At 72.5% G+C, this 57,671-nt stretch carries 46 protein-coding genes (2 of these 46 cut by a window edge); 28 read left to right on the top strand and 18 right to left on the bottom strand.

The genetic code is table 11. The features are described from left to right. Window positions 1-619, bottom strand: the start of a protein-coding gene (locus ACBI99_RS12300; RefSeq protein WP_375072322.1) for an acetyl/propionyl/methylcrotonyl-CoA carboxylase subunit alpha. Its footprint begins 1,127 nt before the window's first position; only the first 619 of its 1,746 coding nucleotides appear in the window; its start codon is at window positions 617-619; the stop codon falls past the left edge of the window. 183 nt (window positions 620-802) lie between these two features. On the opposite strand from ACBI99_RS12300, the gene ACBI99_RS12295 reads away from it, so the two are divergent. From ACBI99_RS12295 to ACBI99_RS12285, 3 genes are all read left to right on the top strand, one after another. Then, window positions 803-1,075, top strand: a complete 273-nt coding sequence (locus tag ACBI99_RS12295) for a WXG100 family type VII secretion target (RefSeq protein ID WP_219499876.1) — start codon at window positions 803-805, stop codon at window positions 1,073-1,075. A gap of 66 nt (window positions 1,076-1,141) precedes the next feature. Then, the gene (locus ACBI99_RS12290) at window positions 1,142-2,290 is read left to right on the top strand and encodes a S8 family serine peptidase (RefSeq protein ID WP_219499875.1); all 1,149 of its coding nucleotides are present in this window, start codon (window positions 1,142-1,144) and stop codon (window positions 2,288-2,290) included. A 144-nt stretch (window positions 2,291-2,434) separates the two neighbouring features. Next, entirely contained in the window at window positions 2,435-4,597 is a 2,163-nt protein-coding gene (locus ACBI99_RS12285) for a serine/threonine protein kinase (RefSeq protein ID WP_375072321.1), read from the top strand. A gap of 59 nt (window positions 4,598-4,656) precedes the next feature. On the opposite strand, the gene ACBI99_RS12280 is transcribed toward ACBI99_RS12285, so the two are convergent. The 3 genes from ACBI99_RS12280 to eccCa are packed head-to-tail and all read right to left on the bottom strand — an operon-like array spanning window position 4,657 to window position 10,084. Then, on the bottom strand, window positions 4,657-5,760 hold the full coding sequence (locus ACBI99_RS12280; RefSeq protein ID WP_219499871.1) for a transglycosylase SLT domain-containing protein: 1,104 nt from the start codon (window positions 5,758-5,760) through the stop codon (window positions 4,657-4,659). After that, window positions 5,757-6,089, bottom strand: coding sequence for a hypothetical protein (locus tag ACBI99_RS12275; RefSeq protein ID WP_219499869.1), 333 nt, complete (start codon window positions 6,087-6,089; stop codon window positions 5,757-5,759). Before ACBI99_RS12275 ends, ACBI99_RS12280 begins: the two co-directional genes overlap by 4 nt. Continuing rightward, window positions 6,086-10,084 (bottom strand): type VII secretion protein EccCa, encoded by a 3,999-nt coding sequence (eccCa, locus tag ACBI99_RS12270; RefSeq protein WP_357584134.1) that lies wholly within the window; start codon window positions 10,082-10,084, stop codon window positions 6,086-6,088. The genes ACBI99_RS12275 and eccCa overlap by 4 nt, the downstream gene beginning before the upstream one ends. A 173-nt stretch (window positions 10,085-10,257) precedes the next feature. Between eccCa and eccD the strand changes: the two genes are divergently transcribed. Both eccD and ACBI99_RS12260 read left to right on the top strand, forming a co-directional pair. Then, a complete protein-coding gene (gene eccD, locus ACBI99_RS12265) occupies window positions 10,258-11,646 on the top strand; it encodes a type VII secretion integral membrane protein EccD (RefSeq protein WP_219499977.1) in 1,389 nt (462 codons plus the stop codon). Between the two features lie 48 nt (window positions 11,647-11,694). Continuing rightward, window positions 11,695-12,132: a YbaB/EbfC family nucleoid-associated protein gene (locus ACBI99_RS12260; protein WP_219499866.1), complete on the top strand. Its 438-nt coding sequence runs from the start codon at window positions 11,695-11,697 to the stop codon at window positions 12,130-12,132. A gap of 16 nt (window positions 12,133-12,148) precedes the next feature. On the opposite strand, the gene ACBI99_RS12255 is transcribed toward ACBI99_RS12260, so the two are convergent. From ACBI99_RS12255 to ACBI99_RS12230, 6 genes are read right to left on the bottom strand one after another with little or no spacing between them, the layout of a single operon-like run. After that, window positions 12,149-13,603, bottom strand: coding sequence for a hypothetical protein (locus tag ACBI99_RS12255; RefSeq protein WP_357584132.1), 1,455 nt, complete (start codon window positions 13,601-13,603; stop codon window positions 12,149-12,151). Window positions 13,604-13,622: 19 nt separating this feature from the next. Then, window positions 13,623-14,030, bottom strand: coding sequence for a hypothetical protein (locus tag ACBI99_RS12250; protein WP_219499861.1), 408 nt, complete (start codon window positions 14,028-14,030; stop codon window positions 13,623-13,625). Next, window positions 14,027-15,415: a WXG100 family type VII secretion target gene (locus tag ACBI99_RS12245; RefSeq protein WP_219499859.1), complete on the bottom strand. Its 1,389-nt coding sequence runs from the start codon at window positions 15,413-15,415 to the stop codon at window positions 14,027-14,029. The genes ACBI99_RS12250 and ACBI99_RS12245 overlap by 4 nt, the downstream gene beginning before the upstream one ends. Further along, entirely contained in the window at window positions 15,415-15,777 is a 363-nt protein-coding gene (locus ACBI99_RS12240; RefSeq protein ID WP_219499856.1) for a hypothetical protein, read from the bottom strand. The genes ACBI99_RS12245 and ACBI99_RS12240 overlap by 1 nt, the downstream gene beginning before the upstream one ends. Before the next feature lie 36 nt (window positions 15,778-15,813). Next, on the bottom strand, window positions 15,814-16,125 hold the full coding sequence (locus ACBI99_RS12235; protein ID WP_219499854.1) for a WXG100 family type VII secretion target: 312 nt from the start codon (window positions 16,123-16,125) through the stop codon (window positions 15,814-15,816). Window positions 16,126-16,153: 28 nt separating this feature from the next. Continuing rightward, window positions 16,154-16,486: a WXG100 family type VII secretion target gene (locus tag ACBI99_RS12230; protein ID WP_219499852.1), complete on the bottom strand. Its 333-nt coding sequence runs from the start codon at window positions 16,484-16,486 to the stop codon at window positions 16,154-16,156. A gap of 256 nt (window positions 16,487-16,742) precedes the next feature. On the opposite strand from ACBI99_RS12230, the gene ACBI99_RS12225 reads away from it, so the two are divergent. Both ACBI99_RS12225 and ACBI99_RS12220 read left to right on the top strand, forming a co-directional pair. Further along, a complete protein-coding gene (locus ACBI99_RS12225; RefSeq protein ID WP_375072320.1) occupies window positions 16,743-17,852 on the top strand; it encodes a hypothetical protein in 1,110 nt (369 codons plus the stop codon). 35 nt (window positions 17,853-17,887) lie between these two features. Beyond that, window positions 17,888-18,700, top strand: coding sequence for a hypothetical protein (locus ACBI99_RS12220; protein ID WP_219499846.1), 813 nt, complete (start codon window positions 17,888-17,890; stop codon window positions 18,698-18,700). Here ACBI99_RS12220 and eccB read toward each other — a convergent pair whose 3' ends face one another. Beyond that, entirely contained in the window at window positions 18,701-20,116 is a 1,416-nt protein-coding gene (gene eccB / locus ACBI99_RS12215) for a type VII secretion protein EccB (RefSeq protein ID WP_375072319.1), read from the bottom strand. A gap of 98 nt (window positions 20,117-20,214) precedes the next feature. Between eccB and ACBI99_RS12210 the strand changes: the two genes are divergently transcribed. The 7 genes from ACBI99_RS12210 (at window position 20,215) to ACBI99_RS12180 (ending at window position 33,441) form a co-directional block, all read left to right on the top strand. Next, window positions 20,215-21,087: an SseB family protein gene (locus tag ACBI99_RS12210; RefSeq protein WP_246643774.1), complete on the top strand. Its 873-nt coding sequence runs from the start codon at window positions 20,215-20,217 to the stop codon at window positions 21,085-21,087. Then, the gene (locus tag ACBI99_RS12205; RefSeq protein ID WP_219499842.1) at window positions 21,084-21,479 is read left to right on the top strand and encodes a hypothetical protein; all 396 of its coding nucleotides are present in this window, start codon (window positions 21,084-21,086) and stop codon (window positions 21,477-21,479) included. Before ACBI99_RS12210 ends, ACBI99_RS12205 begins: the two co-directional genes overlap by 4 nt. A 153-nt stretch (window positions 21,480-21,632) precedes the next feature. After that, the gene (locus ACBI99_RS12200) at window positions 21,633-21,968 is read left to right on the top strand and encodes a YbaB/EbfC family nucleoid-associated protein (protein ID WP_246643772.1); all 336 of its coding nucleotides are present in this window, start codon (window positions 21,633-21,635) and stop codon (window positions 21,966-21,968) included. Beyond that, on the top strand, window positions 21,965-22,315 hold the full coding sequence (locus ACBI99_RS12195; RefSeq protein WP_219499838.1) for a hypothetical protein: 351 nt from the start codon (window positions 21,965-21,967) through the stop codon (window positions 22,313-22,315). Before ACBI99_RS12200 ends, ACBI99_RS12195 begins: the two co-directional genes overlap by 4 nt. 26 nt (window positions 22,316-22,341) lie before the next feature. Continuing rightward, window positions 22,342-32,157 (top strand): hypothetical protein, encoded by a 9,816-nt coding sequence (locus tag ACBI99_RS12190; protein WP_375072318.1) that lies wholly within the window; start codon window positions 22,342-22,344, stop codon window positions 32,155-32,157. A gap of 230 nt (window positions 32,158-32,387) precedes the next feature. After that, window positions 32,388-32,915 (top strand): hypothetical protein, encoded by a 528-nt coding sequence (locus ACBI99_RS12185; RefSeq protein ID WP_219499835.1) that lies wholly within the window; start codon window positions 32,388-32,390, stop codon window positions 32,913-32,915. Beyond that, window positions 32,908-33,441, top strand: coding sequence for a hypothetical protein (locus tag ACBI99_RS12180; RefSeq protein ID WP_364173228.1), 534 nt, complete (start codon window positions 32,908-32,910; stop codon window positions 33,439-33,441). Before ACBI99_RS12185 ends, ACBI99_RS12180 begins: the two co-directional genes overlap by 8 nt. Before the next feature lie 483 nt (window positions 33,442-33,924). On the opposite strand, the gene ACBI99_RS12175 is transcribed toward ACBI99_RS12180, so the two are convergent. Further along, window positions 33,925-39,876, bottom strand: coding sequence for an FtsK/SpoIIIE domain-containing protein (locus tag ACBI99_RS12175; RefSeq protein WP_375072317.1), 5,952 nt, complete (start codon window positions 39,874-39,876; stop codon window positions 33,925-33,927). A gap of 457 nt (window positions 39,877-40,333) precedes the next feature. On the opposite strand from ACBI99_RS12175, the gene ACBI99_RS12170 reads away from it, so the two are divergent. From ACBI99_RS12170 to ACBI99_RS12115, 12 genes are all read left to right on the top strand, one after another. After that, window positions 40,334-40,975 carry a hypothetical protein gene (locus ACBI99_RS12170; RefSeq protein WP_219499832.1) on the top strand — a complete coding sequence of 214 codons (642 nt, stop codon included), beginning with the start codon at window positions 40,334-40,336 and terminating at the stop codon, window positions 40,973-40,975. 1 nt (window position 40,976) lies between these two features. Then, window positions 40,977-41,690 carry a hypothetical protein gene (locus ACBI99_RS12165; RefSeq protein ID WP_219499830.1) on the top strand — a complete coding sequence of 238 codons (714 nt, stop codon included), beginning with the start codon at window positions 40,977-40,979 and terminating at the stop codon, window positions 41,688-41,690. Then, window positions 41,687-42,982 carry an ATPase, T2SS/T4P/T4SS family gene (locus ACBI99_RS12160; RefSeq protein ID WP_357584118.1) on the top strand — a complete coding sequence of 432 codons (1,296 nt, stop codon included), beginning with the start codon at window positions 41,687-41,689 and terminating at the stop codon, window positions 42,980-42,982. The genes ACBI99_RS12165 and ACBI99_RS12160 overlap by 4 nt, the downstream gene beginning before the upstream one ends. Before the next feature lie 3 nt (window positions 42,983-42,985). Continuing rightward, window positions 42,986-43,828: a type II secretion system F family protein gene (locus ACBI99_RS12155; protein ID WP_219499826.1), complete on the top strand. Its 843-nt coding sequence runs from the start codon at window positions 42,986-42,988 to the stop codon at window positions 43,826-43,828. A gap of 35 nt (window positions 43,829-43,863) precedes the next feature. Then, window positions 43,864-44,784 (top strand): type II secretion system protein, encoded by a 921-nt coding sequence (locus tag ACBI99_RS12150; protein ID WP_219499824.1) that lies wholly within the window; start codon window positions 43,864-43,866, stop codon window positions 44,782-44,784. Then, window positions 44,785-45,009 (top strand): hypothetical protein, encoded by a 225-nt coding sequence (locus tag ACBI99_RS12145; protein WP_219499822.1) that lies wholly within the window; start codon window positions 44,785-44,787, stop codon window positions 45,007-45,009. Then, window positions 45,006-45,494, top strand: coding sequence for a TadE/TadG family type IV pilus assembly protein (locus tag ACBI99_RS12140; protein ID WP_357584114.1), 489 nt, complete (start codon window positions 45,006-45,008; stop codon window positions 45,492-45,494). The genes ACBI99_RS12145 and ACBI99_RS12140 overlap by 4 nt, the downstream gene beginning before the upstream one ends. 113 nt (window positions 45,495-45,607) lie before the next feature. Then, window positions 45,608-46,027 carry a TadE/TadG family type IV pilus assembly protein gene (locus tag ACBI99_RS12135; protein ID WP_375072316.1) on the top strand — a complete coding sequence of 140 codons (420 nt, stop codon included), beginning with the start codon at window positions 45,608-45,610 and terminating at the stop codon, window positions 46,025-46,027. Then, window positions 46,024-46,440: a flp pilus-assembly TadE/G-like family protein gene (locus ACBI99_RS12130; RefSeq protein ID WP_308125591.1), complete on the top strand. Its 417-nt coding sequence runs from the start codon at window positions 46,024-46,026 to the stop codon at window positions 46,438-46,440. Before ACBI99_RS12135 ends, ACBI99_RS12130 begins: the two co-directional genes overlap by 4 nt. A gap of 209 nt (window positions 46,441-46,649) precedes the next feature. Continuing rightward, on the top strand, window positions 46,650-49,379 hold the full coding sequence (locus ACBI99_RS12125; RefSeq protein WP_375072315.1) for a BTAD domain-containing putative transcriptional regulator: 2,730 nt from the start codon (window positions 46,650-46,652) through the stop codon (window positions 49,377-49,379). Then, window positions 49,376-49,969, top strand: a complete 594-nt coding sequence (locus tag ACBI99_RS12120) for a hypothetical protein (RefSeq protein WP_219499817.1) — start codon at window positions 49,376-49,378, stop codon at window positions 49,967-49,969. The genes ACBI99_RS12125 and ACBI99_RS12120 overlap by 4 nt, the downstream gene beginning before the upstream one ends. Then, complete coding sequence (locus ACBI99_RS12115) at window positions 49,966-50,892, top strand: hypothetical protein (RefSeq protein WP_219499809.1); 927 nt, start codon at window positions 49,966-49,968, stop codon at window positions 50,890-50,892. The genes ACBI99_RS12120 and ACBI99_RS12115 overlap by 4 nt, the downstream gene beginning before the upstream one ends. Here the strand turns inward: ACBI99_RS12115 and ACBI99_RS12110 are convergent. Further along, complete coding sequence (locus ACBI99_RS12110; protein ID WP_219499807.1) at window positions 50,889-51,320, bottom strand: MarR family winged helix-turn-helix transcriptional regulator; 432 nt, start codon at window positions 51,318-51,320, stop codon at window positions 50,889-50,891. The genes ACBI99_RS12115 and ACBI99_RS12110 overlap by 4 nt on opposite strands. Before the next feature lie 90 nt (window positions 51,321-51,410). Here ACBI99_RS12110 and ACBI99_RS12105 point away from each other — a divergent pair, with 90 nt between their 5' ends. Then, complete coding sequence (locus ACBI99_RS12105) at window positions 51,411-52,598, top strand: MFS transporter (RefSeq protein ID WP_357584110.1); 1,188 nt, start codon at window positions 51,411-51,413, stop codon at window positions 52,596-52,598. Here the strand turns inward: ACBI99_RS12105 and ACBI99_RS12100 are convergent. The 5 genes from ACBI99_RS12100 to ACBI99_RS12080 form a co-directional block, all read right to left on the bottom strand. Beyond that, window positions 52,544-53,044 carry a methylated-DNA--[protein]-cysteine S-methyltransferase gene (locus ACBI99_RS12100; RefSeq protein ID WP_219499803.1) on the bottom strand — a complete coding sequence of 167 codons (501 nt, stop codon included), beginning with the start codon at window positions 53,042-53,044 and terminating at the stop codon, window positions 52,544-52,546. The genes ACBI99_RS12105 and ACBI99_RS12100 overlap by 55 nt on opposite strands. Next, window positions 53,041-54,429, bottom strand: a complete 1,389-nt coding sequence (locus ACBI99_RS12095; protein WP_357584109.1) for an AlkA N-terminal domain-containing protein — start codon at window positions 54,427-54,429, stop codon at window positions 53,041-53,043. Before ACBI99_RS12095 ends, ACBI99_RS12100 begins: the two co-directional genes overlap by 4 nt. 140 nt (window positions 54,430-54,569) lie before the next feature. Further along, window positions 54,570-55,511: an NYN domain-containing protein gene (locus ACBI99_RS12090; RefSeq protein ID WP_049568418.1), complete on the bottom strand. Its 942-nt coding sequence runs from the start codon at window positions 55,509-55,511 to the stop codon at window positions 54,570-54,572. Window positions 55,512-55,618: 107 nt separating this feature from the next. Next, window positions 55,619-55,798: an acyl-CoA carboxylase subunit epsilon gene (locus ACBI99_RS12085; RefSeq protein WP_308125595.1), complete on the bottom strand. Its 180-nt coding sequence runs from the start codon at window positions 55,796-55,798 to the stop codon at window positions 55,619-55,621. A 17-nt stretch (window positions 55,799-55,815) separates the two neighbouring features. After that, window positions 55,816-57,402, bottom strand: a complete 1,587-nt coding sequence (locus tag ACBI99_RS12080; RefSeq protein WP_357584107.1) for an acyl-CoA carboxylase subunit beta — start codon at window positions 57,400-57,402, stop codon at window positions 55,816-55,818. A 36-nt stretch (window positions 57,403-57,438) separates the two neighbouring features. Here ACBI99_RS12080 and ACBI99_RS12075 point away from each other — a divergent pair, with 36 nt between their 5' ends. Continuing rightward, window positions 57,439-57,671 carry the 5' portion of an ABC transporter ATP-binding protein gene (locus ACBI99_RS12075; RefSeq protein ID WP_375072314.1) on the top strand. The gene runs 538 nt beyond the window's last position, so 233 of the gene's 771 nt are visible here — the first part of the coding sequence; it begins with the start codon at window positions 57,439-57,441; its stop codon lies off the right edge, out of view.

Here is a 57,671-nt window from a genome sequence, read left to right as displayed (position 1 = left end):
GGCGCGGCCGGTCGAGGTAGCGCTCGACGAAGCACTCGCCCCGGCCGAAGGACGCCACGGCCTCGCGGACGGCCGACTCGTACAGCTCGGCCACCTCCTCCAGGCGGCGGGCGACCTTGATGCCGCGTCCGCCGCCGCCGTAGGCGGCCTTGATGGCGATCGGCAGCCCGTGCTCCTCGGCGAACGCGACGACCTCGGCGGCCCCCGAGACCGGGTCCTTGGTGCCGGCGACGAGCGGCGCGCCGACCTTCTGGGCGATGTGCCTGGCCTGCACCTTGTCGCCGAGCGCGGCGATGGCGGCGGGCGGCGGCCCGATCCAGGTGAGCCCGGCGTCGATGACCGCCTGGGCGAAGTCGGCGTTCTCGGCCAGGAAGCCGTAGCCGGGGTGCACGGCGTCGGCGCCGGAGCGCTCGGCGACCGCCAGCAGCTTGCCGATGTCGAGGTAGGTCTCGGCGGGGGACGCGCTGCCCAGGGAGTAGGCCTCGTCGGCGACCCTGACGTGCAGGGAGTCGAGGTCCTGGTCGGCGTAGACGGCCACGCTCCCGATGCCGGAGTCCTTGCATGCCCGTGCCACTCGTACGGCGATCTCGCCGCGGTTGGCGATCAGAACCTTGTGCACCGACGTCCGTCCTTCCTGGCTCGTACTCATCGGAGTTTAAAGCGCCCATCCCGGACGGACCCCCGCTGCCCCGGACGGGCCGAACAATCCTCCGGACGACCATAGCCGCTCGGCATAACCGGGGCGATCAGCGATTCACGCGTCTATGGTGAGGGCGCTTTCATGTCGATCCAGGAGGTACGCATGAGCCAGAGCATGCTCGGTGGCGATCCTGCGGAAATGCAGGCCATGGCCACCCAGTTCACGCAGCAGGCGGAGGCCGTCCGCGCCACAATGACGGCGCTGGACCGCGAGGCGTCCAAGGTCGGCACCGCCTGGACCGGCCCCGGCGCCCAGCGGTTCCAGGGCGCCTGGCAGAACTACCGTGCCGCCTTCCAGCGCATGTCCGAAGAGCTCAACGAGGCGTCCCGGGTCATCAACACCTACCGGGGCAACATCGAGTCGGCGACCCGCTGACGGGGGGAGCCCCGGTCCGGGCCGGGGCTTCTGCCTGATCGACAGGGCAGGCTACTCTTTTCGGACATGATTGCCCGCGCCTTTCTGGCCTGCCTGCTGGCCCTTCAGCTCGGCGTGGCGCCCGCGGCGGCGGCGACCGCCGACGAGTGCCGGCCGAAGCGGGGCACCCAGCAGCTTCCCGGCGCCGAGCCCTGGGCGCAGAAGCGGCTCGACCCCAAGCGCGTGTGGCCGCTGTCGACCGGCGCGGGCGTCCGGGTGGCGATCATCGACAGCGGCGTCGAGCTGAACCATCCGCAGCTCCGCCTGGCGGGCCGGGCCGACCTCACCAACACCGGCATCCGCGACTGCATCGGGCACGGCACCGCGGTCGCGGGCATCATCGGCGCCGTCTACGTCGAGGGCGTGCCCTTCCACGGCATGGCGCCGGCCGCGCAACTGCTGTCGTACAAGCAGACCAACACCGAGCGCGACGGCGACCCCGACCTGATGGTCAAGGCGATCAGGTCGGCCGCCGACGAGGGCGCCGACGTCATCAACATCTCCTCGGCCACCACCGACTTCCCCGCGCTGCGGGACGCGGTGGCGTACGCGCTGGCCAAGGACGTGGTGATCGTGGCGGCGGCCGGCAACAAGCGGGCCGAGGACGGCACCCCGATCCCGGCCTATCCGGCGTCGTACGAGGGCGTGCTGGCCGTCGGGGCGGCCGGGCAGTCGGGGGCGCTGTCGGAGTTCTCCAACGACAAGACGCCGGTCTCCGTGCTGGGTCCGGGCGAGAGCATCACCTCCACCTGGCCGGGCAAGGCCTACAACCTGGAGCTGGAGGGCACCAGCTACGCGGTGCCGTACGTGGCGGGGGTGGTGGCGCTGGTGCGGGCCAGGTTCCCGACGCTCGACCAGGACCAGGTGCGGCGGCGCGTCATCGCCACGGCCGACCTGGGCACGGGCACCACGACGGCGGGGATGGTCAACCCCATGCAGGCGGTCAGCGCCGTGCTGCCGTTCGAGCCGGCCAACGCGCCCGTGGTGGCGCCGCCGCCGCCCGCGCCGCTCCCGCCGGGCGCGGTGGCCGCGGTGCCGCCCGTCGACCACGCGGCGCGGAGCCTCGGGCTGATCGTCGCGGCGTCGGCGCTGGGTCTCGTGCTGCTCGTCGCGGTCGCGCGGGCGCTGGTCCCGATGGGCCGCCGCCGGGGCTGGCGCCCCGGCCGCACCGACTGAGGCAGCCCCCGCCGCGGCTCCTGCTGCGTCAGCAAGGAAACAAGACCATGAATTGTTGGGTACGGCCCGAAACCTATGTGGCGTATGTGACCAATCTGGTTGAATATAACTAGATCTTGCTTTTTGCCGTGGAAAGGTTTGGGCATGCACCCATTGCGCCCTGGTGATCCCGAGCGGATCGGTGATTACAGCATCCTCGGGCTGCTGGGAGAGGGGCCGCGCGGGGAGACCTTCCTCGGGCGGGAATCCGATGACGCCCCCATCCGGGCCATCAAGCTGCTCCCCGGCGTGCCCGAACCGGCACCCGACGCCCTCGCGCCCTACCTGGCCGCCCAGCGGGTCTCCAGCTCGTACGTGGCGCGGGTGCTCGACGCCGGTTACCTGGCGGACCGCCCGTACGTCGTCCGGGAGCACGTCGAGGGCAAGAGCCTGGCCGAAACCGTCGAGGCCGACGGGCCGCTGACCGGCGACGCGCTGGAGCGGGTGGCCGTCGGCGTGCTGACCGCGCTGTCGGCCGTGCACCTGGCGGGCCTGACCCACCGCTCGCTCACGCCGCACAACGTGATCCTGGCCGCCGAAGGGCCGAGGGTGACCGACGTGACCGTCGGCGACCCTGTGGGCGAGCCCGGCTACCAGGCCCCCGAGCAGCTCACCGGCCTGCAGTACGGGCCGTACGCCGACGTGTTCGCCTGGGCCGCGACGATGACGTTCGCGGCCACCGGCAAGCCGCCGTTCGCCGACCGCGACGCCGTGCTGACCGGCGAGCCCGAGGTGGGCGTCGGGGACGAGGCGCTGCGCCGCGTCCTGCTGTCGGCGCTGGCCAAGGACGTCAGCCAGCGGCCGACCACGTACAGCGCGCTCATGCAGGTGCTCGGCGACCCCGGCGCGGGCCGCCAGCAGGCGCCGGACCAGACCGCCATCGAGGGCGTGCCCGTCCCCGGGGTGGCGCTCCAGGGCGTCCCGATCCCGGCCGTGCCGCTCCCGGGCATGCAGCCGATGGTGCCCCCGCAGGGCGGCCCCGGCCAGCCGATGCAGGGCCCGCCCATGCAGCACCCGACCATGCAGGGGCCCCCGATGCAGGGCTCGCCCGTGCCGGGCGTCCCGCAGCAGGCGGAGCCGATGTGGGGCCCGCCCGAGCCGGGCGGTCAGCCGCAGCAGCCGCCTCAGCCGCAGCAGATCCGGCTGGAGGCCGTGCAGCCCAGGGGCTCGCAGGGGCCGCGCAGGAAGTTCCCGATGGGCCTGGTCGCCGGGGTGGGCGCGGTCGCGCTCGTCTCCGCGATCGGCCTGTGGGGCGCCAACCGGTACGTCGAGTACCAGCAGGTCGGCACCACCGTGGCCGCCCAGGCGAGCGCCGACGGCATCCCGGTGCCCAACAGCGCGTCCGTGGCCCCGGTTCCGCAGGGCACCGCGCCTGACGGCGGCCCGGTCCCGCAGCAGCCGCAGCCGACGGTCACCGTGCCGTGGGGCGCCACGCCCGACGTGGACGAGGCCGGGGTGGCCCCGCTGGTGCTGCCGACCGAGTGGCCGACGACCACCGCGGGCGTGCCCGAGCTGACCTCGGTGCCGACGACGCCGACGGCGATGCCGACGCAGCCGGTCGTGGTGCCCACGGTCACGCAGCAGCCGACGGCGGCCCCGACCGCCGAGGCCGAGCCGACGCCGACCAAGAGGAAGAAGAAGCCGCAGCCGACGGCGACCGTCACCAAGACGGAGAAGCCGACGGAGCAGCCCTCCGAGCAGCCGACGGAGAAGCCGACCGAGAAGCCGACCGAGCAGCCCTCGGAGCAGCCGACCGAGAAGCCTTCCGAGAAGCCGACGGAGAAGCCCTCCGAGAAGCCCACGGAGAAGCCGACGCAGGCCCCGGAGCCGAAGCCCACGCCGACCAAGCCGAAGCCGACGCCCACCCAGCCGAAGCCCACCCCGACGCAGCCCAAGCCCACGCCGACGCAGCCCAAGGCGACGGCCAAGCAGGCGGCCCCGGTGAAGAACCCGTACACGCCCACCCAGGTGTGCGGCTCGGGCTTCGTCGTCCAGCGCTCCAGCTCCTTCTCCGGCGGCGCCACGTACCAGCTCTGGAACAACAGCACCGGCCAGAACTGCGTGGTCACCATGAAGACGGTGGACGTGGGCAAGGCCACCCCGGTGAGAGCCACCCTGGAGGTCCAGAACGGCCCCAGCAAGACCGACTCGGGCAACTTCGAGTACTACGCGGGACCGGTGAAGCTGCCGGCCGCCGGGAAGTGCGTGCGCTACTCCGGCAGCGTGGGCTCCGGCTCGACGAGCGCGGGCTGGGCCAACTGCGGCTGACGACGCCTTGACGAAAGGGCCCGGACGATCACGTCCGGGCCCTTTTCGCTGTCCGTTCCCTAGTAGCCGACGTACCCGCTGCCGTTCTTGGTGCCGACGACGCCGGGCACGTTCGACACCGACCCGTAGCGCGAGATCGCGTAGCGGACGCCCGCGATGATGTTGTCCACCGGGTCGTAGATGTTGCCGTGCCCCGGCAGCTTGTAGGCGTTGAACGTCGGGTCGATGGTCTGCATCAGGCCCTTGGACGGGGTGCCCTTGTCCGCGTTCGAGTCCCAGTTGTTGATCGCGTGCGGGTTGCCGCCGGACTCGTGCCGGATGATCATCCAGATGTCGCTGGCGTTCATCTTCGACACCGGCACGCCGTGCTGCTTGAGGATGGCGATGGCCTCCTCGATCCACTGCTTGACCTGGCCCGTCGGGGCCGGGCCGCCGCCGGGGGGAGGCGGGCCGCTCGGTCCGTAGCCGCCGAAGCCGCCGCCCCCGCCACCGCCACCGCCACCGTTGCCGCTGCCGTTGCCGCCGCCTTGCAGGGCCGTGCGGTCCTGCCGCGGGTTGTAGCCGGGCTCGGGCTGCCAGTCGATCTTCCTGCCGTCCTGCGGCGTGAACTCCTGGGTGACGATCTCGGGGATGCCGCGGAAGGTCTGGGCGCGGTCGCCCAGGAAGGCGTCGATGTCGGTCTTCGCCTTGGTCAGCGCCGTGTTGGCCGAGGTCACGTGCGGCCGCGCGTCGGTGATCGCCTGGTTCACCAGCCCGCGCAGCGCCGTGTCCTTGGCCTGCTGGGTGGCGTCCGGGTTCTCCTTCGTGTACGTGGACGCGCTGGCCGACAGGTCGCGGATGATGGCGGCGATCTCCGTACGCGCCTCGCGCAGTGCCGTGGCGGCCGCGTCCAGCGACCCGGCGGCGTTGGCCAGGGCCGTCTGCAGCTCGTGGGCCGCCCGGCCGTACTTGCGCATGTAGGTGTCGAACTGGTCGGCCGAGCGGCCCCGCCAGGCGTTGTCGACGACCTGGACGGCGCCGCCGAGCGCCCCGCCGAACTCGTTGATGTCGCCGGCCAGGGCCCGCCACTTCTCGGCCACCTTGTTGATCGCCGCGGGGTCGCCGGTGACCTTGGTGAGCATGGCGTCGAGCTGCTCGCCGCCCGGCAGGTGGGAGACGCTCATGAGGTGGCCCGGTGTGCCTTGGTGATGTTGGTCTCCACGTTGCTCAGCCCGGCCTCGGTGTCGCGCAGCTTCCTGCGGGCCTGGTCCATCTCGTCGAGCAGCGTGGACCAGACGCCGTTGGCGCAGCCGGCCAGCGCGGCGGAGCCCTCCAGGTCGCCGAAGGCGCTCGCGCTGATCGGCGTGCGGTTGTTGCGGACCCGGCCGTCCTCCTCGTAGGTGACCTCGCCGGGATTGTTCTCGGTCAAGGTCTCCCGGTAGTGGCTGGTGGCCTTGCTGATGGCTGTGCGGCAGCGGTCGAGCGCGGAGAAGTGCATCTCCAGGTCGGTCATGATCCCCCTTCTCGGATGGCCTGCTCGTCGCCCAGGAACGCGGTCTGCATCAGGCGCGCGCCCAGGCGGCGGTCCACGAAATGGCCGCGGCCGGGCGGGAGCGTCTGCGGCCGGACGTTGCCGAACAGGTAGCCCTCGTCCTTGTTGCCCGACAGCAGCAGCGCCGGCGTGGCCATGTCCTTCATGCGCTGGATGACCGGGTCGAACATGGCCCGGCCGGCGCCGCCCATCTGGCGCGACAGCACCAGGTGCAGGCCGATGTCGCGGGCCTGGGGCAGCAGGTCGACCAGGGGCGCCAGCGGGTTGGCCGAGGTGGCGACCAGGTCGTAGTCGTCGACGAACACGTACAGGTCGGAGCCCTGCCACCAGCTGCGGTCGCGCAGTTGCTGCGGCGTCAGGTCGGCCGGGGGCAGGCGGCTCATCAGCGCTTCCCTGGCGTCCTTGATGAGGTCGGCGGCGGCGGCGCTGGATGCGGCGTAGCCGATGCGGTGCGGGGTCGCCGCCGAGTCCAGCAGGGCCCTGCGGTAGTCGATGACGATCATCATGGCCTGGCTGGGCTGCTTCCTGCTCACCAGTCCTTCGGCGATGAGGCGCAGCAGGTTCGACTTGCCGCTCTCGTTCTCGCCGAACACGACGAAGTGCGGGTCGGCGTCGAAGTCGAGCGTGACCGGCATGAGCGTGGCCTCGTCGATGCCGATGGGGATGCGCTCCTCGTCGGCGGGCAGCGCGGCCAGCGGCAGCACGGCGGGCAGCAGCCGCACCCGGGGCGCCACCGGGCCCTTCCACGAGTCGCGCACGGCCTGGACGAGCCCGCGCGCGCCGTCGGCGAGCGACCCGGGGTCCTGCACGGCGTCGATCCTGGGCAGCGCCGACAGGAAGTGGAAGCCGTCCTTGGTCAGGCCGCGTCCCGGCGCGCCCTCGGGCACGGCGAGCGCCTTCTTCCTGCTGACCTCCGACTCGTACGCGTCGCCGAGGCGGAGCTCGACCTTGGTGCCGAACAGGTCGCGGATGCCGGGCCGGAACTCCGACCACTTGTTGGAGGCGGCGATCACGTGGATGCCGTAGCCGAGCCCGCGCGCCGCGATGTCGGTGATGACCGGTTCGAGCGAGTCGAACTCCTGGCGGAGCGTCAGCCAGCCGTCGACGACGAGGAAGACGTCGCCCCAGCCGTCGCCCTCGATCGTGCCTTCGGCGCACAGCTGGCGGTAGGCGGCGATGGACTCGATGCCGTGCTCGCCGAAGTCGCGCTCGCGCTGTTCCAGGATGGAGCCGATCTCCGCCACCGTGCGGCGCACCCGGTCGCCGTCGAGACGGGCGGCGACGCCGCCGACGTGCGGCAGGCCCTCCAGCGACGACAGCGAGCCGCCGCCGAAGTCCAGGCAGTAGAACTGCACCTCGCGCGGCGTGTGCATGAGCGCCATGCTCGACACCAGGGTGCGCAGCACGGTGCTCTTGCCGCTGCGGGTGCCGCCGGCGACGCCGACGTGCCCGGCGCCGCCGGACAGGTCCAGCCAGAACGGGTCGCGGCGCTGCTCGAACGGCTTGTCCACGATGCCGACGACGGCGTGCAGCTTGCCTCGGCCCTGCCAGCCGGCCGTGGTCAGGCCGTGGTCGGCGGTGACGGACAGCGGCGGCAGCAGGTGGGCCAGCGTGGGCGGCTCCGACAGCGGCGGCAGCCAGATGCGGTGGGCGGCAGGCCCGTGGCCGGTGAGCCGGCCGACCACGACGTCGAGCAGGCTGCGCTGGTTCCCGGCGGCCGGTTCGTCGTCCGGCTCCGGCTCGCCCGTCTGGACGGGCGTGGTGACCTCGGGCAGCGGGATGTGGGCGGGGCCGTACTCGACGACCTCGCGCACCGGCACCTGGCCGTCGGCGGTGGCCGCCTGGACGGGGTCGGCGTGGTGCGCGCCCGACACGTACGCGGCCTTGAACCTGGTCATGCCGGTGGTGTCGTACTTGAGGTAGCCGTTGCCCGGCGCGGACGGCAGCTCGTAGGCGTCGGCGACGCCCAGCACGACGCGGCTCTCCATGGCCGAGAACGTGCGCAGGCCGATCCGGTACGACAGGTGGGTGTCGAGGCCGCGCAGCCGTCCCTCCTCCAGCCGCTGGGAGGCCAGGAGCAGGTGCACGCCGAGCGAGCGGCCGAGCCGGCCGATCATCACGAACAGGTCGATGAACTCTGGCTTGGCGGCCAGCAGCTCGCTGAACTCGTCGAGCACGATGAACAGCGTCGGCATCGGCCGCAGGTCGGCGCCCTGTTCGCGGGCGCGCTCGTAGTCGCGCAGGGAGGCGTAGTTGCCGGCCGCGCGCAGCAGCTCCTGGCGGCGCACCATCTCGCCGTGGAGCGCGTCGTACATGCGGTCGACCAGCGGGAGCTCGTCCTCCAGGTTGGTGATGACGGCCGAGACGTGCGAGAGCGTGTCGAGGCCGAGGAACGTGGCGCCGCCCTTGAAGTCGACGAGCACGAAGTTGAGGATCTCCGACGAGTGCGTGATCGCCAGGCCGAGCACCATGGTGCGGAGCAGCTCCGACTTGCCGGAGCCGGTCGCGCCGATGACCAGGCCGTGCGGGCCCATGCCGCCCTGCGCCGACTCCTTGATGTCGAGCTCGACCACGCGGCCGTCGACGCCGAGGCCGATCGGCACCCGCAGCCGGTTGCGGCCCGCCCTGGGCTGCCAGGTGACGGCCGGCTGCAGATGGGCGGGGTCGCCGACGCCGAGCAGGTCGGTCAGCGTGGTGTTGGTGCTCAGCAGGTCCTGCGTCTCGCCGCCGGAGGCCGTCGAGGCGCGCAGCGGCGCGAGCTGCCTGGCCAGGCCCTCGGCGCGGGCGTAGTCGAGGCTGTCGGGGTCGCCGAGCCGGTTCGTGGACCGCTTGCCCGCGTGGTCGATCTTGACCATGTGGAAGCCGTCGGGCTGGACGTCCAGGCGCAGCGTGTTGCTCTCGCCCGCCGGGCCCGCCGACTCGGACAGGTCGATGACCGTGACGCCCTGGATGGCGTCGACGCCGAGCTGGGAGTCGTGCGGCACGTGCCCGCCGTCGACGATCACCACGTGGTACGGCAGCGCGTCCGAGGCGGCGCCGGGCCGGAACCGGGCGCGCTCCTTCAGCTCGTCGCCGACGAGCTGGTCCAGCCGTTCCATGCTCTCGGCCATCAGCCGGACGTGCCCGGCGGCGTCCACCTCCTCCGGGTGCAGCGCGTGCGGCAGCCACTTCACCCAGTCCCAGTGCGGCATCCACTCCCGGCTGGCGCACACCATCACCCGCATGTCGTCGGGGGAGTGGAAGGTGGCGAGCTGGGCGATCACCGCCCGGACCATGGCGCGCACGGCCCTGGGGTCGCCGGTGAGGTTGATCCTGGCGAACGAGTGGAGGGCGACGGCGACCGGGAGTCCCGACACCGTGGAGTGGGCGCGGACGAAGCGGCGCAGCGCGCCCGCCGTCAGCGCGTCGAGGTCCTCGACCGGCTTGGAGTCGGGCGGCACGAGCTGGACGGCGAGCTTCTGCACGCCGGTGCCGAGCCGGACCGTGCCGAAGTCGTCGTCGCGCGGCCTGCGCTCCCACAGGCGCGGCCCCATCGCCACCCACCACAGCGTGTCGGGGGCCGGGCCGCTCCACTCCAGCGCCTCGCGCTGTTGCAGCGCGGCCTTGCGGACCTTCTTGCGGACCTGGGCGAGGTAGCGGAAGTAGTCGCGGCGCAGGCCGTTGAGCCGGTTCTTGCGCTCTCCGGCGTTGCGGCCGAACTGGCCGAGCGTCATGCCCAGCATCGAGACGGCGAACAGGCCGCTGGCCACGTACATGAGGGGGCTGGAGTTGCCTCCTGCGGTGAACATCAGGGCCATGGCCGCGCCGCCGGCGAGCATGGGGACGTACATGAGCACGCCCATCAGCCCCGCAGGCTGCACCTCGGGGATCTCCGGCGGCGACTCCAGCAGGATCTCCCCGCGGGGTGGCTGGGGAGTGGGGCGGCGCTCAGGACGCCTGACAACGACGATGCTCATTGACGGCTCACTCGCGAGACAACCCTCCTGTCACCTGAAACACTTTCTTACCAGAAGCATTGTCCCTATATGTTCGGCATGTCAGGACTTGCCGGTTAAACCCTGGAGTACGGCCTGTGACATCGCTCGCCCCTCAGCCGGCCTCGCACGCGCCGCGGCAGCAGCACCAGCCCATGCCGCACGCGCCACTGCCGCCGCTGTGCCATGTGACGATCATCGCGCCGCGCCGCCGGGTCGACCTGGCGCTGCCCGCCGACATCCCGCTGCCGCACGTGCTGCCTGGGCTGCTCCGCGCGGTCGGCGAGGGCGGCGGCGAGGTGGTCGGCGGCCCCGGCTGGGTGCTCCAGCGGCTCGGCGGCACCCCGTTCGACCTCGGGCAGACGCTCGCCGCGCTCGGCGTGCTCAACGGCGAGGTGCTCTACCTGCGGCCCCGCGAGTCGACGCTGCCGCCCGCGCTGTACGACGACGTGGCCGACGTGGTCGCCACCGGCGTCAAGGGCAGCAGCGGCCGGTGGGAGGCGAGCCACACCCGGGCCATGGGCGCGGGCGCGGCGGCCGTCCTGCTCGCGCTCGGCGCGCCCGCGCTCGTCCTGGCCGGCGGGCCGCCGCTCGGCCTGACCGTGGTCGCGGGCATGCTCGCGGTGCTCCTGATCGGCGTCAGCGCGGCCCTGTCGCGCGCTGTCGGCGACTCCGGCGCCGGCGCGTGGATCGGCTACGCCGCCCTGCCGTACGCCTTCCTCGCGGGCCTGTACGGCCTCGCGAGCGGCTCCACGCTGGCCGGGCTCGGCGCACCGCACCTGCTGGCCGCGTTCGCCTGCACCGCGCTCGTGGCCACGATCGGCGGCGCCGTCGTGTCGGACGGCGTGGCGGGCTTCCTCGGCACGGCCGTGGCGGCGGTCGCGGGCACGGCCGCCGCGGCGGTGGTCATGGTGTTCGAGCTGCCCGCGGCGGGCGTCGCGGCGATGACCGTGACGATCCTGATGTCGCTCAGCCCGCTCATCCCCACCCTGTCGTTCCGCATCGCCCGGGTGCCGCTGCCCGCCCTGCCGACGAACTCCGAGGAACTGCGCGCCGACAACCAGCGGCTCGACAGCGACGGCGTGCTCGCCCGCACCGCCCAGGCGGGCCGGTACGCCACCGGCATGGTCATCGGCATCACCATGACCGCCATCGGCGCGCTGATCCCGCTGGCGGCCACGCCGGGCTGGCTGGCCACCTCGATGGCCGCCGTGCTCTGCCTGGTGCTGCTGCTGCGCGCCCGCGTCTTCCACGGCCTCGGCCAGCGGCTCTGGCTGCTGGGCGCCGGGCTCGGCGGGCTGGTGCTGGGCGCCGTCTCGCTGAGCGCCGGGGCCGGCACGGTGGCCGCCGCCGCGGTGGTGATGGGGCTGCTCTGGCTCGCCCTGCTCGTCGTCGGGCTCGGCGTGTGGCTGCCGTCCGGGCAGCTCTCGCCGTTCTGGGCCCGGGCCGGGGACGTGGTGGACGTCATCCTGCTGATCGCGATGTTCCCGCTGTCGCTCGGCGTGCTGGACGTCTACACATGGATTCGCGGCCTGGCCGGTTAGTAGTCTTTCGCCGTTAAGTGGGGCTCTTGTGACGTATGGGGTGCACGGATGAGCGAGCTGAACTTCGACAGCCTGGACGTCGACCAGGTCATCAGGAACGCGGACCTGCAGATGGGCCGCGTGGCCGAGCTCCAGCAGGAGATGGCCAAGGTGGTCGGCCGCGCCGAGGACGAGGACGGCCTGGTCAAGGTGGAGATCGGCGGCCCCGGCCTGCAGGAGCTGCACCTGCACCCGAAGGCCATGCGCCTCACGTCGGGCGAGCTCGCCGAGCGCATCAAGGAGACCATCGCCGCGGCCACCGCCGACCACCGGCGCCAGATGACCGAGGCGATGGAGGCGCTCTTCGGCGCGGAGAACCCCCTGCGCTTCGCCGACGACCCCGAAGGCGCCCTGGAGCAGGCTCGGCAGGCCGAAGCCGTCTACAACAAGACCTTCGAGGACGTCATGGGCGAGCTCGCCAGGATCCACCAGCGCGTCGAGGAATGACCCCCGGGCGAGAGGGTCAGCCCAGTCTCTCCGGCCCCGCCTCCTGGGCGGGGGCGAAGACGTGGCCCTCGGGCTCGTAGAACTCCCGGTTGCGCTCCTGGCCCTCGTTGCCGCCCGCTCCGGCCATCCCGCCGGGCGGGAAGCCCATGAAGCCGTGACCCGTGGCCGCCGGGCCGCCGCGCAGCACGGCAGGGCTCGCCGTCGCCGCCGAACCGCCCGTGCCGTACCACATGCCGGGGCCCTGCTGGCTGCCGATGGGGTTGACGGTGGCGGTCGGCGTCGGCGTGGTGGGCGTGTGCGTGAGCAGGTTCGGCGTGGTGGTGCCGTGCGGGGACGGCGTGGTGGGGGTCTCGGCCAGCTCGGTCCGGGGCTCGCCGCCGATCACCGGGGGAGCGGGCTCCTGCTCGCCCTCCTGGCCCTGGGGAGCGGTGGGCTGCTGCTGTTCCGGCTGCTGCTGCCCAGGGGTGTCGCCGGGGCCCGGCTGCTGGCCGTCGGGGCCGCCCGAGCCCTGGTCGCCGTCCGGGCCCGGGCCCTTGCCCGGGTCGGTGGGCCCGGCGCCGTCGCCGGGGCCGGTCGTGTCCCGCGGGGACGTGGGGGAGCCGCCCGGCTGGTCGCCGCCCTGCGGGCCGCCGCCGGACGAGGACCCCTGGCCGCTCCCGGAGCCCGAACCGAAACCGCCGCCGCCACCGTCGTTGCCGCCGCCGCCGTTCCAGTGCACGGTCGTGCCGGACGGGGTACGGGTCCCGCTGCCGGGGTCCAGAGGCGCCTGCTTGGTGAGGTTCACCTCCAGCGGGGTGATCTCCGGAAGCTCGAAGGCCAGGCCCTCGGCGATGCGGGAGTTGACCTCGGTGATCTTCCGGTTGAGCTCGGCGAGCTGCCTTCTGGCTTCCTCGTCCGGGTCGAAGTTGTTGCGGTTCTGCGACGGGTCGCCGGTCATCCCGCCGCCGGCGCCCTCGTTGAACGACGAGCCGCCGGTTCCGCCGCTGCTGCCACCGCCGTCGCCGGTTCCGCCGCTCGATCCGCCGCTGCTGCCGCCGCTCGACCCGCCGGTGCTGGAGCCGCCCGTCCCGGCGTTCTGCTCGGCGGTGGCCGGCAGCGCGGTGACGCTGGCCTGATACTCCCTGATGTGCTGGGCGTACGTGCGCATCGGGCCGCCGGTGTCGTTCATGGCCTTGCCCAGCGCGCCCGCGCTCGCGTGCAGCAGGCGCAGCGCGCCCAGGACGGTCTGGCTGGCGTTGTCGCCGTGCCACACCTCGTTCAGCTCCTCGGCGGCCTTCAGGATGGCGCTCTGCACGCCGGCCTCGCCCAGCAGGAGCTTGCCCGCCTCGATGTAGCTCTCCCCGGCCCGGTCGACAGCCTCGGGGTCGGCCTTGCTCAGCCAGCCCGCGACCGTGTCCCTGCTGACCTCGGAGCCGGGCTCGACCGGACCGAGGTCAGCCTTGACCCGGATCGGCTTCCACGCATCGCCCATCGATCATCCCTGCCGATTCTCACGCACTGCTGTCGAGGTGACCGCGTTCGTAGTTGTCAATGGCCTTCTCGACGGCCAACGCCCACTCCTCGATGCAGTCGAGGAAATCGGAATAGCTGCCGCTGAAGACCTCGTACGCCTTGGCGGTGTTGACGCCGAAGCCGGAGGCCACCTCCCACGGGCCGGTTTCGGCGGACCCGACGTTGCTCAGCCCGGCCACGTTGCCGACCGTGCCCGGCCCGCTCCAGGTGGCGCTCATCGAGGCCGGCGCGTTGCCGCGCAGCGTCTCCAGCTCCCTGCGCAGCCGCGAGAGCACGGACCTGACCTCGTCGTGCTTGATGTCCGGACCCCGCCCGTCGGGCTCCATGCCGGGGAAGTTGGGGGCGAGCTCCAGCGACGGCGACTGCCCGCCATCCGGATCGCTCATGCCTTCGCCTTGCCTTTCCCGTCGATGAGGTGGTTCGTCGTCGGCACGTCACTGCGGAAGTCGTCCTCGTCCCCGAGCAGGTACGTGGTCCGTTCGCGCTCCTGGCGGTCCTGGCCAGCGGCGGCGCCGCCGGGCGGGATCATCGGGAACATCGGGGAGCCGTTGCCGAGGCCGCGCATCCCCGCCGTGCTCGCGGCGCCGGCCGGGCCGGCGCCGCCTCCGTAGGCGGAGCCGATGCCGCCGTTCTGGCCGGACGGGTAGCCGGTGCCGGGCAGACCGTTGGCGTTGTTCGGGTAGCCGGGCAGGTTCCGGTCGCCGATGCCGGCCAGCGAGGTGTTCGCGTCGTTCGCGCCCAGGCCGTTGCCGTCGCCGACGCCGACGTCCGCGCCGGGGATCTGGGGGCCGTTCGGGAGCCCGGCGTTCACGGTCGAGGACCCGGAGTTCACGCCGCTGCCGGGCAGGCCGGGGCCGCCGGGCAGGCCGGAGCCGTCGCCGGGGAAGCCGGGAGCGCCGGGCACGGATCCGCCGGGGAAGGATTCACCCGGCAGGTTGTCGCCGATCCCGGGGATCTGGTGCTGCCCGGGGTCGAACAGGCCGTCCTGGCCGGGGCCCCCCAGCCCGTCCGGGCCCAGCCCCGACGGGTCGAAGGGCTGGTTCATCCCGTTGGGCAGGCCGCCGCCCGGCAGCCTGGCCTGGTTGAACGGGACGACCGGCGCGTCAGTGGTCAGATTGTCGAACTGCGGGATCTCGGTCCGCAGGTGTGCCGGGAAGACGTTGTTGTTGATCGCGGTGGCCTCGGTCAGCTCGCGCAGATGCTTCTTGGCCCGCTTCATGTTCTTCTCCGCCTCGGACTCGCCGAACAGCTTCTCGCCGAGGCCGTAGACCAGTCCGCCGCCGGTGCCGATGATGCCGCCCTGGGGGCCGCCGAACTTCAGGCCGATCTGGCCGCCCTGGACACCCCGTTCGAGGACCGACGGGTTGTCGGCGTTGTCCGGGATGGCCTCGCCCCTGAACCGCTCCAGCGTGGCCGCGTGCATGTTCAGCGCGGGCGCGATGCCGGACGGGTTGACGGGGCAGAGCTGCTGCGGGTGCTCGCTGATCGTGCGCGACACGTCGGCGGCCGACTCGCGCAGCCGGCGCAGCGCCGTGCGCACCACCTTGGAGTCCTCGCTGTCGGTCCAGCTCGTCTCCAGCGTGCGCATGTGCTTGTCGAGCACGCCGACCAGGTTGTCCAGCCGTTCCTTGGCCGTGTAGAACTCGGTGGCCGCCTCGCGCAGCAGCTCCGGCTTGTTGCCGTTGAGCGCCTCGCGCAGCGCCTCCAGCGTGGTGATCTCCTCCTCGGAGGGCACGAACTGGTACTGGATCTCGCTCTGGTAGTCGACCATCAGGCCTCGGCCGTCCGCTTCGCGCCCTCACCGGCCTGTTCGGCGTTGTCGTAGCCGCGCAACGCCTGGGTGAGCAGCTCGATCATGCTCTCCACCTGCGTCGTGATGTTGTCGTACGACAGCTTGACGGCGCCGATGCCCCGGGTCGTGCTGTTCTGGAATGCCATGGCCGCCGTCCACGGTCCGGTGAGGGCCTTGTCGTCGGAACTGAGCCTGACGACCGCCCCGCCCTCGGCCAGCACGGGCTGGACCTCGCCTTTTCCGCGTTCGGGACGCAACAGTGCGAGGGCTTCGATCAGGTCGGTCCTGGCGGCCTTGATCGCACTTCTACTCAGGTTCACGCCACCGCGGTCGGTGCCCATGCTTTCCCTCCGGTGTCAGCCAGCGGCCGTCGGCTCCTACCTGCCGTCGAAGATCTTGGAGTTGATCATGTCGACCTCGTGCATGTTCATCTTCGTGATGTCGATGTTGCTCTTCAGCAGGTCCACGAACTGCGACATGTCGTTCGCCTCGCGGTTCCACACCTGCCGGACCTCGTCGAACACGGTCTTGGCCGCACCCTGCCAGATCGCGCTCTTCTGCAGCAGCGCGGTCTCCAGCTCGTCGAGCACGGTGACCATCTCGTTGTGCGCCTTGGCGAAGGCCTCCTCGCCGCGGCCGAGGCCCGCGTAGTTGACAAGGGTCCTGTCGAAAGCGTCTTCTGCGGCCATCGCGGCCTCCAGTTCTGTGAGTAGGGGGTCAGCGGGGCGGCTGAGCGCTGATGAGGTTCGCGATGTGGTTCATCGCCTGCTGGCGCTCTTCGTTGAAGGCGGCGACGTTCTTGTTGGTCGTCCCGATGTTCGCGGCCAGCCGCTGCAGGCTCTGGAGGACGACGTCCATCCGCTCGTGCCACTTGATGAGGACGGCGGAAAAGGCGGCCTCCGACTGTCCGGCCCAGGAGACCTTGAGCTCGGCGCCCGCCGTGTCGAGGTTCCGCTGGACGGTGCGCAGCCGGGTGGCGGCCTCCTCGATGAGGTTGACGGCCGCGATGAGGTCGGACGCGCTTACTTGGGTCTGCGGCTCGGCGCCCACAGTGTCCCTCCCTTACCAGTTCGGCTGACTTGGGGCGTCAATCTGGTGTCGGCCCCTTGGTCACATTAGAGAACTATCGTCCCTAGAGTCGCACATGATCAAGTGAAAATCCCATATCCGTCAGGTGGATTCGTGGTGTATTCGCAGGACGTGCACGTTTGGGGCCATGACTGGGGAGATGGGGCTCTTGCCCGAAAAGCTGTACGGACCTGCGGGGCTGGCGTAGCGTATGGGGGCGATGTGACAAGGGGGGCTTGTGGCTGAACCGGATTCCTTCTCGGAGACTCTGCAAGGGCTGGGTGGCGCGGGGCTCCACCCCAGGACCAACGACCCCAAGTTCGTCATGCAGTACACCCGTGTCCGGGACATGGGCACCAACGTGGCGAGCTTCGGTCAGGACCTGACCGAGATGAGCAGCAAGACGCGGGCCATCGACATCACGGAGTTCTCCTTCGGGGTCATCGGCGGCGGGCTCAACGTCGCCCACCGCGCGGTTCGCGACCACGCCGCGGACGCCCTCAAGCAGGGCAAAGAGGTCCTGGAGTCGTGGCGGACCGCGATCAACACCGCCGCCGACAACGGCGAGACGGCCGACAAGGCCAGCAAGCCGCCCAAGCCGAAGGACGACGAGTTCAAGCTGCCCGGCGGGGGCATGAAGCCCATGGGCGGGGCCGGCGACCTGCCGTCGGGCCTCGGCCCCGGCGGCATGGATCCCCTGGACGGCCTGAAGAAGCCGGACGACCTGAACAAGGACGCCCTCGACGGCCTGGACAAGGACGCTCTCGACGACCTGAACAAGGATGCTCTCGACGGCCTGGACAAGGACGGCCTCGATGACATCAAGAAGCCGGACGACGGCCTGAAGCCCGACGACCTGGACGACCTCGACCGGCCGGGCCCCGACATGCCGGACCGGCCCGACATGAACCTCCCGCAGCAGCCCGACCCCGGCGGCGGGAACCCGCCCGACCTGAACGGGCTGAACCAGCCCACGGGCACCGACCTGGCCGGCGCCGACCCGCGCGTGCCCGGCCTGCCCAACTCCGGCCTGCCCAACTCCGGCCTGCCGAACCTGTCCGGCGGCCCCGACCCGCGCGCCGCGATGCCCCGCACGGGCTCCGGCTTTCCGGAGGGCTTCAGCTCGGGCATGTCCTCGGGCGGCTCGGGCGGGCTCCCTGGCGGGCCGGGCAGCATCGCCCGCGCGCTCAACACCGGGATGCCCCTCTACCCGCCGCCCATGGGAGGCGGCGCCGCGCCGTCCCGCGACGAGCAGGACCGCGAGAAGGGCCCGCTGCTTCCCGAGGACGAGGGCGTCTGGGGAGACGACGAGGACATCGCGCCGGCAGTGATCGGTGGAGAAGGGTAGCTGAGCTGATGGCCTACGAAAACGATCACAGGCTCATGATCTCGGCCGTGGCCGCCGTGGGCGCCGCCTCGGTGATCCTGCCGTACGCCCGCCCGATCGGGATGTTGATGTCCCTGCTCATCTCCGATCCCGCCGAGCAGGATCGGGGGGGCGACCAGTGGCTCGACAAGACCCCTGTGGACGTGGGGCCGGCGGTGGTGGGGCCCGTGGCAGCCGGCAGCAAGCAGGTCCCCGACGGGCGGAGCGCGCACGCGAACGGGGTCACCGACCTGGCCTACGTGCGGGCCGAGCTGAAGCGGCTGGGCAAGGAGATCGGCGAGAACGAGGGCTGGGAGGGCCGGGCGTACACGTCGTTCACCGAGAAGATCAACGTGCTCGACGGGCACCTGGCCAAGCTGGACCAGAACCGGGTGTCCGCCGGCAACGCGCTCAAGTGCTCAGCCGCGTGCTACCACGTCCTGACGCTGGTCTGTGACGCCATCGGGGTGATCCTGCTGGCGCTGGCGGGCTATGTGGCGATCATGCGGCCGACGCCGCCCCCGGCCAACGCGACGGCGGAGGCGACCGCGATCAGCATCGTCGCGCGGTTGCACTTCATGCTGCAGGGGATCATGACCAAGCACCGGAAGCTCATCTACAAGGCCACGCTCATCTTCGGCGCCCTGGCCGTCGGCTACAACCAGTTCTCCCAGGACCTGCCCGGCCTGCAGGCCCTTCCCTCGGAGAAGCCGAACCTGATGGAGGCCAGCGTCCTCTGGGACGCCGCCAAGTCCGACCTGACCGACAACCCGCAGGCGGAGCTCGACCCGGGCAAGATCGAGTCGCCCATGCCGGACTTCGGCTTCTGATCAGCCCGCGGCCGCGCCCACGGGCGTGAGCGCGGCCGCCGGATCCAGCGGCGGTCCCTGGGGGATGCCGTGCATGAGGCTCGCCGGCACCGGCGCCACGTCGGCCGCGTCGTAGCCGAGCCTGCCGAGCACCTCGGCCGACGGCACCGGGTAGCGGATGCCCTGGTCGGTGATCAGCGACAGCGAGGCGTTCACCGCGCCGAGCTGCCCCTCGCCGGGCAGCAGCCCGGCGACCACCGCGCTCCCCGGCGGGAGCAGAACCTGGTCGAAGCGGTCCTGGTTGCCGGGGGTCGGCGGCGCCGGGATCGTCATCGTGCTGCCGACCGTCACCTTCGCCTTCACCGAGCCGGCCTGCGTGTCGGCGTGGACGAGGCAGAGCGGCACGGTGGCGGGCACGTTGATCGCGCGCGGCATGGTCGCGGGCAGGGTCGGGTCGAGCACGGTCTTCTTCGACGGTGACGCGTTGGCCGACGCGGCGTCGATGGGGATCTCCCTGGCGGCCCTGTTCCCGTACGCCTTCTTGCTGGCCGGGTCCTCCAGCAGGAGCCTGGCCTGCACGGCGGAGATCTGCGCCAGCCCGTCGGGGTACAGCACGTACCAGCGGGCGGCCGTGCCCTGCGCGGCCGGGACCGTGAACACCTGGCCGACCGCGGCGGTGACCTTGCCGCCCGAGCGCACCTTCCGGCCGCGGTAGGGCACGTCGGGGCCGTCGAAGTCGCGGCCGACGGGCAGCGCGTTGAGCCAGGCCGGGGGCACCTTCCTGGGCTGGGCGTCGAGCGCGCGCACGCCGTGCGCGGCCACCCGCATGCGGCGGTTGTTCCAGATCACCCAGTTCTGCCGGCCGTCGGTGACGACCATGGCGTCGCCGCCGACCGGCCGCCCGCCGACGTCCTTGCCGCCCACGAGCGTCGTGTACGACTTCTGCCCGCCCGAGCCGGCGGGGCCGTCGACCACGCACACCGACCAGGGCGCCTTGACGAGCTTCTCCCGCACCGGCAGCGAGTCGGGGGCGCCCGAGATGCCGACCATCGGCCCGCGCGCGAAGTCGGCCAGCGAGACCGAGGTCACGCTGCGGGTGGTGACCTCGCCGGAGCCGAGGATGAGCCGGGCCGAGGCGTAGTTCGCCACCGGCAGCAGCCGCCGCTGCTGCTGGCTGTAGACGTACGCGGCGCCGCTCTCCTCCTCGATGAGGAGCTGCCCCGGGTCGGTGAGCTTGGTGGCGTTGCCCGGGCTCACCAGCCCCCAGATGCCGAACACGGCCAGCACCAGCACGCCCACGAGGATGCCGCTGAACGTGGCCACGTTCTGGCGGCGCATGGGGGACTCCGGAACGTCAGGCTCGCCCTGCAGCAGCGCCATGCCGAGCCGCTGCTGCATCAGCCGGTGAGCTTGGTGGAGATCCTTGTTGGTCTGCATGCTGGGCCCGCGTATCCCCTCATCGGTACCTTTGGTCTCCAATATCCCAGCTTGCACACAGGCGTCGCACCTCACTCCCGCCGATTACTGTGACCTCCGTGGAACCAGCCAGCCCTTTCGAGGAACAGCTCTGGGCGGCGCACGAGGCCGGCCGGATCGACCTGTGCCTGAGCCTCCTGCGCGACGCCGACTTCGCGCTGCCGATCTCCGCCGCCGCGGCGGCCGGCGCCGAACCGCCCCGGTGGGCCACCTACACCGGCCCCGACCGCGTGTGGATGCTCGCCTACACCTCCGTCGAGGCCATGCGGGCGGCCGGCGTCGCCACCGAGCACTGGCGGGTCAGCTCGCTCCCCGAGATGGCCGCCGCCTGGCCCGACCCGCGCTGGGGGCTGGCGGTCAACGCGGGCCTGCCGGTGTGGTTCCCGCTGGAGTCGGGCACCGTGGCCCGGCTGGCCGTGCCCACGCTCGCCCAGGACCTCCTGATCGCGCCGGGGTCGGGCGTGCCCGTCATGCAGAAGGTGCTCGGCCCGGGCGACCTGGACGACCTGCTGACCGGCAACAGCTCGCGGGTGTCGGGCTACTGCCACCACGCCCTGGACGTCTCGCACATCGCCACGCCCACCGTGCTCGCCGAAGCGCTCGGCGCGACGGACAAGCTGACGCCCGAGGGCTCGCTCAACCTGCTGCGCTGGCGTCCGGCCGGCCTCAACCTCTACCGCACCCCGTACGGCGGCCTCGACGAGGAGGGACGTGACGCGGTGGCGGGCTGGGTCGTCGAGGAGCCGCCGTTCGCCGGGATGGGCCTGGTGCCCAACCCCGAGCTGCTCGTGCGCGAGTACAAGATCTACGGCGTCGGGCTGCCGCACGGCGCGGAGATCTGGGAGCTGACCGACGCCGGCACCGAGCACCGGCGCGCGCTCTACCACGGCGACCTGCGGCGCTGGCTGCTGACGGTGGCGGTGACGCCGTGAGCTGGCACCACTACCGCGCGCGCTGGCAGGGCGAGGACTTCGAGGCCAGCCCGGAGCCGCACTCGCTCGAACTGTGGATCAGGCTGCGCAGCGCCGAGCCGCGAGAGGGGTTCGAGGAGGTGGAGCCCGGCTGCCACGTGCTGCCGGTGCCGGCGGAGGAGTGCGAGGCGCTGCACTTCGTCATCACCGTGTGCGAGTGGCGCGGCGAGCCGTTCCACGTGCACGCCGAACGCGACGGCGAGCTGCTGCTGGAGTACGCGGGCGCGTCCGCGCCCCGGGCCGTCGAGCTGGGGCTGGACCGGATCGAACGGGGCGTCTACCGCCGCTGGGTGCCGCGCGCCGAGGCGGCCGATCTTCGTGAGGAGGCCGTGCCCCTCGACGAGATTGTCTAGCCGGGCTCTTGTTACTTGGTATTCATGTGACAGAAACTATCCATACAGTGCGATGTGTCGCATGTGGCGCTATTGGGTGGGAGTGTCATGGAGGCAGCGAGCCGCTCGGCTGCGGGGATGCAGGCATACGCCGACGAACTCAGGACGATGTTCATGCGCTTGCAGGACGAGGGCATGGAGCTGCACACGCGGGCCAAGGAGCTGCGCGTGACCGAGAAGTCGCCCGACGGCCTCGTCAGCGTGACCGTCGGCTCCCGGGGTGAGCTCGTCGGCCTCGACCTCGACCCCCGCGTCTACCGCCGCCCCGACGCCCGCCACCTGGCCGACACCATCGTGGAGACCACCCGCCGGGCCGAGGCGCGGCTGCGCGAGAGCATCGTGGAGATCTTCGCGCCCGTCGTGCCGCCCGAGCAGATGCGGGCCCACATCGACGGCGACGTCGAGGCGATCTTCCAGGTGTTCGCGGGTGAGGAGGGAGAGGCCCGATGAACATGTGGGACGAGTCCTCCGTCGTCAAGTCCGTCGTCGACCGCGGCATCACCGAGTGGAAGACGATGGCCGGCGACCAGGAGCGCGAGTGCGCCGACCTGATCGCCGAGGTGCAGAAGTGCCTGGACGCCCAGCCGTGGGGCACCGGCACCGAAGGCAAGGCCTTCCTCACCTCTCACGTGGGCGTCAACGGCGGACCCGAGACGATCACCAAGTGCAAGAAGCTCCTCAAGGAGATCGCCGACGCCGGTGACGCCGTCCGCATCGTCGTCGACAACACCCTCCAGGCGCACGCCGACATGGCGGCCGACCTGCGCCGCCAAAAAGCGATGATCGCGGAGGTGTGAGGGCGACGGACTGAACGGGAACATCCGTGACGACTGGTGGCAACGTCCACGTCCAGGGGCCCAGCGGCCTGCCCGCCCAGCACATCGCGGTGCGGATCGACCGGGACACCGAGCCCGTGTGGGAGACCGAGGTCTTCCCCGATTGGCTGAACTACTTCCTGCTGCCCATGCTGTCGGCCGGCCAGATGTGGCCGAGGGCCAGCGAGAAGGGCATGTCGGCGCTGGCCGTCGCGTACGAGAAGCTGGCCGAGGGCACCGACAAGCACGCCGTCGCCGCCGGCACCGCCGCGCGCACCATCGTCGACGGCATGTACGCGCCGCCGACCGCCGAGTTCGTCAACCGGGCCAAGTTCCTGTACGGCGAGAGCGCCGGGCTGGCCGGCGTGCACAAGAACTGCTGCGGCCACGCCTCCCACGCGAGCGACTTCGCTGTCGAGACCCAGTACTCCAAGATCTCAATCAACGTCGCCTTCTGGATCACGGTCGTCGCCATCGCCATCGCGGTCTACGTCTCGTTCTTCACCGCCGGGTCCGGCGCCCGGCTGATCGGGCCGTACTCGGCGGCCTGCCGCGCGGCCGTCAGCCGCATCCTGGCCCGCCTGGCCGCCGTCGGCGGGCGCAAGGCCGCCGCCGGACAGCTCGGCCGGGTCACGACGCTCAGCGGGGCCACCGGCAAGATCGTGCTCGCCCGGCTGCTGGCCAGCCCCCTCGGCCGCGAGCTCACCGAGGAGATGGGCGAAGAGGGCTTCATCGACTGGTTCACCCAGCGGATCCAGATCGACAAGGGCACCCGCAAGTTCTTCGACTGGGCGCGGTTCAAGGCCTCGCTGATCGGCGCCGGAGCCGGCGCGTGGATCGGCACGAAGGTCGCCGGGCCCCTCTCCCGCGTCACCCGGCGCGTGGGCGGCTTCGCCGGGAGGGCGCTCAACACCGGCCTCAACAACATGATCGCCTCGCCGCTCGGCAGCTTCGTCGCCAACGCCGCCGTCTACGGGCGGATGGAGAACCCGTTCACCGCCGAGGCGATGATGGGCGGGTTCCTCGGCGGCGTCGGCCGCACCGGCACCATCAGCCCGTTCAACCCGGACGTCCTGTCCGCCCTGACCCACCCGACCAGCGCCCTGGCGTCCGCGCAGGACGCCGCCGCCCGCTCCGACGCGGCCCGCTCCGGCGGCACCCCGCCCGGGGGCGACCCCGGCAGCAACACCACGTCGTCCAACGGGCCCGCCAACGGCCCCGCCGGCCCCGCCCCGGCCGGGCCCGCGCCCTCAGCGCCGAACTCCACCACCACGCGGGGCGGCGCCCCGGCCGGGTCGTCCGCCTCGGACGGCGCCCGCTCCTCCGGCTCCGACACCGACACGCGGACCAACCGCTCGCAGGACGACAACGCGGCGGGCCGCCGCGGGCCCGCCACGCCCGACGCCGACTCCCGTACCCGCTCCTCGCAGCCCGCCCCCGACGAGGACCGGGAGGAGGAGCGGCAGCAGGAGCCCGCCGCGAACGCGGCCCCGGCGCCCACCACCTCGACCAACTCCGCTGCGGCTCCGGCGTCCACCGACGACACGACCCCCGCCCCTGACGCGGCCCCCGCCCCAGACGAAGCCCCCGCTCCCGACGCGGCGCCCACTCCCGACGAGGCCCCCGCCCCGGACCTCGCCTCCACCCCGGAGGCGGCGCCCGCCGCCGAGGAGCGGGTGCCGGTCAAGGACGCGATTCCGGCCCCCGCCAACGCGCCCGCGCACGTCACCGGCGCGCACACCGCCCTGCTGGACGCGGCCGAGACGAGCTTCCCCAGCATGCTCGCCACCCGAGGCGGCGACCTGGTCCTCAGCAGGGACGACAGCGAGCTGGTGATCCCCGCCTCCACGGTGAACGCCGTGCGGACCGCCCTGGAGGAGCGCGCCGCGCAGGGCGTCGACCAGGCCCGCCTGCGCATGGACGCGACCCTGCTCCTGGTCCAGGCCGCGAGCAGGCCCAGCATCGACACCGCCCCGCAAGCCCGTACGAACGAGGACGGGCCCCAGGCGGCACGCCCCACCCGGAGCAAGCCCGGCACCGTCACCTCGCGCGCCCTGCCCGGCACCCGCTTCGTCCCGGACGGCCGCACGGACGGCACCACGCTGACCGACGCCGAGGTGAAGGCGGGCGTGGACGCGCTGCGCCCCCACCACTTCCGCACCGAGGGCGTCACGGGCTGGAGCTGGTCCGCCGACGGCTCCACGCTGCTCGTGCGCACCCGCCAGGGCATCCACCACTTCCGCACGGTGATCGGCCGCCTCGACGCGTCCCTCATGGGCCGCACCGAGGTCAACGCCGGAACCAGCAGCGCCGAGGCGCACGTCGTCCACCTCGCCCGAGGCATGGCCGCCGACCAGGTGGCGCGCACCATGCTGCACGAGATCACCGACACCCTGCACCACCTGCATGCTCCGGAGAAGCAGGGGGTGGTGCGCCGGATGCTGTCACGCGGCAGGATGCGCGAGACGCAGGACCTGTGCGTGGCCGCCCGGATGAACGAGCTCGGCTACCTCGTCGAGCAGTGGCAGCAGGCCACCAACTCCCGAGAGCAGCGGAGGCTCGTCGCCGACATCGACGGGGTGATGGCCGACCTGGCCACGCGCGGCCACGCCGCGCCCCCGCTGCCCTTCACGCCCACCCCGGCCGAGCAGCCGCCGCGCGTGCCCGGCGTCCCCGACGGCACCCCCGACCTCCTGGAGATCCGCCGCCTGGTCGACTTCTTCCACCAGGCGGAGGACAACCTGACGCAGCAGGTCGCGTCCAAGAAGAAGACCGCCCAGGAGGCGCGGAACAAGGCCAAGGAGTCCGCCGAGGCGGCGAAGAAGGCCCGTAAGCAGCGCGACCAGGGCAAGCAGGTGCGCGTGCGCAAGGCCCTGGCCGAGGCGCAGGGCCACCGGGCCAAGGAGGCCAGGCACCTGCGGATGGCCGAGCGTTACGAGAGGACGCGGACCGCCGCCCAGGCGGCCGAGCGCGCGTACCGGACGCTGCGGGTGGATCCCAGCCAGGAGAACCTGGCGAAGGCCAGGCAGGCCCACCGGGCCTACCTGGTCGCCCGCGCCGCCGCCCAGCCGGCCGCCGTCAGCCGGACCACCGCGATGCCCACGTCCCGGATCGCCCACCTGACCAAGCTCACCGAGGCGGTCAACGAGCTGCTGGAGGGCAAGGGCGTCAGCCACCGCTACACCATCAACGAGCTCGAGACCGCGATCCGGCAGAACTTCCACAAGGTGCTGAGCGAGGACGGCCTCGTGCTGCGGCCCGGTGTCGGCAAGGACGCGGCCGAGGTGCGGCTCAAGCTCACGCTCGGCGACCTCGTCGAGGTGTTCGAGCCGTCCGTGATCGCCTCGGAGATCATGGTCGGCATGTTCGTCCTGGGCGGCCGGACGGTCAACGGCACCGCGGCCAACAGCGGCGGCCTGGCGCCGAACTTCGACACCGGCATCCTGACGCCGATGCTGCCCGAGGACTCGTTCCTGCAGATGGCCAACCAGTTCCTCGGTGCGGGATTCGGCGTCAACGCCGGCCGCAGCACGAGCGTCACCGGCGGCGCCGGCCCCGCCTTCCAGTCGGGCTCCGTCGTCGACAACCGCAGCGAGTCGATGCTGTACGAGGGCACGGCCACCTGGACGGCGGAGATCCGCGTGCCCGGCTCGCGCACCTGGGAGGGCCGTGTCACCGTGAGCTCCGGCGCTCCCGCCGACGCCGCCGGCCAGCGGGTGTGGTTCACGCACCCGCACGTCGAGCCGCCGCCCCGGAACGTCACCAGGATCGATCCAGACAAGCGCGACCCCCAGCTCCCGAACGTCACCGTCACCGGCATGACCGGTCTCGAAGGCGCCCTCGACATGGTCGCCGACCACCTCGGCGGCGACTACGCCACGGTCGGCTCCATCGCGCACCACAACCTGCGCACGACCCTCGTCGACGAGCTGCCGATGGCGCTGCGCGAGGCGGTCAACGGCGGGTTCAGGCGGCCCCTCACCGTCGGCGGACGCACCGACGTGCGCATCAGGGTCGACACCAGGATCGTCCAGGTCCCTGACAGCCCGCTGGTGGGCCAGCCCAGCTCGGACGAGTGGGAGGAGGAGGTGCTCATCGACTTCGCCAACGTCCCCGGCGGGGCGTCGGCGGGCGGCTCCACCGGCCTCAGTGCCTCAGCCAAGCTCAAGATCCACCGGCTTGAGGACCTCGACGTCCTGGGGCCCCTGGGCGAGTTCGAGCCTTCCATCAACCCCAAGGCCGAAACCGGAAGATCGGCCTCGCACTCCCACTCGTCGACCGCCAACCAGCAGGCCATCCACCCGAGCGTGCACCGCAAGAAGGGCCCGCGGCAGTCGTACAAGCTCATGCTGGTCCACTCGATCACCGTCGAGCGCCCCGGCCAGGCCCCCGTCACCCTCCCGGACGTCGACAGCACCGCGCTGGTCGCCATGCAGGAGTCGGCCGCCTACCGGTTCGGCCTGCCCGTCGACGAGGGCGCGCTCCTCCGCAAGGACGGCAAGGTGGTGATCGGGGCCGACGGCATCCCGGTGCTGCGCGGCGACCCCATCCCCGAGGTGCCCGAAGGCCGCACGGCCGGGCTGCCCCCCACGATGGGCGACCAGCCCGGCCAGCTCCGCGGCGCCGGCCCGGCCCTCGTTCAGGAGGTCCTCGGGATGGACGAGGTCGCCCAGGACGTCCTGAGCGACCTCGGCGAGCGCGGCGTGGTGCCGAAGATCGTGAACGGCGAGTTCGTGTTCTCGGACAACGAGCTGGAGCTCGCGAGCCAGATCCACAACCTGCGCGAGGTCCTCACCCAGCTGTCGGCCCGGCGCATGCAGGCCGGCTACGACCAGGCGGCGCAGGACGGCCTGCACTTCGACCTGGTACGGCACCGCCCCAACCGCACCTCCGAGCACTACACCGTGCACATCCAGCTCAAGCAGGACTTCAAGGACTTCACCTACATCGGCTACACCGACGCGGAGGCGGTGGTCTACCTCGACATCGGCTCCGACACCTCCGGGCGCGGCTTCACCCGGTCCAGGACGTACCCCGGCAAGGTCGGGCTCGCCGAGAGCGACGCGCCCGGGGAGGGCCAGAACGGCTTCGGCCACGAGGTCAACGGCAGCTACAGCCGTGGATACAACCGGAACGTCGGCTCCAGCCACGGCGGCACGCAGAACATCGTGACGCTGGGCGAGAGCGGCGACATCGTCGGCGTGTACACCATGCGGCACCGCGTGATCGTCGAGCTGGAGCACAACGGCAAGCGCGAGCGGATCTCCTCCCGCAAGGGCGAGGCCAAGCTCGTCATCGCCGCCGACCTCATGCCCGCGAAGAACCCGAAGCAGGCGCCGGTGGGCAAGCTGTCCGCCAAGGTGCTGGCGCGGACCAAGATGCTGCACCTCGATCCCGGAAACGCGCTGGCCGCCGCCCGGGAGGTGCTGCCGAGGGCCATGCGCAGCGACTCGCCCGCCTTCCACCACTTCGCGGGCCTGGTCAACATGCGCAACCTCGCCGGGCACCGCGAGTGGGAGGACGACGCGTACGGCAGCGAAACCGGCATCCGCACCCGCGGCACCACCACCCGCTCCTCCCTGTCCGTGAAGGGCGAGTACGGCGCCGCCGAGGTGGTCGGCGTCGTCGACCACGTCAGCGGCGACATCAAGTTCGGCATGGGCAGCGCGGGCGTCAGCTACGGCGGGTCCGTGAGCCGGAACACGAGCCTGTCCGCGAGCGGGACCGACCACGACGACGGCGGCACCACCAACGACGGCGGCAAGCTGTCGCTCCCCTCCGTCTCCAAGTCGACGTCCACCTCGATCTCGCAGCTCGACATCTGGGGCACCGAGGAACTCACGATCGAGACCGGCCGGCACTACGTCATCCGCGCCGACGTCGGCTTCACGTACACCGGCAACGAGACCGTCCCCGACGGGGTCACGCCCAGGGCCGCCCGCCCGGCCCACAGCCGCGGCGCCGCCCTGCTGACGATCCCCGAGTACGACGCCCTGCTCCTGTACTCCGACGACGACCTCGACCTGCCGCTGCACCTCGTGGCCGACGCGGTCGAGCGGTTCATCAACGGCAGCCTCACCCTGGACCGGACCCTCGCCACCGCGCTCCTCACGCGCTACACCAAGGCCCTGGCCGACGCCCGCGCCGCCGGGGAGGACCTCGGCCTGGCCGAACAGCACACCCCGCACGCCCTCCTCACGGCGCTCAGGAAGGTCGTCGAACCGCAGCAGCCGGCCAAGCAGCGGCGCAAGGGCAAGGGGCAGACGGCGCAGAGCGGGCCCAGCGGGCGCCAGTCCGCGCAGAACCAGAGCACGCCGCAGCGTGAGCGGCGCATGCCCATGCACAAGCAGCTCGCCCGCCTGCTGTCGCGAGCCAGGGACCTCATCCAGCAGAGCCGCGAAGTCGTGCTGGCCCGGCCGTACCAGAACGGGATGGGACTCAGCCTCATGGAGTCCCTCACCGCCAAGGACAAGAGCGGCAAACGCGTACAGCTCCGCGACGAAGTCCTCAACATGCTCGAAGAGGTCGCGCCCGAGGTGCTGAAGGCCGCCCCCACCCTGCGCAGGGAAGTGGCGGTCGACTTCGCCCGCACCCGCACCGAGATCCGCGTCAACGACATGTGGAGCCGGAACGGTTACAGCAAGACCTACAACGCGCTCGGCGACCTGGCCAGCGGGGTCGCCGAGGAGGTCACGGTCAGGGTGCGGATGGTGCCCAAGCACGGCGCCGACCGCGCCGAGCTGATCGGCCACACCGACGCCGCCGGCGCCATCAAGCAGTTCTACCGCTACACCGACGTCACCGAGTCCGAAGGGTTCAACGGCTCCCACGCCTTCGGCGCCGACTTCAGCGGCAAAGAGGAGACCGACACCGGCGGCGTCAGCGCCTCGACCGACCTCACGCAATCCTTCGGCGGGACGCGCACCCGGCAGATCGTGCGGCTCCAGCGCATCTCCCTGTTCCGCGGCCTCGACCGGGTGCGGCAGGAGATGGACCTCGTCGTCGAGATCGAACGGAGACCGCTGCCCGGCGGCAAGGTCCGCTCGGTCGCCCAGAAGGCGAGCGGCGCCGTCAGCCGCAAGACCCGCGAGGTGCGGCGCACGTACAAGGCGGTCGTGGTGCGCCGCATCCCCACCGGCATGATCCGGCCCGCCGACGCGAACGTGACGGAGGCCCCGCCGGTCATCGACCCCCGCCGCGCCGAACTGCCCCGCGGGTACTTCCCGGAGTCGCTGTTCACCGACGCCGGCAAGCCGACGCTGCTGGAGGTCGTCAGCGGCCAACTGGAGAAGATGGTCGGCCGCGCCACCGTGGCCGCGCGCATGGGCGAACTGACCAGCCGCCTGTCCGTGGACGCGCTGATCAGCGTGTTCGAGCGCATGTCCAGGCCCGGCGGCGAGGTCGTCGTGCCCCTGGGGCGGCAGGGCGCCCGCAACCAGGGCGTCGACGTGACCATCGAGGCGCACACCTCCGACATGCAGGTCTACAGCGGCCCGTTCACGGGCGAGAAGGGCGAGGTCGACCGCGAGGCGACCAGCATGAGCGTGACCGTGGGCCGCGGCCGCTTCGCCCCCATGAGCGGAGGCGCCAACGGCGGCATGATCCCCGAGGCGGGGATCGGCCTCGGCGCGTCCCTGGGCGAGCAGTCCGCGGAAAGCGTCACCGAAACCAGCGGCGGCCGCGTCGAACGCAGCGAGTTCCGCAACGGGGAGCTCTACACCGTCCGCCTCCGCGTCGACTACGACCTCACCTTCCAGCACGTACGCCGCCTGCCCGGCGGCCCGCCCACCCCCATCGGCGACGCCGTCACCATGCGGCACGCCACCGGCGGCGAGATCTTCGTGACCCTCTTCGGCGAGGAGATCAACGAGATGCGGGCGCGCATGGAGGCGGGCATCCGCGTCGCCCCGCCGTCCTCCGTCCGCGAGACGTTCCGCGCCACGGGCACCCGCCAGGGGCTGATCCCGCAGCTCACCGACGCCCGCCTGGAAGCGCGCGACCGCGGCGCGGTCGCCGTCGTCACCGTGACCGAGAACGGGGTCCCGCGCCGCTACTACGCCCACCCCGACGGCTCCGTACGCAGCGAGACCTTCGACGGCGGGTTCGCCGAGGCGTTCGCCACCCTGCCCCCCGACGTGCTCACCCTGGCCGAGAGCACCGGCCTCGACCTGCGCGCCGTCTTCGACACCTCGCAGGACCCGGGCACGTTCACCGACCAGGTGCTCAAGGCCCTGGAGAACAACGGGCACAACCGCCCCGCCGAGCCCAAGCCCGTCTACCCCTACAAGGCAGCCGCCGCGGAGAACCCGGCCGCCGCGGCCGGCACGCCCGGCGGCGGCTCCGCCACCTCACCCTCGTCCGGCCCCGGCACCTCTGTGACCTCGCCCGAGCTCCCCGCCACACCCCTCGACGCCGCCGCCCGGCCCGACGGGACCGAGGACCTCTCCCTGACCGAGATCCAGGCCCAGAACGTGTCGCTGACCGACTTCGGCGGCGCCGTCCGCAGCCTCACCTGGTCCGGCGACACGCTCCAGGTCGAACTGCCGTCCGGCGCCGTCCACCACGTGCGCGTGACCGTCGGCGACCCCGGCCAGGGCCTGACCGGCCGTACGCACCTCCGCACCGGCACCACCGCCGACGAAGCGCACGTCATGGTCCTCGCCCCGCGCCTCCACCCGGACGTCGTGTCGTCCGTCCTGGTGCACGAGATCACCCACCTCGCCCAGGACGGCGCCGCCCGCGCCGCCGGCCGGCCCCAGGGCGTCGTCCGCTCCTTCCTCGCCGCCCTCTCCTCTCGTGGCGAGCCGGTCGTCGACCACTGCCTGACGCCGCGCCTCAACGAGCACGCCCACCTGTCCCGCAAGTGGCACGCCGCCACCGACACGCCGACCCGAGACCGCCTCGCCCAGGCGATCGACGCCGTCGCCGCCGACCTCACCCGCCGCGGCCACACCCCGCCCCCGGCGCCCTGGGCCGGCGCCCCCCAACCCCGCAGCCGGATAGCGAGCCTCCTCAACTGGGGCGCCACCACCGCACCCGCCCCCGCCCCCGTCAGCCTGGCGACGCTTCCGCTGACGGCCGTCGTCCGCGCGGTCGAACGAGGCGCGGCGATCGCCGGCGCCCGCGCCCGCCACCACGGCGACGGCCGGATCACCCTGGAGATCCCCGGCCGCCCCCCGACCGACCTCCAGATCCGCCCCGCGACCCCAACCCCCCGCATCCCCGGCGCCCCCACCCCCAACGGCACCCGAGGCCCCGCAGCCTCCCCGAACGGCACCCGGGCCTCAGGAGCCTCCGCGAACGGCACCCAAGCCCCCGGAGTCGGTACGAACGGCTCCCAGGCCCCCGGAGTCGGTACGAACGGCTCCCGGACCTCCGGGGACACGTCGAGCAACCCCGTGGTCATCGAGCTCGACCCGTACGCCACGGTGGACGTCAGCGAGCGCGCCGCGGCAGCCATCGCGGCCGGGGCGGCGGCCCGGGCGGCCGGCGACCCCCGGATGGCCGCCCACTTCCAGGCCGTCGCCCAGCTTGCCGAAGCCGCACGCCAGGTCCGCACCTCCATCCCCGCCGAGCGCTCGGCCCGCATCGACACCCTGCTCACTCTCGCCGCGCGCGCCGACATCAGCTACGCGATCCCGCCCAGCCTCGCCGCCGAGCTGATCGCCCTCATGAAGGACACGCCCAAACGCCACCGCAGCGAGAAGTGGCGCCCCTACCGCAAGCTCACGAACGTCACCGGCTGGTACCCGGACTGGGAGGAATGCGACTGCCGCGACGACGAGCCGTGCCAGTGTGCCCCCACCCCCGTGGCGACGGCATGATGGGACCCCGGGACCTCCGGGACCGGGACTTCCGGGACCGGGACTTCCGGGATCGGGACTTCCGGGACCGGGACCTCCGGGACCGGGACCTCCGGGATCGGGACCCCCGGGATCGGGACCCCCGGGATCGGGACCCCCGGGATCGGGACCCCCGGGACCGGGACCCCCGGGACCGAGACTCCCGGGACCGAGACCTCCGGGAGCGGGACCCGCGGGACGAAAGGACGGCAATGGCATTCGCGGTGGCACGCACCAGGGACGAGGCGCACCTCTACCTCGACCTGCACCCGTGCGAGACGTGCGGTTCTGCGGAAACCACCTGGGACAGCGGCCTGACCACGGTCGACGGCACGCTGGTCAGCCGCTACGCCGGCGACTGCGGCGAGTGCGGCACGAGCCGCGAGTTCCTCTTCGGCCTGCCGGAACGCCCGATCCCGCCCGACGGCTATCCGACGTTCGGCGCCGCCGAGCCCTCCGAACTCCTCGACGCCGGCGAATGGCTCTGGGTCGCCGACCTCACGGCCGGCCACGTGCCCGCCGACGACCGGGCCGAAGCCCACCGCGCCCTGTCCATCGCGGCCGCCGCCGTCGGCGAGGCCATCAAGTTCGTCCCGCCCGGCCAGGACGAGGTGCCCGACGACGCGTTCTGGTCCGAGCGCGGCCTGGAGATGCGCGCCGCCGAACCCGGCCGCTTCCACCTCGACCGCCTCCTCATCGTCCGCGACACCTACCGCGACCTGGCGGCCCAGCATGCCTGACTACGCCCGCTCCCTGGTTGAGGCGTACGTCTACCTCGACATCACCAGCCCCGGAGCCGAACGCGCCGTCACCGAGCAGGACGACGACTGGCTCGTCCGCGCGGGCGACGCCGAGATCGTCGTCCCCTTCGTCTCGGAAGAAGAGGCCCGCCTCGAGGACGCCACCTTCGGCCTGGGCCTCTCCGAGCTGATCGACCTGGGCCAATGGGTCCTCATCGCCGCCACGTACGCGGACCGTGCCCTGGAAGGCGGCCTCCTCTACTCCGCCGACACCACCGTCGACGAGCGTTACCACGACGTCGTCGCCGACTGGCGCTTCGCCGCCGACGCCGTCGCCGAGGCGCTCAAGTTCGTCCGCTCCGACGGCACCCCGCCCCCGCCGGAGGCGTTCTGGACCGACATGGGCAGAGCGGCGTACGAGGACAACCCCGAACGCTTCACGTACGAGGCCCTGGCGGACGACCTCGCCTACTACCGCGACAGCCTCACTAACTTCCAACGCCTCCACCAACCCCCCGACCAGTAACCCCCACCCTCCCCACCGCCCGGCCTCCGCCTCGGACCTCTGCCTCGGGCTGCCGCCTCGGGCTTCCGCCTCGGGCCTTCGCCTTGGGCCTCCGCCTGGGGTCCTGCCACGGCCCCTGCCTCTGCCTTGGGCTTCCGCCTCGCGCCCCGCCACGGCCCCCTGCCACGGGCCCCGCCGCCGGACACGCTGTCACTGGACGCCCTGCCACCGGGTGTGGCTTTCTGGCGGGACGCTGCCATTGGCCGAGCTTCCCGTGCGCGCTGCCAGCGACCCCGGCCCCTTGACCGACGCCCTGTCAGTGGACGGGCCTCCACCACGCTGTCAACGGGGTGGGCCTCCACCACGCCGCCAACGGGGTGAGCCCCGACCCGGCGGCTGCCAACGTGGCGGCAACGGGCGCGCTGCCACGGCTGGCCAGCAAGCGGCCTCAGCCCAAGCTGACCGCGCCGAAGCGGAGCCCCGACGGCAGGGACCCGCCGCAACCTACGCCCCGTCCGGGACCGCGGCCTGGATGGGGGTGATGGTGCCGGTTGTGACGAGAAGCCCGCGCCCCGGCGGGCCGCCCGATACGCCACGAGGCAGGCGGATCGTGAACAGGTCGCCGTCGGCCTGGCTCTGCACCGACAGAAGAAGACCGGTCCGCCCCTTGCGAGCTTCGGCGGCGAAACCGCGATAGGCCACGGTCAGGTCACTGGTGGTGCCCGCGATGAGGAGACCGTGGTCCCCGTCCCTGCCTGACCGGAGCTGGTCCTCCAGGGCAGTGCCCAGCGGGCTGTCCGGGTTGATCAGCTCGGCATCGTCGACCAGGAGGACGTAGTGGCGCAGATCGGCGACCAGTTCCTGAAGGTCGGTGGCGTTGCCGTCCAGGATGGCCACGGCGGCGTCGAGGTCGCGCAGAGGGCTGCGCCTCGGCGCGACGGCGATCACCGGCGTCCCCGCACGGATCAGCGACTGAGCCGCCGTCACCAGGACGGACGATCGCCCTGACCGCGCGGGTCCGGCGATCACCGCCGCCGGCCCGTACGCCATCAGGTCGAGACCCAGGGGCGCGAGCGCGTCACCGCCCGCTCCCATCAGCGCCCAGAGCGGCGACGGCGGGCTGAACGCCGGATCCAGCGCCAACGCCTGGCCGGCGGTGATGCGCAACGGCAGGGCGTCCACCCGCAGCGGCGGCTCACCTTCCCAATGCCACGCTCCCGGCCCCGCCGGCCCGCCGCGCATGTGAGCCGGACTGGAACGCCGCGAACCGTCCGACCGCCTCGGCGAGGGCAGCCCGGATGAGGAAGTGCCCCCACGCGCCGAAGCCCCGTCGTGCGCGGATGCGCCCCCGTGCACCGAAGCCCCGTCGTGCGCCGATGCGCCACCGTGCGCCGAAGCGCCGTCGTACGAAGCCGCGGGCCGGCCTGTGGAACGCGGAGCCTCGTCGGGGTCGTACTGGTCCGGGGAGTGGGTGGGCGCGGGGGCGTCGCTCTGAGCCGCAGGGTGCGGCGACGTGCCGAGGCCGGGGTCGGCTGAGGGATGCGCTGGTGTGCCGAGGCCGGGCTGGAGGGTGAGGTCCGGGGTCGCGTACCGATCGGGTGGCGGCGAGGTGCCGAAGGGGGAGCCCATGACCGAATCGGCGGCCGGGATGGGGGTGGAGCGGGCGAGGGACTGGAGGGTGGCCACCTGGGCGGGGCCCGCTGGGTCGGGGGTGAGGAGGGCGATCTGGTGCTCGACGATGCCGTGTTCGCCCATGGACAGGGCTCGGCCGGGAGGCATGGACGAGGGCAGGCCCTTCAGGGGGAAACCCGCCAGGCCGTAGTCGGAGGGGTCGGAGAGGCGCAGGAGAAGACGGTCGTCGAAGACCGTCGACACCTGGCCGAGCAGGGACGAGCGGTCACCGGTGACCACGCCGCGCAGGCCCACCGCCGGGCCCTCGCGGAGAAGCTGGAGGAGGGATTCGAGGAGGCGGCCGTAGTCGTAGTTCTCGAACGCCGCGACGTAGCCCTCCCAGCGGTCCAGCATGAGCACCAGCCACGGCAGCCGATGTCCGGCTTGCCGGTATTCGGCCAGCGAGGCGTGGCCCGCCTCGGCGAGGAGCTGCTGGCGGCGGCCGACCTCCGTACGCAGGCGCGTGAGCAGGCGCTCGACCCGGTCCAGTTGGTCACGGGTGACGACGGCGCCGCAGTGTGGCATCGCGACCAGGGGGAGCAGGGCGCCGGAGCCGCAGTCGACGGCGTGGACGTGGACGTCCGACGGGAGGGTGTAGGCGGCGATGGCGCCCGCGATGGTGCGCAGGGCCGTTGATCTGCCGCTGCGCGGTGCGCCCGCGATGAGGAGGTGGCCGCCGTGCGCCAGGTCGAGCGTGAGCGGGCATCGGTCCTGTACCCAGGGGCGGTCCGTCATGCCGAAGGGCAGCGGCTCGACCTCACCGGCCGGCAGGCTGCCCGGCGAGCGGGACCCGTACGGCTCCACGAAGGTGACCGGGGGAGCGTCGGCTGACCCGTTCGACGGGGTCCCGCCGGGCGCTCCCACAGGTGTGGCCGCGCTGGACGGGATGCCGCCGGTCGGGCCGGTCGCTGGGTAGGCCGTGGCCGGGTCGTCGTTCGTGGTCCCGTTCGGCGGGGTGGCGGTGCCGTACGGCATTCCGCGTGCAGGACCGTTGCCCGGTGGCCGCACGTTCGGGGACGGGGCAGGGAGGGCGGCTTCGGCACCGGGCACGGCGGCCTGGCCGTCGAGCGCGGCGGCGGGAGACTCGCCCGGCCCATGGGGGGAGTCGGGCTGCGCGGACGGGAGGTCGGGAACCGGGGCCAGGTGGGGGCCGCCGGTCGGCAGGGTGAGGACGATCTGGGCGGGGAGGGGCTCCAGCCAGGGGCGGGGCTGCTCCGGCACGCCTGCCAGGCGGGCGGCCTCGATCATGGCGTCGGCCAGGATCGACAGGTCCGTGACCGCCGACTCCTCCGTCGGCTGCGGAGGCGCGGGCAGGGCGCGGCCCAGGGAGCGCCAGTCGATGTCCACGACCCTGACGCGGGCCGGGGTGCGCTGCGGCGCCCAGGTGGGGCCGGTGAGGCCGGGATGCACGGGAGGGCCCGGCACGCCGGTGTGCGGGCCGGGTGAGGGGGCGGGGAGAGGCTCGGGGGCGCGGCCGCCTACGCGGGCCGTCTGGACGGCCGTGGCGGGGCCCGCGCCGGACTTCACGTAGCAGCGGCCGGGGGTGGACTTGGAGATGTGGGCCGCGTCCGGCAGGTCGATCACGTCGGACGACTCCGCGGGCTCCGTGACGCGCAGGGCGATGCGGAGGGAGGTGTTGGCCTGGATGTCGGCCGTGACCACACCGGCCGGGCGCTGCGTGGCCAGGATCAGGTGGATGCCCAGCGAACGCCCTCTGCGCGCGATGTCAACCAATCCCGTGACGAAGTCGGGCAACTCCGACACCAGGGCCGCGAACTCGTCGATGATGAGCACCAGCCGGGGCAGCGGATGGCCGGTGTAGTCCTCGATGTCCTTGGCCCCGGCGGCGAGGAGCAGGCGCTCGCGGCGGCGGATCTCGGCGCCGAGCGACTCCAGTGCCCGCTGGGTGAGGTGGCCGTCGAGGTCGCTGACCATGCCGACCGTGTGGGGCAGCCGGGTGCACTCCTTGAACGCGGCGCCGCCCTTGTAGTCGATGAGCACGAACGTCAGCTGGTCGGGGCGGTTGGAGACGGCCAGCGAGCAGATGAGGGACTGCAGGAGCTCCGACTTGCCCGCGCCGGTGGTGCCCGCGACGAGGCCGTGCGGGCCGTCGAGGCTGAGGTCGATCGCGAACGGGCCGTCGGGGCCGGTGCCGATCAGCGCGCGGGTGGTGCCCTGGTCGAGCCAGCGGCTGCTCACCTCGCGGCCGGTGGGGGCGCGCAGGCCGAGCAGGTCGAGCAGGCGTACGGACTGCGGGAGCTGGGCGGCGCCGTCTTCCCTGCTCACGTCGCGGATCGGCGCCAGCGCCCTGGCCAGGCGGTCGCACCAGGAGGGTGAGACCCGGTCGGCCAGGACGGGGCCGATCACGTCGAGGCCGCCGCCGCGCAGGTGCACGCGGCCGTCCGGAGCGCACGCGGCGACCGTGGCGCACTCCTCCGGCAGCAGCCGCTCGTCGTCGTCGAGGGCCAGCGTGTAGACGCCCGCCCGGGGGCCCTGGCGCAGGACCTGCGGCATGCTGGGCAGGCCGCGCAGGGCCTGCGCGCCGTCGAGGACGACCAGCACGTCGTACGGGCGCACGTCGTAGGTGGAGAAGGCCGGGGGCTCCGGGCCGCCCAGGTCGTCCCAGCCGGTGGGGATCTTGCCGAGCTCCGGGATGGCGGTGTTCTGGCGTTCGTCGATGAGCGCGGCCAGCTCGCTGACGCGGTGGGCGGCGGACTCGGGGTCGGCGCCGATCAGCGCCACGCAGTCCTCGCCGCCGCGCGGCGCGCAGTGGGGCAGCCAGCGCGCCCAGCCCCAGCGGCGCTCGCCGTCGGCATGCGCGGAGATGATCACGATGGCCAGGTCGCGCGGGCTGTGCAGGGTGGCGGCCTGGCCGATGAGCCATCCGGCCAGGCCGGTGGCTGTGTCGCGGGGGCCGGTGACCCCGGCGACGCCGAGCCGCCGCATGGCCAGCGCCACCGGCACCGCGCGGCAGATCGGCGGCTCGATCGGGCCGCCCTGCTTCTCGGCGAGGTCGAGGTTGGCCGGGAGGTCGGCGAGGCCGACCCTGAGCCGGAGCGCGTCGTCGTCGTGGACGCGGCGCTCCCACAGCCGCCGCCGGGGGCCGATGGCGGTGAGCAGCACCTGAGCCGGATCGGGGGCGTCGGACCTGCGCAGCAGCTCGTCCTCGGCTCTGGCCCGCTCGACGGCCTCGTCGTAGGCGTCCAGGCGCTCCTTGTACTCCTTGATCGCCTGGCGGTGCTGCTTCTTGCCGTGGCGGCGGTCGCTCCACCACTGGCCGACCATGATGACCGGGGTCATCAGGGCGAACAGCAGGAAATACCACTGCTTGAGCACGTAGGCCAGCGTCAGGCCGATGACCATCGGGAGGAACGCGGCCAGCAACTGCAGGCGCATGCCCTCGGTGCGCGACGGCTCCTTCGGGCGCTTGAACGTACGGCGGAGCTCGGGACGGGTCAGGCGGGGCGGCCGGTTGTAGGCCACGCCGCCTTCGAGCCGGGGGGTGAGATGGGCGTCGCGGGGCTCGATGGCGGTCAGCGTGAACAGCGACGAGCCGCACGACAGCAGCGCGTCCTCCGGCCACTCGACGGCGTCGGTGAGCGGACGGGAGGCCAGCTCGGGGGAGTCGTCGAACGATTCGGCGGCGAGCTCGGCCGCCTCGCGTTCGGCGACCCGGGCGGTGAGCTCGGCGACCTCGTCGGCCCAGCGGCCCTTGAGCTTGAGGCGCGGCGCCTGGCCGGGAGTGGCGCGGGGCGCGCGCTCCGCGGTGATGGCGTCGGGGGTGACGCGGATCGTCACCGACTCGGGGGCCAGCGCCGGGTCGGCCACCGTGATCGCGCACATGGGATCGGAGCCGATGACGTGGACGCCGAGTCCCAGGCGGTGCACCGCGCCGGCGGCCGGGCCGCCCACCACGCGCACCTCCGCCACGCCACCCGGCTCCTCGACGATCGTGGCGCGGGCGAGGAGGGGGTCGAGGGTGACCTTGTCGCCGTCGTGCAGCACCGCCTTGGCGGGGGCGCGCGGGTCGAGCGGGCGGCCGTTGCGCCACAGGGTGAGGGCCTGGCCATGCGGACGGTCGTTCCAGCTCCGGGCGGCGCCGTGGACGCTGGGGGGCGGGGAGGCGCGGACGTCCCAGGTGACGCCGTCCTCGGGGTGGGGCGTGCCGGGGGCCGGGGAGCCGTGGCGGCCCCGCCCGGGGCCTCCGGCGGGACGCTCGCGGTCTGGTGACGCCCAGTCGTCGCCCTGGCCGGTGAGCCCCTGAGCGTCGCCGTGATCGTCCGAAGCGGCCCACCGCCCCTGACCGATGCCGCCGCCGGAGTCGGACGGCCGCCACCCGGAGCCGCCGCCGGAGCCGGATGGCCGCCACCCGGACCCGCCGCGACCCGAGCGACGCCCCGCAGGCCCGTCGCCGGGCGCTAGGGGAGCGCCGAACGGCGGGCCACCCGAAGAGGACGGCCCGGGCCCGGAGGGACGGTGGCGGCCCTCGGACCCGTTGCCCGGGGCGGACCCGTCGCCGAAGGGCGGACCGGCGGGCCCGTCGAGGCCGGGCGGTCCTGGGTCCGGAGGACGGCGGCGTTGGGAGGGCACGCGGGCGACGGGGCTGGGAGGCCCGGCCGATGACATGCCGTAGGGAGCCCGGGCACGGGGCAGCCGGACCACCTGGGCGAGCGGCTGGTGATCGGCGAGCGCCTCGCTCACTCCGGCCACGGTGGTGTCGTCGTCGCCGTCGATCACGACGTCACGGTCGCCCTGCTCGCCGAGCACGGTGAGCATGATCCGCATGGTTGCCGTCTCCTCGGTCGGACCTCGGCGCCAACGTAGCGCCCGCAGCGAGGCTAGGCCCGCAGGTTGACGGCAATGGCATGGAACGCGGTTCTGTGGAAAACCCCGAAGGGACGCACGGAACCTGTGGATGACCAGGGAAAACACCTGCGCGGCGGCCGGCGGAGAAAGATGCCCGAATATGCGCGGAAGATCCCGACCGAATCACCCCCGACATGCCCAACCATTAGGGGATAAATCCCAAAAATCATGTGAATAATGTGCCGCATGTTACTCAGGTGACTCTTATCCATAAAAAGCAGCCACCGTCAACTCGCTAGAAACAATAAGCATCGATTACCCGGAGTTGACACAACGCCCCCTGCGAATCAAGCATGGTTCCTCGCATTCCACCCACGCCCTTGACCAAGGGCTGCACATAATGGCGTGAATTCCCTCAAATCATCATGGGAGCCGCATGAGGACCAGTGAAAAACCCGCCGTCAACGCGGCCGGGTTGTCGGGCCCGGCCTCGCGCAAGCTTCCGGTGCCTCCTCGCGAGCGCAAGCCCGCGCTGGCGGCTCTCGCCCTGCTCCTCATCCTGGGCGGAGCGCTCGCCACGACGCTGCTCGTGCTGCGCAGCGGCGACCGGGTGTCGGCGATCAGGGTCGTGCAACAGATAGGCGCCGGCCAGCGGTTCACCCCGCAGGCCCTTGAGGAGGTCCAGATCGCCGACACCGGCATCGCGTACGTGAGCTGGTCGCAACGGCAGAAGGTGCTCGAGTCCTTCGCGGCCGTCACGATCCTGCCCGGCACGCTGCTGACCAGCGACATGGGCATGGAGGCCAGCGACGAGCTCGGCCCCGGCAAGGCCCTGGTCGGCCTGGCGCTCAAGCCCGGTCAGATGCCGCAGGGCCTGGAGAAGGGCGACCGGGTCCAGGTCGTCCACGTGCCGGGCGACGAGGGCGAGGCCCGGGTCCTGGCACAGAACGCGCTGGTCCAGAACGTGGGCGAGAAGGGCGGCGTCACGGTGATCGTCGAGACCGGGGTCTCGCCGGCGGTCCTCCAGTACGCCTCCACCGGCCAGATCGCGGTCGCCGAGTTGCCGGGGGCACGCTGACGTGGCGCTGATCGTGCTGGCCGCCGACAAGGGCGCGCCGGGGGTGACCACCGCGGCCACGGCCCTGGCCGCGGTGTGGCCCCGTCCCGTGCTGCTCGCCGAGTGCGACCCGGCCGGCGGTGACCTGGCCTATCGGCTGCCCGCCGCCGACGGGGGCGTGCTCAACCCGGGCCGCGGCCTGCTCACGCTGGGCGCGACGGCCCGGCGCGGCCTGGAGCCCGCGCAGATCCACGCCCACACGCAGAAGATCATCGGAGGGCTCGACGTGCTGGTCGGCATCACCCACGGCGAGCAGGCCGCCGGTCTCACCTGGCTGTGGGGACCGCTGGGCCGGACACTGGCCGCGATCCCCAACGCCGACGTGATCGCCGACTGCGGCCGGCTGGGCGCGCACCCGCAGCTCGGCGACCTGCTGGCGGAGGCCGACCAGGTCGTGCTGCTCACCAGAGCCACCCTCGACCACGTCGCCCACCTGCGCGAACGCCTGTCGATCAGCAAGGCGCACGGCGTCGTGGTGATCGCCGACCCGCGCAGCTACCGTTCCTCCATCGACGACGTACGCCGGATCGTGGGCCCGTACGTCGGCTTCGTCCACGGCCTGGCGTACGACCCGAAGGGCGCCGAGCTGCTGCGCGGCCAGTGGGGCGGCAGGCTCGACCGCTCGCTGCTCGTCCGCACGGCCCGCGATCTCGCCGGACGGCTGGTGAGCCGATGATCGACCACGCCCTCGTCAAGAGGTTCCGTCAGGAGGTCGGCGACCGGCTCGCCCACCAGCGCAGGCTCGACCAGGCCAACGGCCTGCCGGCGATGACCGGCGAGGACGAGCGCCAGTTCGCCAGGGCGCTGATCTCGCAGGTGCTGGAGGAGCACGCGCGCAGCGAGATCGGCCTCGGCCGCACCCCGCCCACGGTCGAGGAGGAGGAGGGCCTGGCGGCCGGCATCCACGCCGCGCTGTTCGGCGTGGGCCGCCTGCAGCCGCTGCTCGACGACCCCGAGGTCGAGAACATCGACATCAACGGCTGCGACAAGGTCTTCGTCGGTTATGCCGACGGCCAGGAGATCGCGCACGAGCCGGTGGCCGAGTCGGACGAGGAGCTGATCGAGCTCATCCAGATCCTGGCCGCCTATTCGGGCCTGTCGAGCCGCCCGTTCGACACCGCCAACCCGCAGCTCGACCTGCGCCTGCCCGACGGGTCCCGGTTGAGCGCGGTGATGGACGTGACAGTACGGCCGGCGGTGTCGATCCGCCGTGCGCGTTTGGGCAAAGTCTTTCTTTCGGATTTGGTCGGAAATAACACCATAAGCCCAGAAGTAGGCCGTTTTCTGACTGCGGCGGTGCGTGCCCGTAAGAACATCATGATCGCCGGTTCGACCAATGCCGGAAAGACGACGCTCCTGCGCGCCCTCGCCAACGAGATCCCGCCCGCCGAACGCCTCGTCACCGTCGAACGCGCCCTGGAGCTCGGCCTCGACCAGTTCCCCGACCTCCATCCGAACGTCGTCGCCTGCGAGCAGCGCCTGCCCAACTCCGAGGGCCAGGGCGAGATCAGCATGGCCGAGCTCGTCCGCCGCTCCCTCCGCATGAACCCCAGCCGCGTCATCGTCGGCGAGGTCCTCGGCGACGAGATCGTCACCATGCTCAACGCCATGACGCAGGGCAACGACGGCTCCCTGTCGACCATCCACGCCAACTCCAGCATGGAGGTCTTCAACCGCATCGCCACCTACGCGCTCCAGGCCAGCGAACGGCTGCCCATCGACGCCACCCACATGCTCATCGCGGGCGCCATCGACTTCGTCGTCTTCATCGAGAAGCGCAACGACTACCACCGCGGCGGCAGCCTGCGCCGCTACGTCTCCAGCATCCGCGAGGTCAACGGCTGCGACGGACGCGTACTGTCCAGCGAGATCTTCGTGCCCGGCCCGGACGGGGCGGCCGTCCCGCACGCCCCCGTCTCGTGCCTGGAGGAGCTCGCCGCCCACGGCTACCAACCGGGAGGCTGGTGACGCGTGCTCACCTTCGACCCGCTCGCCCTCCTGTCCGGCGCGCTCGCCGGCGGCGGCCTGTTCCTGCTGTTCCTCTCCCTGTACGGGATGCGGCCCAGGCCCTCGCAGCCCAGGCGCCGCCTGATCCAGGTGCTGACCACCCGCGCGGCCGTCGCCGCCATCGCCGCGGCGCTGGTCATGGTGGTCACCGGCTGGGTGGTCGTCGCGGTCGGCGCGGTGCTGCTGGTGTTCGCCTGGCGCGGGCTGTCCGGCGGCGCGGCCGAGGAGCGGGCCGCCATGCGCCGCCTGGAGGGCCTGGCCGCCTGGACCGAGTCGCTGCGCGACACCATCGCCGGCGCGGCGGGCCTGGAGCAGGCCATCCCCTCGTCCATCAGGGCCGCCGCCCCGACGCTCCGCCCCCACCTGCGCGCGCTGGTCGACCGCCTGCACACCCGGATGGCGCTGCCCGAGGCGCTCGGCCTGTTCGCCGACGAGCTCGACGACCCGTCGGCCGACCTCGTGGTCGCGGCCCTCATCCTCAACTCCCGGCTGCGCGGCCCCGGCCTGCGCGACGTGCTCGGCGCGCTCGCCGTCTCCGCCCGCGAGGAGCTCGACATGCGCCGCCGCGTCGAGGCCGAACGCCGCGCCACCCGCCGCAGCGTCCAGATCGTGGTGATCACCGCGCTCGTCTTCGCGGGCCTGCTGGTGGTCTTCAACCCGTCGTACGTGGGCGAGTACGACAGCTACCTGGGCCAGGCGGTGCTCGTCGTCGTCGCCGGGCTGTTCGGCGCCGGGTTCGCCTGGATGCGGCGGCTGGCCAGGTTCGACAAGCCGACGCGGCTGCTCATGGGAGGCGACCATGCCTGAGGCGCTGCCGATCCGAGGGGTGGCTGGGGGCGGTCATGGTTGAGACCGTGCTGGCCGGGGGTGTCGCGGGGCTGGGCCTGTTCGTGCTGCTGAGGGCGCTGTTCCCGGCCCGGCCCGGGCTGGTGGCGCGGCTGCTGGCGCTCGACGCCGTCCGCGAGGACGCCGAGTCGCCGCGCATCCAGCTCGTGCTGCCCGACGAGGAGGTCAGCGCCTTCCGCCGGGGGCTCGGCGTCCGGCTCGCCCGCCTCTACGGGGCGCGCGGCTGGGAGGTCCGCTCGATCAGGGCCGACCTGGCGCTGGTCGGGCGCTCGTTCGAAGGCTTCCTGGCGACCAAGGCGCTGCTGGCGGTCAGCGGGCTGCTGGCGTTCCCGGTGCTGTTCGGCTGGCTGGTGCTGATGGGCTGGGGCGCCTCGCCGGCGATCCCGTTCTGGGTGGCGCTGATCGCGGCCGTGGTCTTCTTCTTCCTGCCCGACCTGCAGATCCGGCGGGACGCCGCGGCCCGGCGGCGCGACTTCCGGCACGTCGTCGGCGCGTTCCTGGACCTGGTATCGATGAACCTGGCCGGCGGCCGGGGCGTCCCCGAGGCGCTCATGATGGCCGTATCGGTCAGCGGCGAGCAGCCCAACTGGGCGATCGGCCGCATCCGCGACGCGCTGAGCGGCGCCAGGATCGTCGGCATCACCCCGTGGCAGGCGCTCGGCCAGCTCGGCGAAGAGATCAACATCGACGAGCTGCGCGACCTGTCGGCGGCCCTCGGACTGGTGGCCGACGACGGGGCCAAGGTGCGCGCCTCCCTGACGGCCCGCGCCGCCACCCTGCGCCGCCGCGAGCTCGCGGAGATCGAAGGGCGGGCGGGGGAGCGCTCGCAGTCGATGCTCGTCGCCCAGCTCCTGCTCTGCGCGGGGTTCGTGATCTTTCTCAGTTTTCCGGCCGCTATGAAGATGTTGGGGTCCTGAATGAAGAATCATCCGTGGATCGTCTATCTGGTGGCGCTCCTCAGCGTGCGGATCCACCGGGCGCGCACCGCCCCCAGTCGTGGCGCCTCCGCCGTCGAGTGGGTCATCATCACCGCGATCATCGCCGGGGTCGCCCTCGGCCTGGCGACTCTGATCAGGCAACTGGTCGAGAGCAAGCAGAGCGAGATCCAGGGCTCCTTCGGCGGCGGCGAAGGAGACACATGACCGGCCCGCCCGCCCCCGGACGCCGGCCCGCCGCCCCACCCACCAGGTGGCGGCGGCGCGTGGCGTCCGGTGGGCGGGAGCGGGGGGCTTCGGTGGTGGAGCTGGCGCTGCTGATGCCGGTGGTGCTCGCCGTCGTGCTGCTCATCGTGCAGGTCGCGCTCTGGTTTCACGGGCGGCAGGTGGCGGAGGCGGCGGCCAGGGAGGGGGCCCGCGTGGCCCGTTCCGCGCCCGCCGACTCCGGCGGGTGGGAGGCCGAGGCGCAGGCGAAGGCTCGCGAGGTGGTGGCGGCGATCGGGCCGCGGCTGCTGAGCGGCGCGCAGGCGACCACGGCCGAACGGCAGCCGGACGAGCGCCACGTGACCGTGACCGGCAGTGCCGTCCAGGTCATCCCGCTGCTGCCGGAGCTGGCGTTCACGATCACCGCCACGTCGGGCGGTCCGATCGAGTGCTTCCGTCCCGACGACGGCGGAGATGACTGCGGTTGACCCTCTCCCGACGGACGGAAGCGGGCTCCCGTGGGCCGGGACCGCCTGGCCGTGCGTCACGCCGGGTCCAGCCCGTACGAGGTCGTCCGGAACACCCGCTGAAGGAGGAGGCCGTGCCGCGAAACCCGCAGGGGCGGAGGTCCCTGGTGCGCGAGCGTGGGTCGATGGCCGTCGAGACCGTGATGCTGGCGCCGATCTTCCTGCTGTTCCTGCTGTTCCTGGCGGGCGCGGGGCGGCTGGTGGAGGCGCAGGGCGAGGTGAACGGCGCGGCCAGGGACGCCGCCCGGGCCGCCTCGGTGCAGCGCACCCTCCAGGGGGCCGAGTCGGCGGCCGAGGCGGTCGTCACCCAGGCGTTGCGCGACGGCTGCACCGGTCCAGCCGTCTCGCTCGACGGCTCGCGGTGGGAGGAGGGCGGGCAGGTGGTCGCCGAGGTGACGTGCGAGCTCGACCTGGCGTTCCTCGGCTTCGGCGGGAGCCAGCGGATGACCGGCACGTCGGTGGTGCCGCTGGAGCAGTTCAGGAGGGTCGAGTGAGGGGCGGGGAGCGCGGCTCGATGTCGGTGTTCACGGTGCTGTTCTCGGTGGTGGTGTTCCTGCTCGCCGGGCTGCTCGTGGACGGCGGGGCGGCGATCAACGCCCGGCTGCGCGCCGCCGACGTCGCCGAGCAGGCCGCGCGGGCCGGGGCGGACCGGATCGACGTGGAGCACCTGCGTTCCACCGGCCAGGTGCGGTTGCTGGGCGAGGCGGAGGTGTGCGGGCGGGCCGACGAGGTGATCGGCGCGCACGGCGGCACCGGGGTGACCTCGGGGAGCTGCGCCGTCGGGCAGGGGCAGGCCGACGTGACGGTGACCGTACGGGTCCGGTGGACGGCCTTCTTCCTGGGGGCGATCGGGTTCCCGGGGTCGGACATGGAGGCCGAGGCGACGGCCGCCCCCGAGGCGCGGTGAGCCAGACCGAATCACGCCGGTCGGTGGATGCGGGGCCGGAGAGACGTGACGCTGGAATCGAGAAGGGAGAGGCGATGCCCAGGCGAGGCCCCGCACGACCGGCGCACCCCACCGGCGGGCCCCACCAGCCCGGCGGCGGCCAACCGCCCACGGGCGGGTCGCGGCCGGCCGGAGGCGGGTACCCGCCGCATGGCGGGGGGCGGCAGTACTTGGCGCCCAATGACGGGGCCCCGGAGGACAGGCAGCGCCAGGCGGCGACCACGGGGCGGGCGCGGCAGGCGGGGCGGATTCACGCGCGGCGCAGCGCCGGTGACGTGCTCGCCGGGCTCGGGGCGTTGCTGGTGCTGCTGGCGCTCGTCGGCGGGGTGCCGTACGCGCTGCTGACGTTCGTGGGCCCGCCGATCGCGCCCGAGCTGCTCGATCTCGACCTGCTGACCAGCCGGGTGGGGCCGAGCACGGTGATGGCGCTGCTGGTGGCGTTCGTCTGGCTGGCCTGGCTGCAGCTGTTCGTGTGCGTCGTGGTCGAGGTGTACGCGGGAGTGCGGCGGGTGGGGATGCCGGCCCGGGTGCCGCTGTCGGGAGGCACGCAGGCGCTGGCGAACAAGCTGGTGTCGGCGGTGCTGCTGCTGTTCACGGCGGGGGCGGTGGTGGTGCCGATCGCCAGGATGGCCGCGCCGCCGCCGGTTCCGCAGCCGATGACCACGGTGGCCTACACCGCGCCGGTCGTGGAGAAGGAGGTGGTCGACACGCAGCGGACGAAGAAGGTGTACGTGGTGCAGCCGCCGCACGGCCGCCATCACGAGAGCCTGTGGGAGATCGCCGAGAAGTGCCTGGGCGACGGCCGCCGCTATCCGGAGATCTTCCGGCTGAACCAGCACAAGGAGCAGCCCGACGGCGCCAAGCTGCGGATGGCCGATCTGATCAGGCCCGGCTGGGTGCTGGACATGCCGGACGACGCGAAGAACACCCATGTGGTCCCGGCGAGCCAGGCCAGGGCGCAGACGCTCAAGGAGCATCCGGCCAAGCCCGGCGGTGACGGCGGCGACCGGGAGGTGGTGCGGGACCGCGTCGAACGGGAGAGCACCCAGGAGCAGGCCCCCAGGAACGCCCAGCCGCCGACCGAGGAGCGCGACGCCGAGACCCAGCCCCAGCAGGAGCAGGGCCTGGAGCTGGTCGATTTTCTCGCCGGGTCGTCGCTGGCCGCGGCCGGGCTGCTGATGGTGCTGGCCAGGCGGCGGCGGGAGCAGCTCTGGCGGCGCCTGTTCGGCCGCCGCCTGGCCCGGCCGCGTGGTGACGCCGCCGAGGCCGAGATGGCGCTGCGGCTGGGCGCCGACGCGCCGGGGGCGCGCATCCTCGACGTGGGCCTGCGCCTGCTGGGCGCCGAGCTGGCCGCGCAGGGGCGGACGCCGCCGACGGTGTACGCCGCCCACCTGTCCGCGCGGTCGCTCGACCTGTGGATCCACCCGCCGGACGCCGACCCGCCGGAGCCCTGGACGGCCGACGACGGCGGCCAGGTGTGGCGGCTGGCGGCGCACGAGGGCCGCCTGCTGGACGATCATCCGGGCGGAGCTCCGTACCCGGGGCTGGTGTCGATCGGCACGGACGGGAGCGGCCGGGTGCTGGTCGACCTGGAGGCGGCGCAGGGTCTGATCAACGTGCGGGGCCCGCAGACGACGGCGGCGCTGGCGGCGCTGGCGGTGGAGCTGGCCACCAACCGGTGGTCCGACCGGATGCGGATCACGCTCGTCGGGTTCGGCGAGGAGCTGACGGCGATCGCGCCCGACCGGATCAGGGCGGTGGGCGGGCTGGCGGAGGTGCTGCCGGAGCTGGAGGCGACGGCGGCGCCGCGCCGGGAGGTGCTGACGGGCCGGGTCTCGGGCCGCCCGCGTGACGCCCACTACCTGCTGTCGGCGGTGGCGCCGACGCACGAGGAGGCGCGCAGGCTGGCGCTGCTGGCCCGCGACGACACGGCCGGTTACGTGGTGACCGGCGACGTGCCGCATGCCACCTGGACCTGGGAGATCACCGAGGACGGCCGGGCCAAGCTGCCCGAGCTGGGCTTCGAGGTGACGGCGCAACTTCTGCCGCGCCGCCACTACCGGGCGCTGGTGGAGCTGTTCCGCACCGCGGACCGGTTCGACGGCGAGGCGATCCCGGAGGCGGAGCCGCTGGACGACCTGCGCCCACCGGCGGTGGAGATCAGGATGCTCGGCCCGCTGGAGATCGTCGGCCCGGAGCCGCTGGAGGAGGGCCGGATGGCGCTCGCCGCGGAGTTGCTCGTCTACCTGGCGACGCATCCGGGCGGGGTGCATCCGGTGGTGCTCGGCGGCGTGCTGTGGCCGCGCGGCGTGCAGTCCATGGTCCGGGACGCGACGATCGCCCGGGTGATGAGCTGGCTGGGCCCGGAGCACCTGCGTGCCGACGAGTCGGGCAGGCTGACGCTGGGGCCGGGCGTGCGGACGGACTGGGCGGTCTTCCGCGAGCTGGTGCGCCGCTCGCACCACGATCCGGCGGCCCGCGCCGTGCTGCTCGAACGGGCGCTGAGCCTGGTCAGGGGGCCGCTGCTGAGCGGGCGGGCGCACGGCCGCTACTCCTGGCTGGCAGGTGACGAGCTGGAGTACGACGTGGCGGCCGAGGTGGCCGACGCGGCGCACCGGCTCTGCGAGCTGCGGCTGGCCGACGGCAAGGCCGACGCGGCGATCGCCGCCGTGCGGGCCGCGCTGCTGCTGGCGGCCGATGACGAGGGCCTCTGGCGTGACCTGTTGCGGGCCACGCACGCCACCGGTGACCTGTCGCGGCTGCGGGCCGTGGTCGAGGGGCTGACCAGGCGGTCGGCGTTCCATCCGCACGGTGGCGGGATGGCCCCGGAAACCGAGGCGCTGATCGACGAGCTGCTGCCGTCGTGGCGCCTCCGCGTCGTCAGGGAGTCGACGGCATGAGACGTATCGCGATCCTTCTGGCACTGGCGGCGGCGGCCGGGTGCGGCCAGGCCGAGCAGCCCTACACGCCGCGGCAGGCGCCGGTGCAGGCGACGGGCGAGGCCACGGAGCAGGCCACCCCCAGCGGGAGCGAGCCGCCCGCGACGGTCGGCGTGGGTGACGAGCTGGAGGTGCGGGTGGCGTGGCCGGACAAGGTCGACCAGCTCGTCCGGCTCTTCCCGGAGTTCTACGCCGACTCGTGGGCGGCCGTCGTGTCCGGCGGTGACCGCTACCTGCGGCACGTCGAGCCGACGCTGATCCCCGACTCGGTCGAGTGGGTGGCGGGGTTCACCGGCAAGGGCCAGTCGGTGAAGGGAGTCGTGCGGCTGTACGACCTGAAGACGACCGTCATGGGCAAGGGCGCCCAGGTCGACGTGTGCGTGGACGAGACGCGGATGACGATCGTCTCGGCCGATACGGGCAAGGCGATCTCGCCGCAGCCCGACTCCAGCCGCGCCCCCTACCTGCAGACCATGCTCGCCCACCGGGGTGACGACGGCGTGTGGCGCATCAGGCAGTTCAGCAACAGCAAGGAAGGGTGCAGCCCATGAAAGGCCTGCTCTCGGTGATCGTCGCCGGATCGCTGCTGTTCGCCGGCAGCGCCGATCCGCCGCGCGACAACACGAAAGCCGAAGGTTTCCAGAAGGGCAAAACGGCCGGGGTCGTCCTGGAACACTCCAAGATCCAGATCACCGGCGACGTGAAGGGCGGCAAGAGCGACGGCTACCAGCTCAAGAGCCCGTGCTGGTACGAGCCGGGCATGAACGCGGAGGAGATGTACGCGTTCATGAAGGACGCCGAGGCCAACCTGTCCAGGATCAAGGAGGACGAGGCGGGCTTCAACGCCTTCGTCAAGCAGTTCAAGGACAAGGTCGGCCAGCCGGGGCTGTGGTGGTCGCCGGCCTACAACGCGGCCGATCCCCGGGGCGCGGCGTGCTGGGCGGGGCTGGAGCTGTTCGTGTTCGTGCCGCCGGACACGACGCCGCCGAGCGGCATCACGTTCCGGGAGCTGGCGGAGATCGCGCGGGCGGCGCTGACGGTGCCGGAGGGCAAGGTCGAGCTGAGCCCCGACGCGAAGAGCTACGTGAACCTGCCCACGTTCGTCTGGCTCGAGGGCGTCGGTGAGCCGCGCCGTTCGGTCACGGCGACGCTGCCCGGCGTGATGAGCGCGACCGTGGTGGCCACGCTGGACGACATCAAGATCGACGCCGGTACGGGCTCGGACCGGGCGGAGGTGCGCCAGTCGGGCTGCGGCGCCGCGGGCCGGCCCTACGCCGAGGGCGCGGAGTTCACCTGCGGCGTGCGGTATCTGCGTGCCTCGATCGACCGGCCGCGTGAGGTGTACGAGCTGACCGTGACCAGCGTGTGGCCGGTCGAGGTGAGCGGCGGCGTGGCGGTCCAGTTCGACCCGATCGAGGTGTCGGCGAGCAGGGACGTGCCGGTCGGCGAGGTGCAGAGCAACGTCAGGCCCTAGGCGATGACGGCGGCGAGCGGCGCCAGCTCGGGCTGCTCGGCCGCCTCGGCCAGCACCTCCTTGAGCACGGTGTCGTGGGTGGGCCCGGCCGTGGCCAGCAGGTCGCGGCCGGCCTGGGTGACCTCGGTGTAGATGCCCCGGCGGTCGTCCTCGCACAGGTAGCGCGACAGCAGGCCCCGGTTCTCCAGGCGGGTCACCAGGCGGGTGGTGGCGCTCTGGCTGAGCACGACGGCGCGGGCGAGCTGCTGCATGCGCATGTGCCAGCCGTCCTGGCGGGCGAGCACGTCGAGCACCGTGTACTCGCTCACGCTCAGCCCGTGCTCCTTCTGCAGCGCCTTCTCCAGCCGGTCCTCGATCTTGGCGTGCAGCGCGGCCAGGGTGCGCCAGCCCTGGGCGCGTGCCTCCACGGCGTCGTCGGCGATGGGCATGTGACACCCTCCTCGGCATTCTTGTATGGTCAGTTAGTCGGCGTGTGCAAATAATGCCTACGCTCACTAACGTCGTCTGAGGAGAATTCTATGCCTCTCGCCCTGTTCGCCCTCGCGATCAGCGCCTTCGGCATCGGCACCACCGAGTTCATCATCAACGGCCTGCTCCCCGAGCTGGCCGGAGACTTCGGCGTGACGATCCCGGCCGCCGGGCTGCTCGTGTCCGGTTACGCGCTGGGCGTGGCCGTGGGCGGGCCGCCGCTGACCATGCTCGGCGGCCGGTTGTCACGCAAGACCATGCTGCTGGCGCTGATGGTGCTGTTCATCGCCGGCAACCTGCTGTCCGCGCTCGCGCCCTCGTACGGGACGCTCATGGTGGGCCGGTTCCTGGCGGCCTTCGCCCACGGCGCGTACTTCGGGGTCGGGTCCGTGGTGGCCGCCGACCTGGTCGCGCCGCGCAAGCGGGCCAGCGCGATCGCGCTGATGTTCACCGGGCTCACGCTGGCCAACGTGCTCGGGGTGCCGCTCGGCACCTGGATCGGGCAGGCGTTCGGCTGGCGGGCCACGTTCTGGGTCGTGGTCGTGATCGGCGTCGTCGGGCTGGCCGGGGTGCTCGCCCTGGTGCCCGCCCAGCCGAGGCCCACCGGTGGAGTGCTCAGGGAGCTGGCGACCTTCCGCAAGGGCGGAGTGTGGCTGGCGCTGGCGATGACCGTGTTCGGGTTCGCGCCGGTGTTCGCGGTGATCACGTTCATCTCGCCGATCATGACCGGGGTGGGCGGGTTCTCCCCGGGCGCCGTGCCGATCGTGATGGCGCTGTTCGGCGTCGGCCTGGTGATCGGCAACCTCATCGGCGGGCGGCTCGCCGACCGGGCCGTCATGCCCAGCATCTACGGCTCGGTGGCGCTGCTCACGCTGCTGGCCGTGGTCGTGGCGCTGGTGGCGGGTCACCAGGTCGCCTTCGTCGTGGCGATCACGCTGTTCGGCGTGGCGGCCTTCGCCACCGTGCCGCCGCTGCAGACGCGCGTCCTGGACGCGGCGGCGGGCGCGCCGACGCTGGCCTCGGCGGCCAACATCGGCGCGTTCAACCTGGGCAACGCGATCGGCTCGTTCGCGGCCGGGCTCACGATCGACGCCGGTCTCGGCTACACCGCCCCCGCCTGGACCGCGGCGGGGCTCGGTGTCGTGGGGCTCGTCGTGGCCGCGCTGGCCGGGCTGCAGGCGCGTCAGCGGGCGGCGGACTCGTGGGCGAGCAGCCACTCCTTGACGGGCACCCCGTAGTAGTAGCCGCCGAACCCGCCCGTCGACGGCAGCACCCGGTGGCACGGCACGAACGGCGCGATCAGGTTCTGCGCGCACGCCCCGCCCGCCGCGCGGGCCGCCGTCCGCGGCAGCCCGGCCCGCTCGGCCAGCTCCGCGTACGACACCGTGGTGCCCGCCTTGACCTCGCGCAGCGCCCGGTGCAGCTCCTTGCGCCGGGGCGAGCCCGGCTGCTCGACCGGGACGTCGTCCAGCGCGTCGAGGTCGCCGGCGAAGTAGGCGCGCACGGCCTGGGAGATCGGTCCCAGGTCGTCGACCACGTCCAGGCCCTCCGCCTGGAGCTCGGGCTTGAGCCGGACGAACATCTCCTTGGGGTCGGCGGTGAAGCCGGCGGCGACCACGACGCCGTCGCGGGCCAGCACGGACAGCTCGCCGGTCGGGGTGGGCAGGATCTGAGCGTTGATCATGAGTGACTCCAGAGGTGCAGGGCGGCGTAGGCCCGCCAGGGCCGCCACCGTTCGAGATGGTCCTTGGGGATGCCGAGGGCGGCCATGCGCTTGTCGAGCACGAGGTCGCCGGTCGGCCACGCGTCGGGGTCGCGCAGCGCCCGCAGCGCGACGTAGCTGGCGGTCCACGGGCCGATGCCGGGCACGGCGAGCAGCTCCTTGACCGTCTCGGCCGGCTCCTGGCCGCCGTCGAGGTCGATCAGGCCGTCGTCCACGCGGGCGGCGAGCTCGGCCAGCGTGGTGATGCGACGCCCGGTCAGCCCGAGCCCGGTCAGATCGGCGTCGCGCAGCTCGGCCGGGCCGGGGAAGAGGCGGCCGTCCCCCGCGCGGGCGACGATCCGGCCGAGCAGGGTACGGGCGCCCGCCACGGAGATCTGCTGGCCCACGACCGCGCGCACGGCCAGCTCGAACCCGTCGAACGCGCCCGGCACCCGCAGCCCCGGCCGCGCCGCGACGAGCGGGGCCAGCGACGTCTGGCCGAGCGCCCCGGCGATGGCGTCGGGGTCGGCGTCGAGGTCGAGCAGCCGCCGGCACCGCGCCACCAGCCTGGCGAGCTGCCGGGTGTCGTCCACGGCCACGTCCAGGGCGAAGTGGCCGTCCTCCGGGGTGAGCGTGACCGTGCCCCCGGGCACGTTGCGCGTGTAGGAGGCGGCGTCGGCCACCTCCAGGCCGGGGATCGCCCGGGAGGCCAGGAACGCGAACACCCCGTCCACGTCGTACGGCTCGCGCCGGTGCAGCCGCAGCCGGAGCGAGGCGTCCTTCGGCACGCCCCGGCCCGCCGCCGTGGCACGCAGCTCGCTCGGCGTGAACCCGTACGTCTCCCGCATCGTCGCGTTGAACTGGCGGACGCTGCCGAACCCGGCGGCGAACGCCACCTCGGTCACCGGCAGCGCCGTCTCGGTGAGCAGCTGCTTGGCCAGCAGCAGCCGCTTGGTCCTGGCGACCGCCAGCGGCCCGGCGCCGAGCTCGGCGACGAACAGCCGGTGCAGGTGCCGCTCGGTGATGTGCAGCCGCCTGGCCAGCCCGGCCACGCCGTCCTCGTCGGCGGCCCCGTCGTCGATCAGCCGCAGAGCCCGCCCGATCAGGTCGCCCCGCAGGTCCCAGCCGGGGTCGCCGGGCGACAGCTCCGGCCGGCACCGCTTGCACGGCCGGAACCCCGCCGCCTCGGCGGACGCGGCGTGCCGGTAGAACCGCACGTTCCGCGACGCGGGCGTGCGGGCCGGGCAGATCGGCCGGCAGTAGACGCCGGTCGTCTTCACCGCGGTGTAGAACCGTCCGTCGAACCGGGCGTCCCTGGCGGAGACGGCCCGGTAGCAGGAGTCGAAGTCGAGCTCTGGTGCTGACATGCCTCCGAGGCTATGCGCTGGTCACAGGTGTCGACTGGCGGAAATCAGACGTTACCGTGAACGCCCAGGTCAGCGCCGGGGCGCGGCATCGCCACGCTGTGGGAGAGCCGCACGCCGGAGCCGCCCGAGGCGCTCCTCGGTCACTTGGACGAGACGCCGACCCCCAGATCGAACTCGCGGTAGACGCGCGCCCAGAAGCCGTCGCGCAGCCACACGCGCGCCTCCGGGTAGGGCCGCAGCGAGTGGCCGAGCTCCTTCTCCGCCTCGATGAGCAGCTCGGTGTCGATCACCGTCGGCAGGATGGGGCCGGGGAGCAGGTCGCGGATGTTGTCGCGGCCCCGGGTGAGGATCCACTTCTGCGCCACGTGCTCGCCCACGTCCTCCACGCGCGGGCGGCTGGGCCCGAGCTTGGCCACCTGGCCGGGTTTGACGTGCGGCTTGACCGGCGCGCGGCCGGCGAACACCTGGGCGGGCGAGGGCGCGGCCGCCGGCGGGGTGACCGCGACGGGCTGGGGAGCACGGCTGAAAAAGGGCCTCAGGAAATCAGCGCTGATCACTTCCACGGTGTCGGACTCCCAGACCAGGCGCTCGGCCTGGTTGGTCCCATAAGGCGGCTCGACCCCCCATAGGTGGATCCGCACCCCGTACGCCTGGGCGGCCTCCACCGCGGGCACCATGTCCTCGTCGCCGGCCAGCAGGATGGTGTCGGTCACCGCGTGGTGCCTGGCCAGCGCCTCCAGGTCGCTCCTGATCTGCGCGTCGACGCCTTTCTGCTGGCCACGGGCGTTCAGGTTGCCAAGCCGCACCTTGACCCAGGGGAGCTGGGCGATGACCCGCTGGTCGACCGTGGGAACCCGGTCGCGGGCCGCGTCATACCAATAGATCCGCAGAAGCTCCCCGGAAATACGTTCCTCTGCATGTTTCTGTAGACTCTGGATGAGCTCATCGGCCGCCACTCGATATTCCTTGCGCTCCTTGGCGCCGAGCAGCACTTCACCTGCGGCAGCGTAGAGATAACCGACATCCACAAGGACGGCGTACTTGGCTGCCACAGGATGCGGCATGAGGTCTGGGATGGCCATGATGTCCTCCAGGCCGCGGCGTTAGTTGATCGGCTGACTATATACGCCTACTTTCTCTAGATAGTCCCAACTCCCGGAGAACTTGACACCCGATTCCCGGGATCTATCTAGGGTTGGGCGCTCATCCGCCAAGCCGACTTCCCCGGCGCCGGGGGGTTACGCATGCTTCTCGCGGGGTTGCGCCAGGATTGTGCTGCGGGGGTCACGGAGGGTGCCGGCCGGGCGTGGCGGGTGGCGAGGACGGCCACGAGCGCGGCGATCTCCTCGGGCGTGGCGTCGCCGCGCACGACGCGCAGGTGGCCGCTCACAGCGGGATGTTCCCGTGCTTCTTGGGCGGCAGGCTGGCGCGCTTGTTGCGCAGCGCCCGCAGCGCCCTGACGATGTGCGCCCGCGTCTCCGACGGCCGGATGACGGCGTCCACGTAGCCGCGCTCGGCGGCGATGTACGGGTTGGCCAGCGTGTCCTCGTACTCGGTGACCCGCCGGGCCCGCTCGGCGTCGGCGTCGTCGGAGGCGGCCAGCTCGCGCCGGTAGAGGATGTTGACGGCGCCCTGCGCGCCCATGACCGCGATCTGCGCGGTGGGCCAGGCCAGATTGACGTCGGCGCCCAGGTGCTTGGACCCCATGACGTCGTACGCGCCGCCGTAGGCCTTGCGGGTGATGACGGTGACCAGGGGGACGGTGGCCTCGGCGTAGGCGAACAGGAGCTTGGCGCCGCGGCGGATGATTCCGTTCCATTCCTGATCGGTTCCGGGGAGGAAACCCGGTACATCAACAAAAGTCAGGATCGGAATATTGAAAGCATCACATGTTCGAATAAATCGTGCAGCCTTCTCGGATGCGTTGATATCCAGGCATCCGGCGAAATGCATGGGCTGGTTGGCCACCACGCCCACCGGCCGCCCGTCGACGCGCCCGTACCCGACCACCACGTTCGGCGCGAACAGCTCGTGGACCTCCAGGAACTCCCCGTCGTCCAGCACGTGCTCGACGACCCGGCGCATGTCGTACGGCTGGTTCGCCGAGTCGGGGATGATGACGTCCAGCTCCGGATCGGGGTCCAGATCCTCGGCCGCCTCGAAGCCCGGCGCCTCGTCGAGGTTGTTGGAGGGCAGGTAGGACAGCAGCGCCCTGACGTAATCGAGCGCGTCGTGCTCGTCCGCCGCCTGGTAGTGGGCCACGCCCGACTTGGTGTTGTGCGCGTGGGCGCCGCCGAGCTCCTCGAACGTGACCTCCTCCCCGGTGACCGTCTTGATGACGTCCGGCCCGGTGATGAACATGTGCGAGGTCTGGTCCACCATGACCACGAAGTCCGTCAGCGCGGGGGAGTAGACGTGGCCCCCGGCCGCGGCGCCCATGATGAGCGAGATCTGCGGGATCACCCCGGAGGCGTGCACGTTGCGCTTGAAGATCTCCGCGTAGAGGCCGAGCGCGACGACGCCCTCCTGGATGCGCGCGCCGCCGCCCTCGTTGATGCCGATGATCGGGCAGCCGATCTTGAGCGCCAGGTCCAGCACCTTGACGATCTTCTCGCCGTACACCTCGCCGAGCGAGCCGCCGAACACGGTCACGTCCTGCGAGAAGACGCACACCTGCCGCCCGTCGATCGTGCCGTGCCCGGTGATGACGCCGTCGCCGTAGGGCCGGCGCTTCTCCAGGCCGAACATCGTCGAGCGGTGCCTGGCGAACTCGTCGAACTCCACGAACGAGCCCTCGTCCAGCAGCGCCAGCACCCGTTCGCGGGCCGTCATCTTGCCCTTGGCGTGCTGCTTGTCGACCGCTGCCGCGGACCCGGCGTGCACGGCCTCGTCCAGCCGTCGCTCCAGGTCGGCGATCTTCCCAGCGGTGGTGTGAATATCCGGCATGTCTGGCAAGGGTTCGGCAGCTGTCATGCGCGCAAGATTAATCCCTGCTCATAGAGTGGATCCATGTCGGACGCGGTACGCACCACGGCCCTGTTCAAGCGCTACGGCCCTCAGGTGGCGGTGGCCGGGGTCGACCTGGTCGTCCCCGCCGGCAGCTTCGCCGGGCTCGTCGGGCCCAACGGCGCGGGCAAGACGACGACGCTCAGCATGATCACCGGGCTGCTCCGCCCCGACGGCGGCGAGGCGCACGTCGACGGCCACCACGTGTGGCGCGACCCGCTCCAGGTCAAGGCCCG

Source organism: Nonomuraea sp. ATR24, assembly GCF_041950485.1.
Lineage (GTDB): Bacteria > Actinomycetota > Actinomycetes > Streptosporangiales > Streptosporangiaceae > Nonomuraea > Nonomuraea ceibae.
This window is presented reverse-complemented; position numbering and strand designations above follow the sequence as displayed.

Coding starts and splice junctions, on each gene's coding strand:
- ACBI99_RS12295 (WP_219499876.1), top strand. CDS start 803: ATGAGCCAGAGCATGCTCGGTGGCGATCCTGCGGAAATGCAGGCCATG.
- ACBI99_RS12290 (WP_219499875.1), top strand. CDS start 1,142: ATGATTGCCCGCGCCTTTCTGGCCTGCCTGCTGGCCCTTCAGCTCGGC.
- ACBI99_RS12285 (WP_375072321.1), top strand. CDS start 2,435: ATGCACCCATTGCGCCCTGGTGATCCCGAGCGGATCGGTGATTACAGC.
- ACBI99_RS12280 (WP_219499871.1), bottom strand. CDS start 5,760: ATGAGCGTCTCCCACCTGCCGGGCGGCGAGCAGCTCGACGCCATGCTC.
- ACBI99_RS12275 (WP_219499869.1), bottom strand. CDS start 6,089: ATGACCGACCTGGAGATGCACTTCTCCGCGCTCGACCGCTGCCGCACA.
- eccCa (WP_357584134.1), bottom strand. CDS start 10,084: ATGAGCATCGTCGTTGTCAGGCGTCCTGAGCGCCGCCCCACTCCCCAG.
- eccD (WP_219499977.1), top strand. CDS start 10,258: ATGCCGCACGCGCCACTGCCGCCGCTGTGCCATGTGACGATCATCGCG.
- ACBI99_RS12260 (WP_219499866.1), top strand. CDS start 11,695: ATGAGCGAGCTGAACTTCGACAGCCTGGACGTCGACCAGGTCATCAGG.
- ACBI99_RS12255 (WP_357584132.1), bottom strand. CDS start 13,603: ATGGGCGATGCGTGGAAGCCGATCCGGGTCAAGGCTGACCTCGGTCCG.
- ACBI99_RS12250 (WP_219499861.1), bottom strand. CDS start 14,030: ATGAGCGATCCGGATGGCGGGCAGTCGCCGTCGCTGGAGCTCGCCCCC.
- ACBI99_RS12245 (WP_219499859.1), bottom strand. CDS start 15,415: ATGGTCGACTACCAGAGCGAGATCCAGTACCAGTTCGTGCCCTCCGAG.
- ACBI99_RS12240 (WP_219499856.1), bottom strand. CDS start 15,777: ATGGGCACCGACCGCGGTGGCGTGAACCTGAGTAGAAGTGCGATCAAG.
- ACBI99_RS12235 (WP_219499854.1), bottom strand. CDS start 16,125: ATGGCCGCAGAAGACGCTTTCGACAGGACCCTTGTCAACTACGCGGGC.
- ACBI99_RS12220 (WP_219499846.1), top strand. CDS start 17,888: ATGATCTCGGCCGTGGCCGCCGTGGGCGCCGCCTCGGTGATCCTGCCG.
- eccB (WP_375072319.1), bottom strand. CDS start 20,116: ATGCAGACCAACAAGGATCTCCACCAAGCTCACCGGCTGATGCAGCAG.
- ACBI99_RS12200 (WP_246643772.1), top strand. CDS start 21,633: ATGCGCTTGCAGGACGAGGGCATGGAGCTGCACACGCGGGCCAAGGAG.
- ACBI99_RS12195 (WP_219499838.1), top strand. CDS start 21,965: ATGAACATGTGGGACGAGTCCTCCGTCGTCAAGTCCGTCGTCGACCGC.
- ACBI99_RS12185 (WP_219499835.1), top strand. CDS start 32,388: ATGGCATTCGCGGTGGCACGCACCAGGGACGAGGCGCACCTCTACCTC.
- ACBI99_RS12180 (WP_364173228.1), top strand. CDS start 32,908: ATGCCTGACTACGCCCGCTCCCTGGTTGAGGCGTACGTCTACCTCGAC.
- ACBI99_RS12175 (WP_375072317.1), bottom strand. CDS start 39,876: ATGCGGATCATGCTCACCGTGCTCGGCGAGCAGGGCGACCGTGACGTC.
- ACBI99_RS12170 (WP_219499832.1), top strand. CDS start 40,334: ATGAGGACCAGTGAAAAACCCGCCGTCAACGCGGCCGGGTTGTCGGGC.
- ACBI99_RS12160 (WP_357584118.1), top strand. CDS start 41,687: ATGATCGACCACGCCCTCGTCAAGAGGTTCCGTCAGGAGGTCGGCGAC.
- ACBI99_RS12150 (WP_219499824.1), top strand. CDS start 43,864: ATGGTTGAGACCGTGCTGGCCGGGGGTGTCGCGGGGCTGGGCCTGTTC.
- ACBI99_RS12145 (WP_219499822.1), top strand. CDS start 44,785: ATGAAGAATCATCCGTGGATCGTCTATCTGGTGGCGCTCCTCAGCGTG.
- ACBI99_RS12140 (WP_357584114.1), top strand. CDS start 45,006: ATGACCGGCCCGCCCGCCCCCGGACGCCGGCCCGCCGCCCCACCCACC.
- ACBI99_RS12120 (WP_219499817.1), top strand. CDS start 49,376: ATGAGACGTATCGCGATCCTTCTGGCACTGGCGGCGGCGGCCGGGTGC.
- ACBI99_RS12115 (WP_219499809.1), top strand. CDS start 49,966: ATGAAAGGCCTGCTCTCGGTGATCGTCGCCGGATCGCTGCTGTTCGCC.
- ACBI99_RS12110 (WP_219499807.1), bottom strand. CDS start 51,320: ATGCCCATCGCCGACGACGCCGTGGAGGCACGCGCCCAGGGCTGGCGC.
- ACBI99_RS12105 (WP_357584110.1), top strand. CDS start 51,411: ATGCCTCTCGCCCTGTTCGCCCTCGCGATCAGCGCCTTCGGCATCGGC.
- ACBI99_RS12100 (WP_219499803.1), bottom strand. CDS start 53,044: ATGATCAACGCTCAGATCCTGCCCACCCCGACCGGCGAGCTGTCCGTG.
- ACBI99_RS12095 (WP_357584109.1), bottom strand. CDS start 54,429: ATGTCAGCACCAGAGCTCGACTTCGACTCCTGCTACCGGGCCGTCTCC.
- ACBI99_RS12090 (WP_049568418.1), bottom strand. CDS start 55,511: ATGGCCATCCCAGACCTCATGCCGCATCCTGTGGCAGCCAAGTACGCC.
- ACBI99_RS12080 (WP_357584107.1), bottom strand. CDS start 57,402: ATGACAGCTGCCGAACCCTTGCCAGACATGCCGGATATTCACACCACC.